This is a genomic window from Methylobacterium cerastii (assembly GCF_022179125.1).
GTDB classification, from domain to species: Bacteria; Pseudomonadota; Alphaproteobacteria; order Rhizobiales; family Beijerinckiaceae; genus Methylobacterium; species Methylobacterium cerastii.
The window spans coordinates 1-55,806 of the sequence record NZ_BPQG01000029.1; the positions used below are offsets into that span (position 1 = coordinate 1).

Genomic DNA, 55,806 nt, shown 5'->3' on the forward strand with positions numbered 1-55,806 from the left:
TCGCCCCTCGCCCCTCGCCCCGCGTGCGGGGAGAGGGCTGCGACGACCTCGTCGTCGTCGCGGCGAGGCGGCAGCCGAGGGTGAGGGGGCGACTCGGAAGAGACTCTTCCGTTCGCGCCCCCTCACCGTCGCTTCGCCTCCGCTTCCCGGCTGCACGACGGCGTGCAGCCGGGCCTCTCCCCGCAAGCGGGGAGAGGGGGAACTCACGCGTGATCCGAGGCGCTGACGAATCGAGCTCCCGCAGAGGGGGAGGGAAGACCACTTTTCGGCGGAGGCGAGATTCGACGAAGGCGAACCCAGCCTAGGCGGCATCCGCAATGGCGAAGAGCGCAGGGTGCACGTCGCCCTCCTCCGCCACAGGCTCGGCCCGCGCGCCGTCCGGGAGGGCCGGCCCGAGCAGCCGCAGAAAATCCTCGGAGGCGGCGATGTCGAGGTCTGCGGCCTTGGCGCGGGTCTCGAGGCGGGCGAGGGTGTTCATCGCTGGGCCGAGCACGGTGTATTCGGCGCGCAAGCCGTCGTCGAATACGCCGACCAGGAGGTCGCCGGCATGGAGCGCGACGACCACGCGCAGCGGGAAGTCGCCCGTCGCGGCGCGGTCGCGGTTCAGCGCGGCGAGACGGGTGCGGATCGCGCGGGCCGAGGCCAGCGCGCCGCGGGCCTGCGCCACCGGGCCGCCGACCACGAACTCCGCCAGCACGGCGTCGCCGACGTACTTGTCGACGATGCCGTCGTGCTCGGTCACGGCCGTATGCGCCAGGGCGCGGACGGCGAGCAGCGCCCGCACCATCGTCTCGGGCGGGTGATCGCGGCTCAGGCGCGAGAAGCCGCGGATGTCGAGGGCCAGCAGGCAGGCATGGCGCCGGCGGGCGGTGCCGAGGTCGCCGTCGCGGGCGAGCTCGGCCGCGACCCCGTCGGGAACGAAGCGGGCGAGCTGCGCGCGCTCGTGCTCCAGGCGCACGGCCTCGCCGGCGGCGTGGCGCAGGCGCGCGATCCCGTCGACCACCACGACGCCGGCGGCGAGGAAGGTCAGCAGCCCCGGCGCCTGCTCGGCAAGGTCGACATGCGGCCCGAGAAAGCCGTCCGGGTCGACGAGGCCGGCCAGGATCGCGGCGCCCCAGGCGAAGGCGACCGTGCCGGCAAACAGCGCGGTGTGCCAGACGCGCATTCTGAGCGCCGTCTGGAGCAGGAGCAGGAAGGCCGGCAGCTGGCTCACCGCGTCGGCGCCCCCGCCGGTGTCGGCGGCGCCCGCCAGCATGTGCTCGACGATGACGTAGATCGCCAGCCCCGCGTTCAACGCGGTGCCGGCCCAGGCGAAGCCTTCCGCGTGACGCCCGTCCCCGCGCTCCGCCCGACCGAACCAGACCGAGCCGGCCGCGTAGAGGCCGAGGATGAACCAGTGGCTGAGCGCGTGCAGCGAGCCATCGTAGACCTGGGCCGCCATCAGCAGGACGAGCACGATCACCACGCGCAGGACCAGCAGGCGGCCGCCGGTGGCCCGCTGCGTGAGCCGCAGGACGGTATTCTCGTCTCGTGCGGCCTGCGCCGCCCTGTCGTCCCTCATGACGCGTGCGGCGCCTACCCGGCCCGGCTGAGCCGGCGGGCGCCGGCGAAGCGGTTGAGGAAGCGCGGCTCCTTCTCCGGCGCGACCCGGATGGCGAGGTGCAGCGTGCCGCCCTCCTCCATGCGCCGGTCGAGCACCTCGGCGTTCTCGTAGAGCCAGTGCAGGGCCGCGCCCTCCTCCGGCCCGAGGATCACTGCGAACGTCGAGCGCGTCCGGGCGATCCGCGCCTCGATCCGCGCGGTGAGGGCCGAGAGCCCCTCCCCCGTCAGCGAGGAGACCAGCACGGGGGCGGCGCCGTCGCGGTCGTTGCGGTCGTGGGCCGAGAGGTTGGTCAGCCGCGTGCGCTCGCCCTCGTCCAGCAGGTCGGCCTTGTTCCAGACCTCGATGATCCGGTCGGCCGACATCTCGATCCCGAGCTCGCCCAACACCGTGCCGACGTCCTCGGCCTGCGCCTCGGAATCGACGTGGGCGACGTCGCGAACGTGGAGCAGGATGTCGGCCTCGATCACGTCCTCCAGCGTGGCGCGGAAGGCGGCGATCAGCGCGGTCGGCAGGTCGGAGATGAAGCCGACGGTGTCGGACAGGATCACCGTCTCGCCGTGCGGCAGCTTGGTGGCGCGGGCCGTGGGGTCGAGGGTGGCGAAGAGCATGTCCTGCGCCACCACCTGCGCCTTGGTCAGGGCGTTGAACAGCGTCGACTTGCCGGCGTTGGTGTAGCCGACGAGCGCCACGATCGGGTAGGGCACGCGCGCCCGGCTCTGCCGGTGAAGGCCGCGGGTGCGGGTGACGGAATCGAGGTCGCGCTCGATCCGCGTCATGCGCTCCTGGATCATCCGCCGGTCGGCCTCGATCTGGGTCTCGCCGGGGCCGCCCAGGAAGCCGAAGCCGCCGCGCTGGCGCTCCAAGTGGGTCCAGGACCGCACGAGCCGCGACTTCTGGTAGGCGAGGTGGGCGTGCTCGACCTGGAGCGTGCCCTCCCGCGTCGAGGCGCGGCGGCCGAAGATCTCGAGGATCAGGCCGGTGCGGTCGATGACCTTGGCGCCGAATTCCTTCTCGAGGTTGCGCTGCTGCACCGGCGACAGGGCGCAGTCCATCACCACGAGACCGATCTCGCTGGCCTTGATCAGGCCGGCGATCTCCTCGACGCGGCCCTTGCCGAGATAGGTCGAGGGCCGGATGCGGGCGAGGCTGAGCGGGATCGCCTCGACCACGTCGAGCTCGATCGCGGCGGCGAGACCCACCGCCTCCTCCAGGCGCGCCTGCGTCGAGCGCGAGACCGGCGCCGGCCCGTGCGGCGATGCGGCGGCGGTGCGGCTGAGATAGGGACCGACGACGAGGGTGTGGGTCGCGGCGGCGATCTCGCCTTCCGGCGCGGCCATCGCCTGCAGTCGGGCCTCGCCGGAGGTCAACGTCTCGGTCATGGAATCCTTGGGCCGCCACCCTGCGTCAGGCGGCGGCGTGATGCGTGTCGGGACCCTTCAGATGGGGCGCCGCGGGCAGCGAACCAAGATGGCGCAATGCGCGTGTCGACCGCGGGCCGGCTCACGCCTTCTCGGGGGCGGTCTCGTCCGGCTCGAACAGCTGCACGGGATGACCCGGCATGATCGTCGAGATCGCGTGCTTGTAGACGAGCTGGGAATGGCCGTCGCGGCGCAGAAGCACGCAGAAGTTGTCGAACCACGTCACCACGCCCTGCAGCTTGACGCCGTTGACGAGGAAGATCGTCAGCGGAATCTTGTTCTTGCGGACATGGTTGAGGAAGGTGTCCTGAAGGTTCTGTGCGCGTTCGGCCGCCATCTTCTTATCCTTTGTTATCTTGGCGCCCGCCTTCGAAGGCGGGTTCTCGATCTTGTCGCGCCGTCGATCCCGCCACCGCTTCGCTGGTCTTGGAGGAGCCTGCGGCGGACCGGATCTTCATATTACGCGTTCAATTCCCCCGTCGATGCAAGACCCGAACCGGGTCCGCATGCGACGAAAGGGGGCTGGTTCTCACCGCGGCCGCCATGCGTCCGCAAGGGGCTCAGGGGCCGATCCCCAGGGACTTGAGCTTCCGGTGCAGGGCCGAGCGCTCCATCCCGATGAATTCCGCGGTGCGGGAGATGTTTCCCGAGAAGCGGGCGATCTGCGCCACGAGGTACTCGCGCTCGAAGATCTCCCGCGCCTCGCGCAGCGCCAGGCTCATCAGCTTCTCGCCGCCGGCCCCGTTCGGGGTCGTCGGCACCAGGGCGCCGATCTCGGAGGGCAGCATCTCCGAGGTGATCTCCTGGTCCGGGTCGGCCTGGGTCAGGATCATCAGCCGCTCGACGTTGTTCTTGAGCTGGCGCACGTTGCCCGGCCAGTTGTGCGATTGCAGCACCGCCATCGCGTCCTGGCCGATGACCCGGCGTGGCAGCCCGGTCTGGGCCGAGATGTTGTCCATGAAGAACTGGATCAGCTCCGGCACGTCCTCGCGGCGCTCCGAGAGCGAGGGCACGCGGATCGGCACCACCGAGAGCCGGTGGAACAGGTCCTCGCGGAAGCGCCCGGCGGCGATCTCCTCGGCGAGGTCGCGCGACGACGACGAGATGATGCGCACGTCGACGTGCACGCGGGTGGTCCCCCCCACGCGCTGGAAGTTCTGATCGACGAGGACGCGCAGGATCCGCCCCTGCGTCTCGCGGGGCATGTCGGCGACCTCGTCGAGGTAGAGGGTGCCGCCATGCGCCTCCTCCAGCGCGCCGACCCGCCTGCCCTGCTCGCCCCCGGCCTCGACGCCGAACAGCTCCGATTCCATCGTCTCCGGCAGGATCGCGGCGGCGTTGAGCAACACGAACGGGCCGCTGGCCCGCGCCGAGGCCTTGTGCAGGCCGCGCGCCGCGAGCTCCTTGCCGGAGCCCAGCGCGCCGGTGATCATGACCCGGGCGTTGGTCGGGGCGACCCGGTCGAGGGTCTGGCGCAGCTGGTTGATCGCGACCGAGCCGCCGACGATGCGGTTGGCGGTGCCGGAGCGTGCCGTGAGGTCGCGGACCTCGCGCCGGAGGCGCGAGGCCTCCAGAGCGCGCTCGGCCACCAGGATCAGCCGGTCGGCCTTGAACGGCTTCTCGATGAAGTCGTAGGCGCCGGCCTTGATCGCCGAGACCGCGGTCTCGATGTTGCCGTGGCCCGAGATCATCACCACCGGCAGGTCCGGATGGGACGCCTTGATCAGGTCGAGCACCTGCAGGCCGTCGAGGCGCGAGCCCTGCAGCCAGATGTCGAGGAAGACGAGGTGGGGGCGGCGCGACTCGATCGCGGCCAGCGCCTCGTCGGAACTGCCCGCGGTGCGCGAGCGGTGGCCCTCGTCGTCGAGGATGCCGGCGACCAGGTCGCGGATGTCGGCCTCGTCGTCGACCACCAGGATATCGGCGCTCATGGCTGCATCTCCGCAATCATTCGGGGGGCCGTCGACGCGGCGCCCTTCTCGTCAGGGTTGGCGCGGGCCGGGCCCGCGTCGTCCGCGTGCGGCAGCGCCCGGGGCACGCGCATGCGCACCTGGCCGCCGCGGCCGGCGGGGTTGTCGTTCAGCTCGATCCCGCCGCCATGCTCTTCCAGCACCTTGCTCACGATCGCCAGACCGAGGCCGGTGCCGCCTTCGCGAGTCGTCATGTAGGGCTCGAGCAGGCGCTGGCGCCCCTCGGCGGGAAATCCCTTGCCGTTGTCGGTCACCGCGATCGTGGCGAAGCCCTCCTCGACGGTGAGGCTTAAGGAGACCTTGCCCTTGCCGAGCTCGGCCTCGGGCACCTCGGCCACCGCCTCGACGGCGTTCTTGAGGATGTTGGTGATCACCTGGCTCAGCAGGCGGATGTCGAAGGCCGCGGTGATCTTCTCGGCCTCCGCCGTCCCGGTGCCGCCGACGCCGTGGGCGGTGAAGGCGAAGTCGATGTCGGGATGCGCCACCCGCATCATGAACAGGTTCTGCTTGGCGATCTCGGTGAGGTCGTTCTCGGCGATCGCGGGCTTCGGCATCCGGGCGAAGGACGAGAACTCGTCGACCATGCGCTTGATCTCGTCGACCTGACGGATGATCGTCGCCGTGCACTGGTCGAACACCTCCTTGTCGGCGGTGATGACCTTTCCGTACTTGCGCCGGATGCGCTCGGCCGAGAGCTGGATCGGGGTCAGCGGGTTCTTGATCTCGTGGGCGATGCGGCGGGCCACGTCCGCCCAGGCCGAGGTGCGCTGGGCCGAGACGAGGTCGGTGATGTCGTCGGCCGTCACCACGAAGCCGCGCGCCCCGCCCTGCGCCTGCTCGCTGGTGACCCGCACCGCGATGGTGCGCTCGCGCCCGCCGCGGGTGAGCTGGATCTGGTGCGCCTGCGCGCGCTGGCGCCCTTCCGTGCCCGGAAGGAGCGGCGCGAGCTCCGGCACCGCGTCGGACAGGCGCTGGCCGACGAGCGCGCCGTCGGCGAAGTCGAGCATCCGCTCGGCGGCCGGGTTGGCGATGGTGACGAAGCCGCCGGCGTCGACGCCGACCACGCCGGGCGAGACACCCGACAGCACGGCTTCCGTGAAGCGCCGGCGGCGGTCGATCAGGTCGCTCGCCGCGGTCAGCCCGGCATGCTGGCGGCGCAGCTCCTGCGTCATCTTGTTGAAGCTCTCGCCGAGGTGGGCGAGGTCGCCGTCGGTCTTCCGCGCCGGGACCTGGGCGTAGAAGTTGCCCGAGGCGACCTGGTCGGCGGCGTTGATCAGGCGGCGGATCGGGGCGACGAAGCGGTTGGCGAAGTTCATCCCGAACCACACCGCCGAGAGCAGGGCGATCAGGGCGATCAGCACGAAGATCGAGGCGAAGGTCACCTGGATCGAGGTGCGCAGCGAGTCGTAGGTCAGGTATTCGGCCGCCGCCGCCCGCGACACGCCGGGGAAGTCGATGGCGAGCTGGTTGACCTCGCGCTGCACCAGCAGCACCGCGTCGTCGTAGGCCGGCATCCGGAACATCGCCGCGAAGACGCGGCCCTCGGTCGGCAGCAGGCAGATCGGGTCGCTGGACTTGGCCGCGTCCTCGAAGGCGGCGGCCGAGGGCAGGCGCGTCGTCTTCAGCACGTCGATCTTGGCGCGCGCCACCACCTCGTTCGGCCCGCGCATGATCTGGGCGACCGGCAGGCCGAGGTTGCTCGCGCGGGTGGTGAGGAAGTTCTCGAACCAGTCGCGGTTGACGTCGAAGTTCGGCCGCGCTCGCGTCAGGTCGTCGTTGAGGATGCGGATCTCGCGCGCCAGCGACTGGCACTGGTTCTCCTGGTAGGCGTCGGCCACCTCCACGGACTTCAGCACCACGTCGCGGACCCGGTCGGTGAAGCCGAGCGAGAGGCCGCGGTCGATCGTCACCGAGGCGACGACGGCCAGCAGGCAGGTCGGCAGGATCGCGATCAGCGAGAACAGGCCGACGATGCGGGTGTGGAGCCGGGCCACCGCCGCGTTGGCGCGCCGCGCATGCAGGAAGACCCGCGCCTCCCAGGCGATGATCACGGCGAGCCCGAGCACCAGGGCGACGTTGATCGCGAGCAGCGTGACGCCGATCGTCGGCGTCGGCGTCACGCGGATGACGCCGGCCAGGATCAGGAAGGTGGCGATCGCCGAGACCAGCGCGGTGACGACCACCACGGCGCCGATCCAGCCGGGCCCGCGCGGCCCCGGCCGCATCGCGTCGGGGGCGGCACCGGCCTCGTCGGGCCTTGCCGGCGAGGCCTCCGAAGGGGCGCTCAAAGCCCTGAATCGCGAAAACGGCATGGCTGATGCAGGGCCACAACAGTGTGGCGAAATTATTACGAATCGGGCACGGGATGGGCGCTGGCGACCGCGCCGGGCTGGTCCGACCCGCGACGCTTCGGCCTCGCGGCCGGTGCTTGGACCCCGCGCCGGACGATGCTATCCCGATCGACGGAGGCGAACGGGGTCTGGTGGCCCTCCTGGTCTTCAAAACCAGTGGTACGCCAAAAGCGTACGGTGGGTTCGATTCCCATCCGCTTCCGCCAAGCGTCCTCCCGCCCGCCCTCGTCGAACCGCCTTTCGCGATGGCGCGCCTCACGCCTTGGTGCGGGAGCCCGTGGAGTCTAGGACGCCCGGACCTTGGTTCCGGACGCGGTCCCGCTCATGTTCTCGACCCTGATGGTCGTGCTGCCGATCTTCGCGCTGGTCTTCGCGGGGTGGCTGATGCGGCGGTGCGACGTGCTCGGCGACGGCGCCACGGCCGAGCTCAACCGGTACGTCGTCTACCTGGCCCTGCCGGCCCTGCTCTTCGACGTGATCGGTCACACCCACGCGGCCGAGATCTGGCAGCCGGGCTTCATCGCGGTGTTCGGCCTGAGCAGCCTGATCGTCTTTTCCGCCACCGTGGCGTTCCGCCTGCGCCGTCCGATGCCGCTCGCGGACGCGGCGATCGACGGCCTCAACGCGGCCTACGCCAACACCGGGTTCATGGGCTTTCCCCTGGCGCTGGTGGCGCTCGGCCCGGCGGCGCTCGCGCCCACCACCATCGCCGCGATCATGACCGTCTGCGTGGTGTTCGCGGTCGCCATCGTCCTGATCGAGATCGGGCTGCAAGGACAAGGACAGGGCCGGCGCGCGGAGCTGGTGCTGAAGGTCGCCCGCTCGCTCGTGCGCAACCCGCTGCTGATCGCCCCCGCCCTCGGCGCGCTGGTACCGCTTTCGGGGGCCTCCGTGCCGGCGCCCGCCGAGACCTTCCTGAAGCTGCTCGGCGGGTCGGCCGCCCCGTGCGCCCTCGTGGCGCTCGGGCTCTTCCTCGCCCGCCCGCGCACCGGGGACGCGCCGCCCGCCGCCGCGACCGCCCTGCTCGTCGGGCTCAAGCTCGTGGTGCATCCGCTGCTGGCCTACGGCCTCGCCCGCGCCTTCGGCCTGCCGCCGCTCCTGCTCCACACCGCCGTGCTGATGGCGGCGCTGCCGACCGGGACCGGGCCGTTCATGCTCGCCGAGTTCTACCGGCGCGAGGCCGCCGTGACCTTGAACGTCGTGCTGGTCTCGACGGTCGTCTCGATCCTCACCGTCTCGGGCTACCTCGCCGCCATCCGCTGAGCTGTGGCCGCACCGCAACGCCCAGCCCGGGAGCGACGCCCGGCCATCGATCTCGTCTTGTTATGATGTTACATTCACGCAATGTAACATCATAACGTGATCTGACGGGGCGTGATGCGAAGCGGGCAAGGGATACTCCAAGGGACGCTTCAAGAGACGGTCCAAGCGACACTGTGGGCGGCGCTTCTGGGCGTCGGCCTGCTGCCGGCGGCGGCGCGTGCGCAGGATGCGGTCGCCCTATCCGAGCTCAGCGTCACCACGGCGAGCCCGATCCAGCCCGGTCCGAAGGCGCCGCCGGATGCGAGCCTGCCGGCCGGCATCCTGCCGGTGGCCGTCGACACCTTCTCGCCGGTGACGGTGGTGACGCGCGACCAGATCGCCCGCGAGCAGCCGCGCACCCTCGGCGACGCGCTGATGGACCGGCCCGGCATCTCGGCCTCGACCTACGCCCCGGGCGCGGCCAGCCGCCCGATCATCCGCGGCCTCGACAACAGCCGGGTGCGAATCCAGGAGAACGGCGTCGGCATCCAGGACGTCTCGGAACTCGGCGAGGACCACGGCGTGCCGATCAACCCGCTGGTCTCCGACCGGATCGAGGTGATCCGCGGGCCGGCGACCCTGCGCTACGGCAGCCAGGCGATCGGCGGCGTGGTCTCCTCCGAGAACAACCGCGTGCCGACCTTCATCCCGCCGCGGGGCTATGCCGGCCAGGTCACCACCGGGTATTCCAGCGTCGACAACGGCCGGCTCGTGGCCGGCACGGTCGACGCGGGCTCGGAGAACGTCGCGGTCCACGCCGACGGCTTCAGGACCGGGGCCGACAGCTACGACACGCCCGCCGGCCTCCAGGCGAACTCCGCCAACCGCTCGCAGGGCGGCGCGGTCGGCATCTCGGCGATCGGCGACCGCGGCTTCGTCGGGATCTCGTTCAGCCACTACGACGCGCTCTATCAGATCCCAGGCGGCGAGGCGGCCGACAGCCGCACGCGCCTGAACCCGAACCAGGACCGGGTGCTGGCCCGCGGCGAGTATCGGCCGCTCGAAGGACCGTTCGAGGTGATCCGGTTCTGGGCCGGCGGCTCGGTCTACAAGCACCAGGAGATCGGCCTCGGCGAGGACGGGATCGACGGGGTGCAGGCGACCTTCAAGAACCGCGAGGCCGAGGGCCGCGTCGAGCTGCAGCACGTGCCGGTCTTCACCGCCCTCGGCACGCTGACCGGCGCGCTCGGCCTCCAGGCCGGGCGGCGCGAGATCGGGACCTCGGGCGAGGCGGGCACCCTGCTGGCGCCGACCGATTCCCGGTCGAACGCCGCCTACCTGTTCGAGCAGCTCGACATCGGCCACGGCCTGCGCTTCCAGGCAGCCGGGCGGATCGAGGGCGACCGCTCCACCGGCACGGCGACGCGGTTTCCGGGAGACTACCTGCCGGTGGCGGGCGAGGACCCGCTGGCCTTCGGCCGCCGCCGCCGGTTCGCGCCCAAGAGCCTCAGCTTCGGCGCCCTGCAGGACCTGCCCTACGGCTTCGTCGCGAGCCTGAACGGGTCCTACGTCGAGCGCGCGCCCACCGCCTTCGAGCTGTACTCGCGGGGGGCGCACGACGCGACCGCGACCTTCGAGATCGGCGATCCCGACCTCAGGAAGGAGCGGGCGCGCACCGTCGAGGCCAGCATCCGCCGGGCGGAAGGGCCGCTGCGCCTCGACGCGACGGGCTACGTCACCCGCTACACCGGCTTCATCTACAAGCGCGAGACCGGCACGCGCTGCGGCGACGCCTTCGCCTCCTGCGGCTCGGACGACGACCTGCAGCAGATCGTCTATTCGCAGCGCAACGCCACCTTCTCCGGCGCCGAAATCGGCGCGCAGCTCGACCTGATCCCGGTGGGCGACGGCTGGGCCGGCCTCGACGCGCAGTACGACTTCGTCCGCGCCCAGTTCGACGACGGCACCTACGTGCCGCGGATCCCGCCCCACCGGGTCGGCGGAGGCGCGTTCGTGCGGGCGGACGGGTGGTACGCCCGCGTGTTCCTGCTGCACGCCTTCGCCCACACCGAGGTCGCGCCGCTGGAGACGACGACGCCGGGCTTCGACGACCTGCGCGCCGAGGTGAGCTACACCCGGCCCCTCGACCCGGCCGTCTACGGCGCCAGCGCGGTGACGCTGGGCGTCGCCGGCCGCAACCTCCTCGACGACCGCATCCGCAACTCCGCGTCGTTCAAGAAGGACGAGATCCTGCTCGCGGGCCGCAACGTCCGGGTGTTCCTGACCGCACGGTTCTGATCTTGGGGACGCAAGCGATCCCCGCCCGGCGACGCCTCAGCGCCGGGGCCTGTCGGGGGAGGCCGGCTTCGGCTTGGGCGCCGGCAGGTCCACGGCGCCGGCCGTCGTCCACTGGCACACCGCGGTGCCCTGCAGGGCGAGGCAATCGTACTGCGCGCCGCCGAGCGCGACGTGGTCGGCCAACGCCGCGACCCGGTCTCGCGGGTACGCCGTGCAGCCGAGGTGCTCGGCCTTGGCGTCGGCCAGGCGCGCGAGGGCGGCGGCCTCGTCGGGCGCCTCCCGCCGCAGGAGGCGGTAGTTCGCCAGGGACGGGCAGGCGATCACCGGCGCGGCGACCGGCCCTTGCACCGGGGCCGTGGCCTTGGCCGGCCTGGCCGGCGCCTGGGCTCGGGCAGGCCCGTACACGGCGAGCCAGGACAGGGACGTGGCGAGCAGGATCGCGAGACGCATCCCTCTTCCTAAGCGCAGCCCGGCAGCGCGCCAAGGCCGCGAGCGCCGCACGGCTCGGGGCCCGGGGCGTCGCGACGGGGGCGGATTCAGGCCTGCGCCCGCAGCTTGGCGAAGCGCTTCACCGCCCGTTCCCGGCGCACGCGCGAGAGCCGCGCGATCCAGAACACGCCGTCGAGCTGGTCGATCTCGTGCTGGAGGCAGGCGGCCCGGAACCCGTCCGCCGCCTCCTCACGCTCGATCCCGTCGAGGTCGTGGAACCGCACCCGGATCGTGGCCGCCCGCTCGACCGGCTCGGACACGCCGGGCATCGAGACGCTGCCCTCCCGGGCGGTGGCGCGCTCGGGCGAGCGCTCGACGATCTCCGGGTTGACGTAGACCGTGGCCGCGCCACCGGGCTCCGGGCGCAGCACGACGAGGCGCCGCCGCACCCCGAGATGGGCGGCGGTCAACCCGGCCGCCGCGGCCGCATCGAGGGCCTCCGTCACGTCGCGGGCGAGGTCGCGCAGGTCGGCGTCGAAGGCCCCGACCGGCTCCGACGGCAGGTCGAGGCGCGGGTCGGGATAGAGGATCAGCGGACGGGCGGCCATCGGGTCGGGATCTCGCGGCTCGGGGGGACGGGCAATTCGGAGGGGATACCGCAACGCCGCGGGGAATGCCGCGTTGGGCTCCCGTCCGCACCGCCGTCCCCGCAGGCGCGCGGGGGCAACCTCAGCGATGAGATCGAAAAAGCGCTTGTGCGGTGCAAGAGGCACGCGTAGGGATTTCGCGCAACACGTTTCGGGAGAATTCGGCAATGACCCTTCGTCTTTCCAACAGCTTCGCCGCCCTCGTCCTGGCTACCGCCACCCTGGCCGCCCCGGTCGCGTTCGCCAAGCCGATGAGCGGCGCGCAGGCCGTCAAGATGATCGACACCGACAACGACGGCACCGTCGACATGAAGGAGATCGAGGCCACCGCCTCGGCGACCTTCGACCGCCTCGAGAAGGATTCCGACGGCACCCTCGACAAGAAGGAGCTGAAGGGGCGCCTGAGCGTCGCCGGCCTGAAGCAGGCCGACCCGGACATGGACGGCACGGTCGACAAGAAGGAATACCTCGCCGCCGTCGCCGACCGCTTCAAGGCCGCCGACCCGGACGGCGACGGCACCCTCGACGCCAAGGAGCTGAAGTCCCCCGCCGGCAAGGCCCTGCTGACGCTGATCAAGTAAGTCTCCCGGCGCGACCCTGCGGGGTCGCGAAGCTGACGGCCCCGACGAGCCGCCCCGGAAACGGGTGCGGCTCGTTCGCGTTCGGACGGCGCTCACGCCGCGCGATGGGCCGTGCGAGTCGCGCGGCATGCGAATTCTGTTGACGAATATCAACCACAGGATGCAATCTGCCGTCGTCGTGGGGGCAGGTACAGCATGAGCATCGATCACCCGAAGGTCGCGGTCCAGCCTTCGCTCGTCGCCGAGATGCGCGAGATCATCGAGGAGACCCGCAAGACGGTCGAGGCCTCGCAGGCGGTCCTCGATCGCTGCGCGACGCCGGTCGCGGAGGCGCCGGCGCCCGAGGCGATCGACCCGGCGGCCGAACGGGTCGGCCTGCTCGAAGGCATCGCCGACGGCCTGATCGTCGCCCACGAATATGCCAAGCTCGACGACGACGCGGCGACGCTCGCCCTGGTCGAGAAGGCGATGCTGCATGTCGGCCGCCGCCTCGCCCAGGCGATCGGCCCGAAGAAGGCCGGCATCGCCTGCCACTAGGGCATCTTCAAGCGAGGCGAATGCCGGCTCGCGTGAGGACGATGCGACCTCGCAGCCGTTGAGAGCATCGTCCGGCGAGGCGCCAGCGTGGCCCGGCGTCAGTACTCCCATTCCGCGCCGACGCCGACGCTGGTGCGGCCGTCGCTGCCGGCCTCGCCCTGGATCTTCACCCGGCGCGTCACGTCGTAGTCGATGGTGGCGCCGGTGTCGGCGGGCTTCGCGCCGGCCTTGATGCCGACGCTGAGGCGGTCGCTGAGGTAGCGCGAGGCGCCGAGGGCCGGGCCCCCGCTGGTCCCGGTCGAGACGTCGAGGCTGTCGAGGCCGAGGCCCTTGCGCGCCGCCTCGAACACGTCGACGCCCCCTGCCCCGCCGGAGAGCTGCGACACGGCCTGCGCCAGCTGCAGCGCCTGGAACGGCGACAGGCTGCCCGACGCCTTCTTGAACAGCAGCCGCGACAGCACCTCGTCCTGCGGCAGGCTCGGGTCCGAGGAGATCGCGAAGACCGGGCTGTCGGCCGGGCCCGAGACCGCGATGCGGGCGGTGATGTCGGTGGCCTTGGTCTCGGCGATGAAGTCGAGGTCGGGCGCCGCGATCGCGCCGCCGAAGGTCACGCGGCCGCGGGTGAAGTCGAGGCGCTGCCCGATCACCGCGAGGCGCCCGCGCCGAAGCTCGAACGCGCCGTTGGCGGTCGGGTCGCGCGAGGTGCCGGTCACGCGCAAGCTCCCGCCGAGTTCGGCGTCGATGCCGCGCCCGCGCACGAAGATGCGGTTCGGGGCCGACACCGCCACGTCGAGGGTGGCGTCGAACGGCACGGCGGGCTTGCCGCGGCGCGGGCCGCGCTTGCCGACGGCGGCCACCTGCGCGCCGCGCGCGGCCTTGGCGTCGAGCCGGGCGCGGATGTCCGGCGGGGTGTTGATCCGGCGGATGCCCGGCAGCGGCTGCACCGTGGCGGGCAGCCGGTCGGGCACCGACACGTCGATCGAGACCACGTCGACGCGCCCGGCGATCCGCGGCGTGCGCGCCAGCGGGCCGGAAAGCGCGAGGTTCAGGCTCGCGACCGCCGTCATCAGCGGACTCGAGATCAGCTCGGCGCGTTCGCCCGCGATGCGGATCGTGCCGGGAAAGCCGGCCTGCGGCTCGAGCGCCACGCGACCGTCGGCCCGGAGCTGGCCGCCGTTGCGGGTCGCCAGGGTGAGGCGTTCGAGGACGATCGTGTCGCCGCGCCCCGTGGCGCGGCCCTCGATGTTGGTGAGCCGGATGCCGTTGAGCGGGTCGGCGAAGCTGCCGCCCACGAGCGTCGCGCTGCCCTCCGCCCGCGGCGCGGCCAGCGTCCCGGCCACGCCCGCGTCGATCGTCACGCGGCCTGCGACGCGCTGGCCGCCGACGCTGAGCAGGCTGTTGGCCAAGGCGGCGTCGAGCGTTCCACGCGCCTTCACCGCGAGCTCGCCGCCGGCCCCCGCGGGCAGCGAGCCGGACAGGGTCATCGCGACGCCGGGGCCGGCGGTGATGCGCCCGTCGAGCCCGATCCGGCCGTCGCCGAGGTCGCCCGAGGCCCGGGCCTCGATCGGTGGCAGGCCGGCCTTGCGGGTCTCCGGCGTGACGAGGCGGGCGACCGTCAGAGCGTAGTGCCCCTGTGGACGGTCGGCGGGCCCGCGGATCGCGGCCTCGCCGTCGAGGGTGCCGGCGAGCGTCAGGCCGGGCGAGGCGATGCGTGCGAGCGCCAGCGGCAGGGCGCGGATGCCGACCGTCAGGTCGTTGTCGCGCCCCGCCCGGCCTGCCACCGTGACCCGGCCCGTGCCGGCGGCGATGGTCAGGCCCTCGATCCGGGCGCCGTTCCCGTCGAGGGTAACGGTCGCGGGGCCGGCCAGCGCCAGCCGGTCGGCGCCGCGTGCGGCGGAGAAGCGGATCAGGTCGATGCGCGTCGCCTTGTCCGCGCCGTCGCCGGGGCCGACGCGGGCGGCACCGTCGAGGTCGAAGCCGCGGGCGCGCGCCTTGAGCGCGAGGTCGGTCGCAGCCGTGGAGCCCGTCGCAGTCAGGCGCACCGTGTCGAGGGTCTGGTCGGCGGCGACGAGCCGGTCGGCCTCGACGCGCCCATCGATCCGCGGAGCGCCGCGCAGCTCCGGTCCCAGCAGGTCCTGCCCCTTCAGGTCCGCGTCGAGCCGGGCGAGGCCGACCGCGCCGGCCTGCAGCCGTTCGCCGGTCGCGCGGATCGTCGCGTCCTGCCGCCCACCCGCGCGCGACAGGGCGATGTCGGCGTCGAGGCGGCCGGTGAGCCGGGTCAGCGCCAGCGGCGTGAGGTCGTCGAGGTCGCCGGCCTTGAGCTGGACCGCGCCCTCCGTCAGCCAGGTCGCGGCGTCGAGGGCGGCGTTCCCGGCGAGGCTCACCGAGCCGAGGCCCAGGCCGAGCCGGTCGAGGCGCCAGTCGGCCCCTGCGCGCGCGAGGTGCGCGCCGCCCTGGAGCGGCTTGCCGCCGACGGTGCCGCCGACGGCGACCGTGCCGTCGAGGGCGCCGGTCAGGTCCTTGAGGGTCGCCTCGATCCGCAGCGCCCGCACGGGGCGGCCCATGCCGCTGGCCTGGTCCGCGCTGATCAGGGCGAACAGGTCGGGCCGTTCGAGGCTGCCGGAGAGCGTGCCGGAGAGGCCCGCCCGGCCGGAAAGGTGCTCGTCGAGGGCGGACAGATCCTTCAGGTCGACGTCGAGCCGGGCGTCGGCGACCCGGGCGGTGGCGCGGCCGTCGAGGCGGCCGACGACGGCGGCGCCCTCGAGCTTGGCGGCGTCGAAGGCGTAGCCGTCGTAGACCTGCGACAGGCGCCCGGTGACGCGCGGCTCGGTTCCGAGCAGCCGGTCGAGCACGGGGCGGCCGAGCGACAGCGCCTCGGTGCGCAGGTCGAGGTCGGCGGTGACGGCCTTGCGCGCCGGATCGCCGTCGAGCTTGGCCGTGCCGGACATCCGCCCGGCGAGCGGCCGGCCGGCGAGGTCCGAGAAGGCGGTAAGGTCGGACAGGACGGCCTCGACCGTGCCGGTGAGGGTGTTGCGGCCGACGCGGCCGGCATAATCCGCCCGCATCGTCGGCGCCTCGACGTGCAGGCGCGAGACCGCGACCACGTTGTCGGGCTCCAGGGTGCCGCGGAAGTCGAAGGCGGCCTTGGTGCCGAGCGCCCGCCGCAGGGCGGGGTCGGGCAGCGTCAGCCCCTCGACCCGGGCGTCGGCGCTCAGGGCGAAGCGGTCGGCCGCTTCGGGCTCGGCCGAGAGCCGGGCCTCGACGAGGTCCAGGGCGCTGTCGCGGGTGCGCAGGCCGGCGGCCTTCAGGCTACCCGCCACGCGGGGCCGGGCGAGCGGCCCCTTTAGGCTTCCGTCGAAGACCAAGGTCTTGAGCTCGCTCTCGGCGGCCCGGGTCACCCCGCCCTCGGTCGGCACGGCGCGGGCCTGGAGGGTGAAGTCGGCGTTGCGCGCCGCGTCGAGGGTGCCGCGCGCGTCAAGGCGGGCAGTGCGGGACGCCAGTTCGAGCCGGTCGATCCGCAGGGCGCCGCCGTCGGAGAAGCCGAGCGCTCCGTCGAGCTTGGTCGTGCCCGAGAACACCGCGGCGGCGGGGCCGGGCAGCAGCCCCTCGATGCGCGCGGCGAGGTCGAGGGCGAGCCGCCGCTCGGACCCGACCCGCGTGATCCGGGCGCCGCCCTGCGCGCCGATGGTTTCGCCGGCGGAGAAATCGAGGCGGGCGTTCCACGCATCCAGCGTCCCGCGCCCGTCGAGGTCGAGGTCGACCGGCGGGGCGCCGGGCATGTTTAGGCCCTTGGAGAGCAGGCCGCCGGCCGGCTCGTTCAGGGCCGCCTTCACCTCCAGGCGCTCGCCCTGCGGCACGAACAGCAGCTTGAGGCCGAACCGGCCGCCGGCATCCTGGCGCTGCACCGCGGCGTCGAGGTCGAGCCCTTCGGACGGCGCGCCGAGTTTCGCCCGGCCCTTGGCCGAGAGCCGCGCCGGCTGGCCGGCGATGCCCTCGCCGAGCACGAGGTCGGCCAGGGAGAAGTTCTTGATCTCGACCTTGACCGGAAGGTCCGGCAGCAGGGTTCCGTCGGGCTCCGGCGTCGCGACGACGGCGGCGGGCACCGGGCGCCGCAGCACGTCGAGCCTGCCGACCTCGAGGGTGTCGACCTCGAGCCGGCCGGACAGGAGCGCGAGGCGCCGCCAGACGATGCGCGCCCGGTCGAGCTTGAGCCAGACTCCGTCGCGGTCGCTGATCGCCACGTCGCGGATGACGGCGTCGGACGACAGCGCGCCGTCGACCGCGCCGATGGCGACGCGCGACGACGGGGTCGAGAGCGCCCGCGAGAGCAGGCCGCCGAGCACGGTCTTCTCGGCCTCGTCCGCGGCGTGGGTGACGGCTGCGGGAGCGGAAAGCCCGACGACGAGGAGCGAGGCGGCGAGCGCGACGCGCGTTCCGCCCTGCCCCACGGGACGGCGGATCCCTGCACGGCGCAACGCCGCCGGACCGAGCGCGGGCCCCCTCTCCCGGCCGGGAGAGGGTCGGGGTGAGGGATGAGAAGTGTCCGGAGCGGTCACGCCCCTCGCCCCAGCCCCCTCCCCCTGGGAGAAGGCGCCGCGTCGCGTGTCCCAGATTCCCATCAGAACGACTGCCCGAGGCTGATGTAGAGCGCGACCGGGCGCTCGTGGTTGCCCTTGATCCGGTCGAGCGGGAGGGCGACGTCGACGCGGATCGGGCCGATGCCGGTGTAGTAGCGAAGCCCGAGGCCCACCGCGGTGCGGATGCGTTCGTCGAAGTCGGGGAGCGAGCCGGCGAACGCGGTGCCGGCATCGAAGAACGGCACCACGCCGATCGTGTCGGTGATCTTGATCCGGGCCTCGAACGAGGCTTCCAGCAGGCTCCGGCCGCCGACCGGCAGGTTGAACGGCCCGCGCGGCCCGAGCGTGCGATAGGGGAAGCCGCGCACCGAGCCGCCGCCGCCGGCGAAGAACCGGATGTTGGCCGGGATGTCCTCCAGGCTGGCGCCGGAGATCGAGCCGAAGCCGAGGCGGCCGGCGAGGATGTAGCGCGCCTCGTCGTCCAGCGCGTAGTAGGTCGAGCCCTGCGCCTTGGCGACGAAGATCGACGGATCGGAGCCGAGGAAGCCGGCATAGGGCGTCGCCGAGGCGGTGAGCCGGACACCCTTGGTCGGGTCGAGCAGGTTGTCGGTGGAATCGTAGGACACCGAGACCGGGATGCCGACCAGGCGGTAGTCGACCTTGCCCAGCGCGTCCTGGGCGCGGCCCGCCTGCCCCTCGACGCCGACCTGCGCGTAGAACGTGTCCGAGAAGCGGTGGCGGACGCCGAGCGTCCCGCCGGCGGCGTCGGCGACGTAGCTCTGCTGCGCCTCGCGGCCGGCGAAGAGGTTGGCGATCAGGTCGTTGCGGGTGCCCCAGAGCGCCGGCTTGACGAAGGTGGCCGACAAGCGCCCGCCGAGCCCGTTCGACTCGATGCCGGCGAGCTTGCGCTGCGTCGCGTAGAGGTCGTTGCCGAGGTAGAACAGGTCGGCGTCGAGGCGGATGGTCTCGCCGCCGCCGAACAGGTTGCGGTTGGCGTAGGTCGCCCGGATGCCGGGGCCGTCGACGGTGGAGTAGCGCGCCGAGACGCCGATCAGGTTGCGGTCGCGCTCGGTCACGTCGACGAAGATCGGCAGGTTGCCCTGCCCGTCCAGCGCCTCGCCCTCGCGCACCCGCACCGAGCCGAGGCCTTCGACCTTCACCAGCGCCCGCCGCATGTCGGAGAGCGCCTTGGGCGAGTACGGGTCGCCCGGCTCCGCGTAGATGAAGGAGCGCACCACCGCCGGGTCGATGTCCTTCGTGCCGCGCACGGCGACCGCGCCGAGGCCGGCGCGCGGGCCGGGGTCGACGGTGAAGGTCACGTCCATGACGTGGGCGGCGTCGTCCACGACGGGATCGCGCGACACCACCTCGGCGAAGGGGTGGCCGCGCTCGCGGAAGCGGTCGACGATCTTCGCCTCGCGGGCGAGCACCAGGCTGGAGCGCGCCGGGGTGTCGTCGTCGACCCGGGTGAAGCGCGGCGGCAGCACGTCTTCGGGGAAGGCCTGCCCCTGCGGATCGCGGACAGTGACGGTGCGGATCGTGTAGAGCGGCCCGGCATCGACCGCGATGCGGACCGGGACCAGGGCGCGGGCGCGCTCGGATTCCGCGGCGCGGGCGGCGGCGATCAGCGAGGCCTCGCCGCCGAGCACCACCTCCTCGATCCGCACGGTGACGCGGCCGGCGTAGTAGCCGTAGCCGGAGAGCGCGTCGGGCAGGCGCCGGATGTCGGCCTCGGCGCGGCGCACCAACCCCTCCCCGTCCGGCGGCGGCTCGCGGCGCAGGCGGTGCAGGGTCGAGGTGTCCTCCAGCGTCTTCTCCAGGTCCGAATCGTCGGTGCCCTGGATCTTGAGCGCGTAGGGCAGCGCCGCGGCGCTCGGGGCCAGGGGTTCCTCCTCGGAGCCGAACAGCCCGAACAGGTCGAAGGCCGCGGCCGGCGCGGCGGACAGCGACAGGCCGGCGGCGACGATGGAGCTGAGGACGGCGCCGGCCCGAGCGCCGTCGCGCGTGCCGTTCCGAACGCGCGGTCGGTCCCGGTTGCGTCGCGTCACGCCCGGCGGCCGGCCGTGCGCTGCAGGTTCGCGGCGTGCGAACGATCCGTCGCGATCATTTCGAAGTCCCCCCGTTGCCGCGATGCCGATCATGCCACGGCAGGCCTTAAGGAAGGCCGCCGCCGGTCCCCCGCCCGAGCCGGATCCGGGGTCGATCGGGCGCGGGGTCGATCGCCAGGACCCCATCGCGCACGCGGTCGAGCCTATCTGCCCGGGCCGGCTGCGGCAACCTTCGGCGGGCGCCGCGACGGTCGGCGCCACCGTTGGCCGCACTCTTGTCAGACGCCCGGGCGCGACCTACCTCTGCGACTGCGTCGATGCTTGCCGGCCGCCGCCGGGTTGCTCCGCCCGCTGTCCCTTTAGCCTCTTGCAAGGGCGTTGCTTCGACTGACATTCCATCTCGACATCCATACTCCCTCGCCCATCCCCACGCGTGGACAGCCGCTCGGGCCGGCGGGGTCAACACATCTGATACGACGGAGGTAGGCGCCATGAGCACGGGCACCGTGAAGTGGTTCAACGAGACCAAGGGTTACGGCTTTATCCAGCCGGATGACGGCGGCAAAGACGTGTTCGTCCACATCTCGGCAGTCGAGCGCGCCGGCATGCGCAACCTGATCGAGGGCCAGAAGCTCTCCTACGAGATCGAGAACGACAAGCGCACCGGCAAGCAGTCGGCCGGGAACCTCCAGGCTGCCTGATCCGACGGACGACGCCTCCGGACTTGAAGTCCGGGGGCGTCAACCTAGTCACTTGCTGTCACGGCGCTGCGGCATTTCCGCATCAGTGGCTGGATTTGGGTGGCGCGACGACGATTTCCGCGCTTCGTCACGATTTCCCGATGACGTCCAGGTTGCATGCCGGCAAGCGCTCGGTCATTGGCTTTTTCGATCCGCCGCAGGGCGGAAGACGCTTTGCTGCAGGGCCCGTTCCCCCGGCCCCGTCCCACGGATTGATCCGGCGCGGACGCTCCCGAAACCCCGAAGTGAGACACCGTACGAGAAAGGTCAGATGAGCGCATTCGACTATCGCAATTTCGACGACCGCCGTCAGCATTCCGCAGCCGCCAAGGCTGCCCTGCTCGCCAAGTTCAAGGCGCGCCCCCCGGCCGACGACCCCGAGATGATCGCCAAGGCCAAGGCCCGCGCCGAGCTCGTCCAGGCCCGCGAAACCCGCACCCGTGAGCGCGAGGCCGCCCGCATCGCCGCCGAGAAGCAGGCCGCGGAAGAGAAGCGCGCCCGCGAGGAGGCCGAGCTTTCCGCTCAGATCGCCCGCGAGGCCGCCGAGGCCGCCGCGCTGCAGGAGCGCAAAGCCTCCGAGCTCGCCGCGAAGAAGGAACTTCGCGATGCCCGCTACGCCGCCCGCAAGGCCAAGGTGAAGACCAAGCGCTGAATCCCGGACGCGCCAGCGCATCCGGCCGCCACACGACGCCGTCCGTTAGCCGCGGACGGCGTTGCCGTTTTCCGAGGAGGGCAAGCCGCCCTGTCCGTGGATGCCGAAGGAAAATCATGATCGCGCGGGACGTCCGACATCGTGCGCGCTGGGCCGCGATCTGCTTCACCGTCCTGCTCGTGACGCCGGCCCACGCGGAGCCTGACGACCGGATCGCCGCCTGCGACACGCTCGTCTCGCTGCGCCTTCTCGCGACGGCCAATCCCGATCGCGCGGCCGCCCTCGCCGCGGCCGCCGGCCGGCCCGGATGCAAGGCAGTCTCCCGCGCGGACGTCGGGGCCGTCGAGCATCGCGCGATGATCGGTGGCGCGCCGTTCGAATGCCTCGCCGTGAAAGGCGAGTCGGCCTGCCTCTGGGTCCAGCCTTAGCGACCAGACATTCGGATGGTCGAAGCCACGGCTCGCCGTGGCGGCGAGCGCATCGGGGGCTCGGGCCGAACCGCCGATCCGGCTTCGAGGACGCCGCCGGCATGCGCTGGTCGAAGCCGATGACTTCAACACGCAAGCATCGCCGGCGCCGTCGCCGACGCGATTCCGGGCGTCAGGCGCTCAGCGGCGCGCCGATGCGGGCGCGGAGCTGGAGCCGCAGGTTCTCGTTGGCCAGGTTCTCGTGGGCGTTGCCCTCGGCGTCGAGGGCCGACATCAAGCGGAGGAGTTGGCTGATCGGCGTGGCGCGGCTCTGGACCGCCTCCGCGATCCGCTCGTGGAGGGGCCTGTCGATGCAGGGGATCCAGGTCTGTACGCTGGTCTCGGCCGTCTGTTGCATGATCCGCCCCGTCCTCAGAAGGATCCCAGGAAGTTCCGGCGGGGTGGCTACGCCTTTCGCGCCGCCGGCGCCAGCCTTATCGCGCGCTGTCCGTAGCCGGCGCGAGACTGCGTCGCATCCCGGCCACACGCATGCCAGGAATGCGGGGACAAGAGTGGGCAAGCTGGCGAATCACCCGTCGCCGGGCTTGCGTTTCGCCAGGGGCGAGGCCTCGAAATCCGCGAGCAGATGCTCCGGGCTGCGGTAGATCGCGATGCAGCCGGCGGCCCGCAGGTCGGCCTCGGGGAAGCCGCCGCACAGGAGCCCGATCGTGGCGAGCCCGGCCTTGCCGGCGGCCTGCGCGTCGTAGGGCGTGTCGCCCAAAACCACGATCTCGCTGCGATCGACGTCGTCGAGCCGCTTCAGCGCCGCCTGGAAGATGTCCGGATGGGGCTTCGAGCGCTCGGCGTCGTCCGAGCTGGTGGCCGCGTCGACGAGGTCCTCGATGCCGAGCACCTTCTGGTAGTGCTCGACCTCGCTACGCTTGCCCGAGGAGGCCAGCGCGATGGTCGTGCCGTCGGCGCGAAGCCGCTCGAACAGGGCGCGCACCCCCGGAAACGGCTTCACCCGGTCGCGGTAGTCCCGCTTGAACAGGTCGGAGCGGTAGGCCTCGATCGTCTCGCCCTGGTCGCGAAGCTGCGCCTCCGACAGGAAGACCGGCATCAGCTCGTCGCCGCCCTTGCCGATCTGGCTGCGGACCTCGGCGAAGTCGGTCTCCACGCCGAAGTGGCGGAAGGCCTCGACCCAGGCTTCCGCGTGGAGGTCGACGCTGTCGAGCAGCGTCCCGTCGATGTCGAAGATCGCGGCTTTCATCGGATCAGCGCGGAATCGGGACGAGGCGCAAGCCGTCGTCGGGCAGCAGGTTGCGGGTGGGGCCCCCGGTCTGCTGGCCGCGGCCCTGCTGATAGTAGGGCAGCTCCGGCCGCCGGTCGTTGTCGCCGCCGGAATCGTAGGCCCAGGCCGGCTGCCAGGGCGCGCGCCCGCCGACGGTGATCGGCACGGTCTCACCGAGGGGACCCGCCGCCGGACGGTCGCGGTAGACCTGCGCCTGCGCGGTGGCCGGGACGGCGAGCAGGGCGAGGAGAAGGCCGGCTGTGCGGAGTGTCATCGGATCCTCGTGACGGAACGGGCGGCGCGCGCGCGGCGCGCTCGCGCCTTCACCGGCAAATGCGTCTCGTCGGACAACGGTACAGCTTCGCCCCCGTTCCACGCCGCGTGTCGGAGCCTCAGCCCGCCGGAGCGTCGGTGCGCGGGTGGACGCGCCAGACGTAGACGCACAGGATCGCCACCGGCACGCCGAGCAGCGCCGTGCCGACGAAGAACCAGGCGAAGCCGACATCCTCGATGATGAAGCCGGAGGCGCCGGCGAGCAGGCTGCCGGGGAGCGCACAGAGCGAGGTGAGCAGCGCGTACTGGCTCGCTGCGTGCTCGCTTGAGGCCAGCGACGACATGTAGGTGATCAGCACGATCGAGGCGAAGGCGTAGGCGAAGCTGTCGATGCTGACGGCGGCGGCGAAGGTCCAGAACGCCCCGCCCCCGTCGCCGCCGTGGATCGCGAGGTAGGCGAGCGCGAGGTGCGAGGCCGAGCCGAACACGGTGCCGGCGACGAGGCTCGCCAGGATGCCGATCCGCGGCACCACGAAGCTCGCCAGGAACGTGCCGGAGAGCGCGACGCCGAAGCCGAACAGCTTGGTCACCGTGGCGATGTCGGTGTTGGAGTAGTGCAGGCTCTTGAACAGCGGCATCGCCATCGCGCTCGACACGTAGCCGGGCATGCGGAAGCCCGCGACCATCACGAGGATCGGCACCGCCATCGGCCCGAGCCGCGTGATCAGCTCGCGGATCGGCGCGATCACGGTCTCGACGAAGCCGGCGCGGGCTTGGGAATTGACATGGGCGGCGTTCCGATCGGATTCCGGCTCCGGCGCCATCAGCGCCGCGATCATGCCAGGCGCCATCAGCACGGCCATGCACAGGTAGGCGGCGCGCCAGCCGTAGGCGTCGGAGAGGTAGAGCGCGCCGGCGCCGGCCGCGAGGTTGCCGACCCGCCAGCCGACCTCGGCGAAGGACGACATCAGCGCCTGCCGCTCGGCCGGCGCCACGGTGATGCGCCAGCCGTCGATCACCACGTCCTGCGTCGCGCCGGCGAATCCCAGCGCCAGCGAGAACACCACCGTCCAGGCGAGCCAATGCGCCGGGTCGCCGAAGGCGATGCCGGAAAGCGTCAGCGCCACGCCGGCTTGCGTGGCGACGATCCAGCCGCGCCGCCGGCCGAGCCAGCGCCCGAGGATGGGGGCGTCGTAGCGATCGAGGAACGGGGCCCAGAGGAACTTGAACTTGTAGGCCAGCGTCAGCTCGCTCAGCAGCCCGAGGATGCCGATCGGCACCTTGGCCTCCGCGAGCCAGGCCGACTGCGTGACGTAGACCAGCAGGAACGGAATCCCGGAGCTGAAGCCGAGCCCGAGCATCGCTGCGATGCGCCGGTCGGCGAGGTGGCTCAGAAAGGACGGCTTGGCGGATGCGGGCGCGGCGGCCCCGCTCCCGGCGACGGCGTCTGGCATGCGGACCAAAACCCTGCTCTCGGAAAGACGCGAACCCGTCCCGCGCGGCCGAAGCACCGGGTATCCCGCATCCGACGCCGTCCGAGAAGGGCGAGGACGGCGACAAGAGCCCTTCGAACGATCAAGAGCCGTTCGAACGACAAGGGCCCTTCGAACGGCGAGAGCCCGCCCCTCGGGCGAGGGACGGGCTCTTGCGGTCGACGTCGAAGGGCCGTGCGGCGCCTCAGTGCAGGCTGGCGCCCGTGGCGGCGCGGGCGGATTTCGGCTTGGCGGCGAGGCCGGCGGCGGCGAGCGCCTTCGGAGCCTTGGGGGCCGCCGTCTTGGAAGCGGGGGTCTTGGAAGCGGGGGTCTTGGAAGCGGGGGTCTTGGGGGCTGACGTCTTGGAGGCCGAAGCCTTGGTCGCGGTTGTCTTGGCAGATATTGTCTTGGCAACCGGCTTCGCGGCGACCTCGGCGGGCTTCGCGACGGCCTTGGCGCGGCTGGCGCGGGGCTTGAGGGTCTTGGCCGGGCTCGGCGCCAGGCCGGTCGCGGCGACGGCCTCGATCGTCAGGATCGGCGCCGGCGCGGCGACCTCGGCCTCGGCGCGCAGCCAATGGGCGTCCGCGCGGCCGTGCACGCGGCCCTCGTCTTCCCAGATGTAGTAGGCGCGCTCGCGCACCCGGTGCTCGATGACATCCATGTCCGTCTCCCGTTGCTGTCCCTGGGAAACGATGAAAGCCGGTGGTTAAGGCGCGGTTAACGGGTTGCTGCGGTGCGAAACCGCCCTCCCCCGCAGAAGGATCAGCCCTTCGACAGCCGGCGCGCGTTCGCGCGGACCTTGCGCCGATAACCGGCGATGACCTTCGCGGTCGAGGCGCCGGAGGCCACCATCAGCGCTGCCTCGCCCGCCGCCACCACCTTCTCGGTGACCATGCGCTGCGCCTCGGCCTGGCCCACGGCGCCGCCCGCCGCGATCTTGATCAGCCGCATGCCGATCACCTGCTGGGATTCGAACGCCAGCATCGTGGCGTCCATCCCGAGCTTGTACCAGGAACCGAACATGCGTTGACACTCCAGGCGCTCAGCGCTCGACAAGCGACCCCGGCCGCCGGAGGTTCCCCCGCCCGGCCGCCGCGTCGCATTCAAGATTTTCGGAGGGAAGGGCGACTTATACCGAACCTCGGTGAGCCCGACTCATCGAGGTTCGGCCCCCGCGACTGCGGGGCGGCGGGCGTCCGCCGGACCTCATGGGTTCTGACCCATGAGACTTGGCATTAGTCGAAGCTGCGGCCCTTGGCGGCCGAGCCGCCGAGGCTGATCTTCTTCGCAGGCCCCCCGAGGCTGACCTTCTTCGGCTTCGGCGCGCCGGCCTCGACCACCGGGACGGGCGCGGGCTTGAGGTGCGCCTGCCCATGGATCACCGAGCCGACCTCGCCCGCGACCCGGATCAGGTCCTCGCGCTCGCAGGCGCGGGCCACCTTCAGGCCGAGCTGGTGCATGTGGCTCTTGCCGTAGAGGTAGGCCGCGAGCTGCGCCCGCTTGAGGGGCGCGATCCCGGCGACGATCTCGGGGAAGTCGTACTCGTCGGCCCGGTAGACCTCGCCGAGCAGTTCCAGGGAGACCGGGCAGGCGGCATCGGGCTCGGCGCCGCTGGTCGGATGGGCTTGGGTCATGGATCACCTCGGGTCGATGTCGGGTCCCCGGCGAGGCCGGCGACCGCGTCGGGGGATGGGTCGGCCGGAGCGGGCGCGGTCCGCGCACCCTCCGGCGGGGCGGCGGGCCGCGGCCGCTCCGGCCGCAGGGGCGTCGGCGCGGGCGGGCGGCCGAGGCAGCCGGTGCAGACCGACGCGATGGCGATGTTCGCGCGGACCGTGCTGCGCTCCCACACCGCTTCGCGCGCCGCCCGGGCCGCCGCGACCGCCGCGTCGGCTCCGCCGGAGCCGATCGCGGGCGGGGGCGCGTCCGCGGGACGGATGCGCAGGAAGAGCGGTTCCTGCGCCGAGGCCGGCGCGCCCGCAAGGGGAAAACTCGCAAAGGCCAGGACCGGAGCGAGGCACAGGGCGGACCAGCAGCGCATGCCTTCGCTCGTCTCCCTTCGGCCGGGCCGCGTCCGATGCTCCATCGAAGCGCCAGGGTTAATGCGAGCTTAACGGTTGCGGCGGCGGACAGATCCCGTCGCGGCGGACGGGACCCGCACCTGCTCTGCGCTTCGGGGTCGCCGGAGATCGGGCGGGCCCGGCATTAACCTTTCGTTAACCGTCAGGCGCCCAGCCTGAACTACGATTCGGAGGGCGGTTCCATGACGATCCTCGGGTTAGTCGAATGGCTCGGCCACGGCGTCGCCGCGGCGCTCGCCGGGTGGGCGGCGATCGGCCTCGTGCTCGCAGGTCGCGATAGGGGGGCGCCGGCCCTGCAACCGGTCCGGGTCCGCGCCCGCCGCCGCTGAGCCACCATCAGATCCCTTCGGCGTAGCCCGGCGCGTCCGCTGTCCCCGCGTCGCGGTGGCGCCGCTCCTGCGCCCGTCCGAGCCACAGGCTGTTGACGAGCCAGGCCGCCGAGAGCGGCACCGCCACCACCGAGACCGCCGCCGCGCCGAACCCGAGGGCACCCAGGCCGGCATAGGACCACGCCCCGGCCTGGTCGCCGAGGCGGTAGACCACGGTGTCGATGAAGCTCTTGGCCTTGTAGCGGTCTTCTCGCGGCACAACCGTGAACAGCACCTCGCGGATCGGCCGGCTGATCGCGAAGTTGCCCGCCCGCCGCAGCACCTGGAAGCCGACGATCGCCGCGATCGACGGCGCCAGCGCCAGCAGGCCGAAGCCGAGGATGCTCAGCGCCGGCAGGATCGCCAGCGTCAGCCCGACGCCGATCCGCCGCACGATCCGCCCGGTGAGGAAGAACTGCACCCCGAGGGTCAGCACGTTCACGGCGAGGTCGACGCCGGCGAAGAACGCCGTCTGCGCCGCGCGGTCGGGGAAGCTCGCCTTGGCGATCGCCGCCTGCTGGAAATACAGGTAGGTCGAGGTGACCGAGAACAGCAGCAGGAACAGGGAGATGTTGAGCAGGTAGGGCGAGGCCAGCGTCCGGGTCACGCCGGCGAACACGCTGCCGCCGATCACCTGACCGGTCCCCTGTTCGGGGCCGCCCGACGGCGCCTGCCGCAGGCGCTCGGAGAGACGGGCGAGCCCGCGCATGCTGAACACCGCGCATTCGAGCAGCACCACCGCGCCGAGCATCAGGCCCCAGGTCGGCACCGCCTTGGCGAGCAGGGCGGTCGTCGCCGATCCGGCGATGGCGCCCAGCGTCGCGCCGGCCGCGATGAAGCCGAACAGGCGCTTGCCCTGGCTCGTCGAGAACACGTCGACGATGGTCGCCCAGAAGATCGACACCACGAACAGGTTGAAGATCGACAGCCAGACGAAGAACACCCGTCCGATCCACACCTCCCAGTCCGGCGGCGCGAGGTAGAGGGCCAGGGCGAAGAGCAGGATGTTGCTGGCGAAGAAGCGGTAGGTCAGCGGCACGAAGCGCGCGCGCGGCATGCGCTTGACCAGCCACGCGAAGGGCAGGTTCAGCGCCAGCATCCCGACGAGCGTCGCAGTGAACAGCCACGGCAGGTTCTCGATGCCGCCGGCCACGCCCATCTGGTCGCGGATCGGCCGCAGCACGTAGTAGGCGGCCAGGATCGAGAAGATGTAGGCCCAGGACCAAGCCAGCGCCGGCCCCTCCCCGGGCCGGGCGCCGACCAGGCGCGCGAAGGCGTTCGAAGGCGCAGCCTCGGTCGGCATCGCGGCGTGACTCATCGCGTGAACCCGTTGCCAGAGCCGGTTCCGACGCGCCCTTCCCCCTCTGCGGGGGAGGGCGGCCCCTGCGTCAGCAGGGGTCGGGAGAGGGGAGCGCCGTATCCTGACAGCGCGCTCCCCTCTCCCGACCCACTGCATGGGCCACCCTCTCCCGCAGAGGGGAGAGGGAGTTGCCCATTGGCCCTCGTCACTGCGTCAGCCCGAGGGTCTTGCGCAGGTCCGGCGCGGTCTGCTCGTGGCCGAAGCCGGGCGAGCCCATGGCGAACTTGCTCGCGTCCTTCAGGCCGCCGACCAAAACCGGGTCGAAGCCGGCGTCGCGCACCAGGCCCTCGGCGACCTTGACCGCGCCCGCGTCGTCGCCGGCGATCGGGATCGCCATGCGCCCGCCCGCCCGGTCCTTGCCGCCGTTCGCGCCTTCCTTGGCGAAGACCTTGTAGTTGGCCGCGTTGAACGCCCGGACGAGCTTGGCGCCGGGGAAGTACTTCTCCGAGGTCGCGCCGATGCCGTTGGCCTGGACCTCGTCGTAGAGCTCGCCGTCGCGCGCCTTGGTGGCGTTGCCGGCATCGAGCACGACCTTGCCCTTGAGGGCGGCGGCGTAGGGCTTCGAGAGTTCCGGATAGGCCTTGTACGGCACCGCCACGAACACCGCGTCGCCGAAGGCGATCGCCTCCTCGGGCGTGCCGGCCTTGGCCTTGTCGCCCAGGGCTTCGATCATGGGTTTCAGGGTCTCGGGATGGCGGGAGGAGAACATCACCTCGTGCCCGTCCTTGACCCAGAGGGTCCCGATCGTGCCGCCGATGTTGCCCGAGCCGATCACGCCGATCCGAATTTTTTTGGATGTCTCCTGCGCCAGTGCCGGAAATTGCGCCATCGCCGGAAACGCGAGGCATGCGAGGCCGGCCATGAGCGCGGCGCGACGGGAAAGTCCGAAAAGGTCAGAGCGCATCGATGAAGGCCTCCATCTGTTTCCGCTCGGCCGCGTCGGGCAGGCGCCCGCGGGCCGCGGCGAGGTTGTCCTCGACGTAGGCGACCTTCGCCATGCCGGGGATCGGGCAGGTCACGGCCGGGTGGCCGAGGACGTATTTCAGGAAGAATTGCGGCCAGGTCTCGCAGCCGAAGGCCTTGGCGAAGTCCGGCACCGCCTTGCCCTGGACCGCCTTGAACAGGCGGTCGCGTCCGAACGGCACGTTGACCATCACCGCCTGGCCCCGGTCGGCGGCGAGCGGCAGGATGCGCTCGGCCGCCTCGCGGTTGTCGATCGCGTAGTTGACCTGGATCGCGTCGAGGGTCTCGCTGCGCATCACGCGCTCCAGCCCGTCGAACTGCCCGTCCCGCCAGACGGTGACGCCGAGGTAGCGGATCCGCTTCTCCGCCTTGAGGTCGCGCAGCACCGCGAGGTTCTCGGTGGCGTCGATCAGGTTGTGCACGGCCACGAGGTCGATCCGCGCGACCTTCATCCGCGCCAGCGAACGCTCGAACTCGGCGCGCGTGGCCTCGCGGCCGGTGGTGTCGACCTTGCTCGCCAGGAATACCTTGTCGCGCAAGGCGCCGTCCGGGAGGATCAACCCGAGCACGTCCTCCGCCGTGCCGTAGCTCGGGGCGGTGTCGATCACCGATCCGCCGAGCGCCACGAAGCGCTCGACCGCCGCGCGCAGCGGCGCGACGGCCTCGGCCGTGGGGGCCACCTCGTAGCGGCGCGAGGTGCCGATGCCGACGACCGGCAGCATCTCGCCCGTCGACGGGATCGGACGGCGGATCAGCGTCTCCTCCGCCGACGCGCCCCGGGTCAGGGGCATCAGGGCGGCGGCGGCGATCAGCGCGCGGCGGGACAGGCCGCCGGGTACTGGGGACGCTGCAAGGGGCGCTACGAGGGGCGCTGTGAGGGGCGCTGTGAGAGGCATCGCGGGAGACTCCGTGGCGCGTGACGCATCCAGGCTCACCTAGGGCAACCGTGGGTACGCGTCGGTCTTTTCTCGATCGTGACGCGCGCGGGGGTCGGAGGACCGCTCGATCAATCCTCTTCCGGCGGATCCTCGAATTCCGCGCCCTCGGTGTCGGGGGCGATGCGGAACCGGTACTCGTCGATGGCGAGAAACGCCCGGTGCACCGCCTGCGGGTCGAGGCCGTCGCGTACCACCAAGGTTTGGAAGTCGATGAACAGGCGTGCGATCCGCGCCTCCCCCGTCAGAGCCTGGAGGGCCGAGGAGCCGGCCCCGCCGCGCATCATGAAGCGCTTGGCCGCGCCCTCCGCGTCCGGGGCCGGCAGCACCGCGACCTGGCCGGCGGTGTCCGGGCGCAGCTCCGCCCAGCGTGCCGGCGTCCAGGCGATGATGGCGTCCGATTGCTTCACAGCGCGAGCCTCCGCAAGCCGTCCCCGGCGAGCGGCCTACAGAATGCGCGCGCCGGGGAAAAGGCCTACGGCGCCCGCACCACCTGCCCGCGGATCTCGCCCTTCGGGTTCGCCGCGGTGTGGAGGTTGAAGTAGATCTTGCCCGCGGCGAGGTCGGCCGCCTTGGCGTCGTCGAGGGTGGCCGAGCCCTCGAACGGGCTGGCGGAGGCGGTCACCGGGACCAGCACGCCGGCATTGGCCCCGGCCTCGGCGGGACCGTGGAAGTGGGCGGCCGTCACCGGGCCGGTCAGACCGCTGTAGCTGCCCTTCCAGGTCAGCGTCTTGCCGGCGGGATCGTAGGTCGCCGAGACCTCGCCGGTGCCCTTGCTCTCGGTGGCGGGCACTTCCGAGCCCGCCGTCAGCGCAGCCTTGTAGGTCTGGCCCTCGGCCGCCGAAGCCGTGGCGACGGTGGCGGACAGCGCGAAGGCGGAGAGCGCCAGTGCGGCCAGGCCGCTGTGGATGTCGCGGATCATCGGATCCTCCCTGATGGCAAGCCGGGTCCGGGTTGCAGGGCGGTAGATAGGCGCGGCGGCGCGCGCGCCGATCACGTTGTCGCGCGCGACCGACCGATGAACGCGCGACCGCTCCGAGACGCCGCCCGTCGGAGTAGCCGTCAGGAGGCGGCGTCGTCCGGCGTGCCGGCCCGCGCGATCCGGGCGGCGGACTTCACCATCGCCAGCACGTCGCGGCGCATCTGCAGGTCAGAGATCGCCGAATAGGCTTTCAGCAGCTCCGCTGCGCCGGCGATGCCGAGGAAAGGCAGGCTCGCGGACTCGTCGACGGAACGCGACTCGCCGGATTCGCCCTCGAAGAAGGTCGAGACCGGCACGCCGAGATGGTCGGCGATCGTCTGAAGGCGGCCGGCGCCGACGCGGTTGCGGCCCTTCTCGTACTTCTGGACCTGCTGGAAGCTTACGCCCAGGGCTTGGCCGAGGGCGGTCTGGCTGATCCCGCGGGCGGCCCGAAGAACCGCGATGCGGCTGCCGACGGTGTGGTCGGCATCGGTGGGTTTCTTCTGTTCCGCGGTCGACATCGTGTTCGTCTCACTCGGGTTCGTGCCGCCGAGCGGGATGCCCGGGCGTGTAGAAGTGACCAAGCGCTCTCGAAAGACAATCTTGAGATGCGCTAAAGTCACGGTACGATTGTACCCCGTCCTTGCGGCGCAGCCACGCACTTTTCGAATGGGCGGTATGTCGCACGAGGGGGCAACGGTCGAGAATGAAACTGCGGTGCCATGGCGTGAAGCCCGCAGCCCGCGGAAAACGTACCTAAAGTATATCGATTGATTCGGGCAACACCGCTCTTCGCCCCGCTCCCAGGCTTCGACCCGGTCCATCGACGCCCGACGCGGCCTTTCCGCGACGGCAGCAATGCTCGACCGTGACGATATCGGCCGAAACGGCCGCATGCCGAGGGCGCTCGAACCTGCGAAGCCGGGTGTCGCGGAGCCGGATTATCATTCTTTCTCAAAGCTTTAATCGTTGTCGGCCCGCTGCCGCAGCCATCGTGGCCGGTCGTCCCGTCGGGACTTCGCCCCGCACCGGACATTGCGTCTCTACGGCGCGTTCTCAGTATTCGTCTCCCTGACCGAAATTCAGGAGTCCGAGGCGACCGATTCGGGATCGCGCTGTGCGCGGACCTGTGAACGGGTTTGCACGGTCGCGCCCGAAGAGCCGGCCCGATCCTGATGGGATCCTTATGGAATCGGGGCCGGCCGCCTCTCGCATTCCTACGGCGCGTCCGCCCAATCTGACGACCACGGCACGCACGACGCCGGGCGGATCGGTCGAAGCGGACCGGTCGGCCCGCGCCGGCGTCGCCGCCCCCCGTCGTTGCGGACGTTTCCCATGCTCGACCTCGCCTTCCTCGCAGGCGCCCTCGCCTTCTTCGCCATCGCTGCCGGCTATGCCGGCCTGTGCGCGCGCCTCTGAGGAGATCGCCATGCCTGCGACCCTGCCTCTCGACCTGTTCCTCGGCGCCCTCGTGACGGTCGGCCTGCTGGCCTACCTCACCTACGCCCTCGTCCGCCCCGAGCGGTTCTGAAGGACCGACCCATGACCGTGAACGGCTGGATCCAGATCGCGCTCTTCTGCGCGGTCGTGCTGGCGCTCGTGCGCCCCCTCGGCGGCTACATGGCCCGCGTCTTCTCGGGCGAGCGGACCCTGCTCTCGCCCGTGCTCGAACCGGTCGAGCGCGGGCTCTATCGCCTCGCCGGCATCGACCGGACCCACGAGCAGCACTGGCTCGCCTACGCCACGGCGATGCTCGTCTTCCACGCGGCCGGCTTCGTGCTGCTCTACGCCCTGCTGCGGCTCCAGGCGGTGCTGCCCCTGAACCCGGACGGGCAGGGCGCCGTGGCACCGGACCTCGCCTTCAACACCGCGGCGAGCTTTATCACCAACACCAACTGGCAGTCCTACGGCGGCGAGACGACGCTGTCATACCTGTCGCAGATGCTGGGGCTGACCCATCAGAACTTCCTGTCGGCCGCGACCGGCATCGCTCTGGCCGTCGCCCTCGTCCGGGGTTTTTCGCGAGCCTCGGTGCGGACCGTCGGCTCGTTCTGGGTCGACCTCACCCGCGGCACCCTCTACCTGCTGCTGCCGCTCTGCGTCGTGTTCACGCTGTTCCTGGTCTGGCAGGGCATCCCGCAGACCCTTGGCGGCGCCGTCGCGACGACGACCCTGGAGGGCGCGTCCCAGACCATCGCGGTCGGGCCGGTGGCCAGCCAGGTCGCGATCAAGATGCTCGGCACCAACGGCGGCGGCTTCTTCAACGCCAACGCCGCCCACCCGCTCGAGAACCCGACCGCGCTGTCGAACTTCGCGCAGATGGTCTCGATCTTCGCGATCGGCGCGGCGCTCACCAACCTGTTCGGCCGCAGCGTCGGCCGCGAGCGCCAGGGCTGGGCGATCCTTGCCGCGATGGCGGTGCTGTTCCTGGCCGGGATCGCGATCACCTACGGCGCCGAATCCGCCGGAAGCCCGGTGCTGAACGCGCTGGGCCTGCCCGGCGGCAACATGGAGGGCAAGGAGGTTCGGTTCGGGATCGTGGCCTCGGCGCTGTTTGCCGTCGTCACCACCGCCGCCTCCTGCGGCGCGGTCAACGCCATGCACGACTCGTTCACCGCCCTCGGCGGCATGATCCCGCTGATCAACATGGAGCTCGGCGAGATCGTCGTCGGCGGCGTCGGCGCCGGGCTCTACGGCATGCTGGTCTTCGTCATCGTCACGATCTTCGTCGCCGGGCTGATGGTCGGGCGCACGCCGGAATACCTCGGCAAGAAGATCGAGGCGCGCGAGGTGAAGATGGCGATGCTCGCCATCCTCTGCCTGCCGCTGATGCTGCTGGGCGGCACCGCGCTGGCCACCGTGGTCGCCGCGGGGCTCGCCGGCCCCGCCAACGCCGGCCCGCACGGCTTCTCCGAGATCCTCTACGCGTTCACGTCGGCGGCCGCCAACAACGGCTCGGCCTTCGGTGGGCTCGCAGCGAACACGACCTTCTACAACACCACCCTGGCGGCCGGCATGCTGGTCGGGCGGTTCTTCGTGATCGTCCCGGCGCTGGCCATCGCCGGCGCGCTCGCCGCCAAGAAGACCGTGCCGGCCTCGTCCGGCACCTTCCCCACCGACGGCGGCCTGTTCGTCGGGCTGCTGGTCGGCGTGATCCTCATCGTCGGCGGCCTGACCTTCTTCCCGGCCCTGGCGCTCGGGCCGATCGTCGAGCACCTCGCCGGCGGCCTCGGCCAGACCTTCGCCGCAGGAGGCTAGGCCATCCGTGACGCCCTCCCCCAAGCCGTCGCTCGACCCTCGCCGCGACGCAGGCGGGGCGCGCAGCGCCCGCGCCCGGCCGTCGCCGGGCGCCGCCCCCCGGTCCGCGTCTCCGACCTGATCCTGGCGATGCTGAGCCTCACCCTCCTCGGCGCCCTCGGCCTCATGGCCGGCGCCGCCCTCCTCGGCCGCGCGCTGGGCCACTAAAGCCCGCCGGCCCTCCCCCGATCCGGACGAACCCCATGTCCCGCCCCTCCCAGACCCTGTTCAGCGCGGCCCTCGTCGGCCCGGCCCTCGTCGGTGCCGTGAGGAAGCTCGATCCGCGCCTGATGGTGCGCAACCCGGTGATGTTCGTCGTCGAGGTCGTCGCCCTGCTCACCACGATCCTGTTCGTGCGCGACGCCGCGACCGGGGCGGCGGACCTCGCCTTCTCCGGGCAGATCATCCTGTGGCTGTGGTTCACGGTGCTGTTCGCCAACTTCGCCGAGGCCGTCGCCGAGGGGCGCGGCAAGGCGCAGGCGGAATCCCTGCGCCGCACCCGGACCGAGACCCTGGCCAAGCGCCTGACCGGCCGAGGCGACGCCTACGAGACCGTGCCCGGCAACGGCCTGAAGGTCGGCGACGTGGTGCTGGTCGAGGCCGGCGACATCATCCCGTCGGACGGCGAGGTCATCCTCGGCATCGCCTCGGTCAACGAGGCGGCGATCACCGGCGAATCCGCCCCCGTGATCCGCGAATCCGGCGGCGACCGCTCGGCGGTGACCGGCGGCACGCAGGTGCTCTCCGACGCGATCCGGGTGCGGATCACGGCGGCTGCCGGCTCGACCTTCGTCGATCGGATGATCGCCCTCGTCGAGGGCGCCTCGCGTCAGAAGACCCCGAACGAGATCGCGCTCAACATCCTGCTCGCCGGGCTGACCCTGATCTTCGTCTTCGCCGTCGCCTCGATCCCGAGCTTCGCGTCCTACGCCGGCGGCGCCATCCCGCTGATCGTGCTGGTCGCCCTGTTCGTCACGCTGATCCCGACGACCATCGGCGCGCTCCTGTCGGCCATCGGCATCGCCGGCATGGACCGGCTGGTGCGCTTCAACGTGCTCGCGATGTCGGGCCGCGCGGTGGAGGCGGCCGGCGACGTCGACACGCTGCTGCTGGACAAGACCGGCACGATCACGCTGGGCAACCGGCAGGCCACCGCGTTCCGCCCCGTCCGCGGCGTCACCGAGCAGGAGCTGGCCGACGCGGCGCAACTCGCCTCGCTCGCCGACGAGACCCCGGAGGGGCGTTCGATCGTGGTGCTGGCCAAGGAGGGCTACGGCATCGGCGCGCGCGACATGGGGCACCTCGACGCCACCTTCGTGCCCTTCACCGCCCAGACCCGGATGAGCGGCGTCGACCTCGCCGGCGCGCAGATCCGAAAGGGCGCCGTCGAGGCGATCGTCGCGGCGGCGGGCGGCGGCCCGGTCGCGACGCGGGGCTCGAGCGCGGCGCTCGCCTACGCGCGGACCGCCTCGACGGAGGGCGTCGAGGAGGTCCGCGCCATCGCCGACGAGGTCGCCCGGGCCGGCGGCACGCCGCTCGCCGTCTCCCGCGACGGGCGGCTGCTGGGCGTGGTGACGCTGAAGGACATCGTGAAGGGCGGCATCCGCGAGCGCTTCGCGGAACTGCGCCGCATGGGCATCCGCACGGTGATGATCACCGGCGACAACCCCGTCACCGCCGCCGCGATCGCGGCCGAGGCCGGCGTCGACGACTTCCTCGCCCAGGCGACGCCGGAGGACAAGCTGGCGCTGATCCGCAAGGAGCAGGCGGAGGGCAAGCTCGTCGCCATGTGCGGCGACGGCACCAACGACGCCCCGGCTTTGGCGCAGGCCGACGTCGGCGTCGCGATGAACACCGGCACGGTGGCGGCCCGCGAGGCCGGCAACATGGTCGACCTCGATTCCGACCCGACCAAGCTCATCGAGATCGTCGGCATCGGCAAGCAGCTGCTGATGACGCGGGGCGCGCTGACCACCTTCTCGATCGCCAACGACGTGGCGAAATACTTTGCCATCATCCCGGCGATGTTCCTCGGGCTCTACCCGCAGCTCCAGGCGCTGAACGTGATGGGGCTCGCCTCGCCCCAGAGCGCGATCCTGTCGGCGATCATCTTCAACGCGCTGATCATCGTCGCGCTGATCCCGCTGGCCTTGCGCGGCGTCGCCTACCGGGCGGTCGGGGCCGGGGCACTGCTGCGCCAGAATCTCCTGATCTACGGCTTGGGCGGAATCCTGGTGCCCTTCGCCGGCATCAAGGCGATCGACCTCGCCGTCACCGCGCTCCACCTCGCCTGATCTTTCCCTTCGCGTCCCGAGACCCCGCCATGCTGACCCAGCTCCGCCCCGCACTCGTCCTGCTGATCGCGTTGACCGCGCTCACCGGGCTCGCCTACCCCCTCGCCATGACCGGGCTCGCCGGCCTCGCCTTCCCGAGCCAGGCCGCCGGCTCGATCGTCCTGCGCGACGGCCGACCCGTCGGGTCGAGCCTGGTCGGCCAAAACTTCACCAGCGCGCGCTACTTCCAGGGCCGGCCCTCGGCCACCGTCGCCGCCGACCCGGCGGATGCGGCCAAGACCGTGCCGGCGCCCTACAACGCCGCGAACTCGTCGGGCTCCAACCTCGGCCCGACCAGCGCCGCGCTCGCCGAGCGGGTCGGCGCCGACCTCGCCCGGCTGAAGGCCGAGAACCCGGGCGTGCCGGTGCCGGTGGACCTCGTGACCACGAGCGCGTCGGGGCTGGACCCCGACATCTCGCCCGAAGCCGCCCTGTTCCAGGTGAAGCGCGTGGCGGCCGCGCGGTCGCTCCCCGAGCCCTCCCTCCGCGACCTCGTCGCGGGGCAGGTCCGCGGCCGCTGGCTCGGCCTCCTCGGCGAGCCGCGGGTGAACGTGCTGGCCCTCAACCTCGCCCTGGACGAGATGGCGAAATAGCCCCGGTCGCCCCGTATTCCGCGTAGGATGCGCGCTCGATGACCGAGCCGAGCCGAGCCCCCGACCGCCCCTCCCCCGACGCGCTGCTCAACGCCGCGCGCCGGGCGGACCAGTCGCGTGGGCGGCTCAAGATCTTTCTCGGCGCCGCGCCCGGCGTCGGCAAGACCTTCGAGATGCTGACGACCGCCCAGGCCAAGGCCCGCGCCGGCCTCGACGTGGTGGTCGGCGTGGTCGAGACCCACGGCCGTGCGGAGACGGAGAGCCTGCTTTCCGGGCTCGAGATCGTTCCGCGCCGCGCGGTCGCCTACAAGGGCATCCGCCTCGACGAGATGGACCTCGACGCGCTGCTCGCGCGCAAGCCCACCCTGGCCCTCGTCGACGAGCTCGCCCACACCAACGCGCCGGGCTCGCGCCACCCGAAGCGCTACCAGGACGTCGAGGAACTGCTCGACGCCGGCATCGACGTCGACACCACCCTCAACATCCAGCACGTCGAGAGCCTGAATGACGTCGTCGCGCAGATCACCCGCATCCGCGTGCGCGAGACCGTGCCCGACGGCATCCTCGACCGGGCCGACGACATCGAGGTGATCGACCTCAACCCCGACGACCTGATCCGGCGGCTGGAGGACGGCAAGGTCTACCGGCCCCGCAACGCCACCCGTGCCCTCAAGCACTACTTCTCCCGCGGAAACCTGACCGCTCTGCGCGAGCTGGCCTTGCGCCGCACCGCCGACCGGGTCGACGACGAGCTGCTGAGCCACATGCGCGCCCACGCCATCCCCGGCCCCTGGGGGGCGGGCGAGCGGGTGCTGGTCTGCGTCAGCGAGGATCCGCGGGCGGCCGGCCTGGTGCGCTACGCCAAGCGCCTGGCCGACCGGCTGCACGCGCCCTGGACCGCGCTTTCCGTCGAGGGGCCGCGGGCGCAGGCGCTGTCGGAGGCCGCGCGCGACCGCATCGCCGACACCCTGCGGCTGGCCGACCGCCTCGGCGGCGAGGCCGCGACCGTGCCGGGCTCGCGGCGGATCGCCGACGACATCCTGGCCTATGCGCGAAGCACCAACGCCAACCACGTCGTGGTCGGCAAGTCCGAGCGCTCGCGGCTCTTCGAGATCCTGAACGGCTCGGTGGTACGCGACCTCGTGCGCGGCTCGGGCACGATCAGCGTCCACGTCGTCGCGGGCGAGGCGCAGAGGGAGACGCAGGACGCGGACCCGCCGAAGCCCCTGCGCACGGCCGCCCCGGAGCCCGCCCGCTCGGCCTGGCCCTACGCGGTCGCGCTCGGCGCCGTCGCCGTCGCCCTCGGGATCGCGCTCGCCTTGCAGCCGACGCTGGGGGTCGAGAACGCCGACCTCGTCCTGCTCACCGCGGTGGTCGCCGTCGCGGTGAGCTTCGGGCTCTGGCCCTCGCTCGCCGCCGTGGTGGCCGCGTCGCTCGCCTACAACTTCTTCTTCCTGCCGCCGCTCTACACCTTCACCATCGCCGACCCGACCAACGTCGCCGCCTTCTGCCTGTTCACGCTGGTCGCGGTGCTGGTCTCGAACCTTGCCGCGCGCACCCGCGAGGAGGCGCTAGTGTCCCGGGCGCGGGCGGTCGCGAGCGAGCGGCTCTACGGCTTCAGCCGCAAGCTCGCCGGCTGCGGCACGCTCGACGACGTGCTGTGGGCCACCGCCTACCAGGTCGCCGCCAGCCTCGAGGTCCGCGTCGTGCTGCTCCTGCCCGAGGACGGCGCGATCGCGGTGCGGGCCGGCTACCCGCCCGAGGACACCCTCGACGCCGCCGACCTCGCCGCCGCGACCTGGGCCTTCGACAACGACCGCGCGGCCGGCCGCGGCGCCGACACCCTGCCCGGCGCCAAGCGCCTGTTCCTGCCGATGCGGACCGGCCGCGGCACGCTCGGCGTGATCGGCCTCGATGCCGACCGGCCCGGGCCGATCCTCTCGCCGGAGAGCCGGCGCCTCGTGGACGCGCTCTCCGACCAGGGCGCGCTCGCCATCGAGCGCGTCCGCCTCGTCGAGGACCTCGACCGGGCCGAGCGCGCGGCCGAGACCGACCGCCTGCGCCAGGCCCTGCTCACCTCGATCTCGCACGACCTGCGCACGCCGCTGGCCGCCGTGCTCGGGGCGGCCACGACGCTGCGCGACCTCGACGACGCCCTCGACGGCACGGAGAAGGCCGACCTGCTGGCGACCGTCATCGCCGAATCCGAGCGCCTCAACCGCTTCATCGCCAACCTCCTCGACATGACCCGCCTGGAGGCCGGCGCGGTGGTGCCCAACGTCGCCCTCCACGACGTCGCGGAGGTCGCCGACACGGCGCTGCGGCGCATGGACAAGATCCTGGCCGCCCACCGCGTGGCGGTGGAGATCGCCAAGGACCTGCCGCCCTTGCGGCTCGACCCGGTGCTGTTCGAGCAGGTGCTGGTCAACCTCCTCGACAACGCCGGCAAGTACGCGCCCGAGGGCTCGACGATCCGCCTGCTCGGGCGACGGGAGGGGATGCGGGTGCTGATCGAGGTCCTCGACGAGGGCGACGGCCTGCCCGAGGCCGACCGGGAGCGGGTGTTCGACACGTTCTACCGCGTCGCCAAGGCCGACAGCGTGCGGGCCGGGACCGGCCTCGGCCTGCCGATCTCGCGCGGCTTCATCGAGGCGATGGGCGGCACCGTGACAGGCGCCAACCGCCGCGACCGCGCGGGCGCGGCCTTCACCATCGCCCTGCCGGTCCCCGCCGAGCCGGCCCGGACCGCGTCGGAGCGGGCCGCATGACCCTGCACGTCCTCGTCGTCGACGACGAGCCGCCGATCCGGCGGCTGCTGCGCACCGGGCTCGGGACGCAGGGCTACGCCGTGCTCGAGGCGCCGGACGGCCGTACCGCCCTCGAGACCTTGCGCCGCAAGGCGTCGGGCCACGAGACCGTGGACCTCGTGATCCTCGACCTCGGGCTGCCCGACATGCGCGGGCACGACCTGCTCGCCGAGATCCGCAAGGCGCATCCGGCCCTGCCGGTGGTGGTGCTGTCGAGCCGCGACGACGAGACCGGGAAGGTCGAGGCGCTCGACCTCGGGGCCGACGACTACGTCACCAAGCCCTTCGGCATGGGCGAATTGCTCGCCCGCATCCGCACGGCGCTCCGCCACCAGCTCGCGACGGAAGGGCAGCGCCCGCTGTTCCGGGTCGGCCCTCTGAGCGTCGACCTCGTGCGCCGCATCGTCCGGGTGGAGGAACGCGAGGTGAAGCTGACGCCGCGCGAATACGACTTCCTGCGCGTGCTGGTGCAGCATGCCGGCAAGGTGCTGACCCACGCCCAGCTGATGGGCGCGGTCTCGGCCTCGTCCGACCCGCAATACCTGCGGGTCTACATGCGCCAGCTCCGGCAGAAGCTGGAGGCCGACCCCGAGCGCCCGCGCCTGCTGCTCACCGAGACCGGCGTCGGCTACCGCCTGCGCGCGCCCGACGACGGCCTGTCGCGCTGACGGGTTCCCGGATGCGGATTTTTTCCTGAACGAACCCGTCCGGCGCGGGTTGTGCAGGCCGTAGAGCCGGCGCGCATCGCGGCGTCGCCGGCATCGCAAGGCCACAGCTCCCCATGGATCAGACCCGAGATACGACCTTGGACACGACGCCCCTGAAGGCCGCCGACTTCGCGGCCCCGACCGTCCTGCTCGCCGGCACGGTGGATTACGACATGTACAAGGACTTCCGGCGCCAGATCGGCCAGGCGCCGTGCGACGGGCTCGTCGTGGTCGAGCTGACCACGCTCGGCGGCGACCCGGAGGTGGCGCGGATGATGGGCGAGGACATCCGCTTCAAGAGCGCGATGAACCCGCAATGCCGCTACGCCTTCCTCGGCAAGGCGGCGATCTACTCCGCCGGCACCACCTTCATGAGCTTCTTCACCCGGAAGAACCGCTATCTCACCCCCGGCACGCGGCTGATGATCCACGAGCGCAAGCTCGCCAAGGAGCTTCAGATCAACGGCCCGCTCACCACCTGCATCGCCACGGTGAAGGCGACGCTCCACGAGATCGAATGCTCGATCGCGATCCAGAACGAGGGCTTCGCCAACCTCGTCGAGGGCTCGCAGGTGACCCTCGACGCGGTGATCGAGCGCGCCCCGTACAACTGGTACATCGAGGCCGAGGAGGCCCGCCGCCTCGGGCTGATCGAGGCCGTGATCTGAGGGTTCAGAACGCCAGCTTCATCCCCGCCACCACGTTGCGCGGGGCGCCGGCGTAGATCGAGCCGGTGACGGCGGCGAGCGCGGCGGCGCCGTTCTGCACGCCGGTCGTCGCGCTGATCGAGTTGGCGAGGTTCTGGGCGGAGGCCGCGTAGACCGTGTCGAACACGTTGCGCACCTCGGCGTAGACCGTGAGGCGCTTGGCGTAGCCGCCCACCAGCTCCGTCGCGTAGTGGACGTTGGCGTTGACGACGGCGTAGCCCGGCGCCTTCAGCTGGTTGGCGTTGTCGAGGTAGAAGTCGTCCTGGAACACGGTCTCGACGAAGGCGCCGAGCCCGGCGAGCGGCCCGGCCGGGACGTCGTAGCCGATCCGGGCCAGCAGCTGGTTGGCCGGCACGCCGGGGATGCGGTTTCCGGCGCGGTCGAGGCGTCGGGTCAGCGTGCCGGCGCTGAGCTGCTCGACGTAGCGGGTGTAGATCTGGTCGTCGAAGGTGTAGGCGGCCACCCCGCGCCAGCCCGGCGCGAAGGCCCAATCGATCCCGACCTCGATGCCGCGATGCTCGGATGCCGGGGCGTTGAAGGTGTAGCTCTGCAGGCCGGCGCCGGGCGATTGCGAGACGAGCTCGTTGCGGAAGAACTCGTAGAAGCCGGTGACGCTGAGGCGCAGGTTTTCGGTCGGCGTCCACTCGGCGCCGAGGTCGAAGCCGAGGTTCTCCTGGGTCTGCAGCCCGGTGTTGTTGCCGGGCAGGCCCGCCGCGGTCACGAACAGGTTGCTCGCCGCCGGCGTGGTGTACCCGGTGGCGACGCGGCCGCGGAACGCCCACTCCGTGCCCGGGCGGTAGACCAGCGCCAGCTCCGGGGCGACGTTGAGGAAGGTGCGGTTCACGTCCGCGATCGTCGTGGTCGCGCCCGTCGCATTGTAGGCGTAGGCGAGATTGCGCCCGGTGATCGCCGTGCCCTCGGCGCTGATGCCGACGACCCCCGTCCACCGGTCGGACAGCGCGACCTCGGTGCGGGCGCGGCCGCCGAGGTTCGACTGCACCGCCTCCTGCTCGCCGATCAGCGCGCCCAGCCGCGGGCCGCCATAGGGCGCGCGGTTGTAGGTCGAGATGTGGTTGTCGATCGTGTTGTAGGCCAGCGCCACGTAGCCGACCGCCGGGAGGCCGAACAGGTCGTAGCGCCGGGTCACGTCGGTGAGGAAGTTCCAGGACGGGTACGAGCCCCGCGAGGACGTCGCGTAGAACGGCTGGTTGAAGTTGCGCTCGTCGAAGCCGAGTTGCGTGCGCCACGTCGTCTGCGCGTCGATGTCGTGCTCGTAGCGCGCCGCCACGATCGTGCGCCGGTCCTTGCGCCCGAACCCGGCCTCGTCGGCGGTCACGCCCACCGTCCGGCCGAAGGCGCCGTTCACCATGAGGTTCGTCAAGGTGCAGCCGGCGGCGGCGGTCGCGGCCGCCGCGCAGCCGCGCTGGTACGGGTTGGTCCGGAAGTCGTTGAGCGAGGACCGGGCGGCGAGGTCCGCCTGCAGGTCGTTGTTGATCACCTTCAGGGTGAAGCGGTTGTCCGGCGTCGGGGTGTAGCTCGCGAGCAGGTCGATGGTCTGCGTGTCGTAGGACGCATGGTCCTGGTAGCCGTTGGCGCGCACGTCGCTGGCGAACAGGCTGATCTCGAACGGGCCGCTGGCGCCGCCGACCGTAAAATAGTTGCTGAGGTAGCCGAAGCTGCCGGCATCGGTGCCGACCTCGTACCCGTCGATCTCGCGGCCGGTGCGGGTGCGGAAGGCGATCGCGCCGCCGGTCGCGTAGTTGCCGAACAGTGCCGATTGCGGCCCGCGGAACACGTCGATGCGGGAATAGGCCCGCGGGTCGGCGATGTCGAAGCGCGAGGCGCCGTCGGGTTGGGTCAGGACGAACCCGTCCTCCAGCACGACCGTGTTCTTGATCACGCCGGTGGAGCGGGCGTTGTTGCCGCGGATCGAGATGATCACGTCGCGCCCGCCGTTGCCCTGGCGCACGGTGACCCCGGGGCTGTTGGCGAGCACCGCGCCGATGCTCGTCGCCGGCCGGTTCTCGATGGTGTCCCGCCGCCCGATCTCGGTCACGACCTGCCCGACCGGATGCTCGATGACGCTGGGCGCCGAGCCCTGCGGCGCGGCGACGCCGAAGGGGACGGCCGCCGCCGGGCCGTCGCGCTCGCCCACGACGGAAAGTTCGGACAGCGTCACGCTCTCTTCGGTGGGCGCGGCGGCGAGGGGAACGGGACAGGCGGACAGGAGCAGGATTCCGGCGCGCAGCCGGAGTTTTGACGGAAGGGACATCGGCTGGGCTCGTCTGATCGGGAGGCAGGCGGGAGCGGCCCGCCGGAAGAGGTCCAAGGTTCGATCAGAGCGGGGTCGGCGGTGCCCTCGGCCGGCCGGCGAGCGGCGGGCGATGTGCGGTCCGGGCCGGCGGCGGGGTCGGCCAGGCGACGGGCGACCAACGCAGGATCCGCGCTGCCGGCTGCGGCGCGGGGACGGCCGGCGCGGCAAGCCCCGCGGCGCAGAGCGGGCAGGCGTCGCAGCCGGGCGTGGGCAGCGCCGGCTCCTCGGCGGCGGGGGCGTCGAGGGCGTGGCCGCAGATCGCCGACAGGCCCGGCGACGCAGGCTCGGCCGCGATCCGCAGGGCGGCGAGCGGCACGATCGACTGCGCCCAGATCGCCAGAAGGATCAGCGCGGTGCCCACGGTCTCGCGCCAGGTCGGGCGGGCGTGCAGGGCGCTCGAGGGCTTCATGGCCGGTGCCCTCCTCACGCGGCCCTGCGCGGGCGCAGGGTCTGGATGCCGAGGTCGAGGCCGAGCATCGCCAGGATGACGAGACCGGTGAGCGGGAAGAGCAGGCCGAGGCCGAGCACCAGCCCGGTGACCCCGGCGGCGATCCGGCGGTCGCGGGGCCAGGGCGGCACGCCGAGCCGGCCCGCGGGACGCCGCTTCCACCACATCGCCGCGGCGGTGATCGAGAGCAGGATCGTCGCGAGGCAGAAGGCCAGCATCGCGAGCTGGTTGGCGCGGCCCCAGAGATCGCCCTTGTGGAGGCCGATCCCGTACTGGATCGCCCGCCCCACCCCGCCGATGTCGGAGAACCGCACATCGACGAGGGGTCTTCCGGTGTACTGGTCGAGGGAGATCAGGCGCTGGCGGCTCACGGCGCGCGGATAGGCGGCCGCGGCGTAGACGTCCGTGCCGCCGGCCGGCAGCGCGACCTCGAAGCCCGCCGGCATGCCGAGCCCGTGCAGGATCGCCACCGCCCGGTCGATCCCGATCGCCACCAAGGGGTCCTGTGGCCGCGAGAGCGGAACCGGCGCGTCCTGCATCGTCCATCCGGCGGCGCTCACCCGCTCGCCCATCGGGACGGCGGAGACCGCCTTGTCGGCCCAGAGCGCCCGCGGCTGGCCGAGGCCTGCCGCGTTCGACCAGGTCCTGAGCTGGGCGCCCCAGACGATCGACCACGGCAGGCCGGTCGCGGCCAGGAAGACGAGGCCGGCGCCGGCCACCAGCCCGGTGACGGCGTGAAGGTCGCGCCACCAGACCCTTTGCGCCGGCCCTGCGCGGATCGTGACCACCCCGCCGCCTCGGCCCCGCGGCCACCAGAGATAGGCTCCGGTCGCCACGAGGATGATGGCGAAGCCCGCCACCACCTCGACGACGCCGTTGGCGACCGGCCCGAAATAGGCGAGGCTGTGCAGCCGCCGCACGACCATCATGAGTTCCCGGTCGGCCGCGACCCGGTCGAGCACGTCGCCGGTGTAGGGATTCAGAAAGACCAGGATGCGGCGTCCGTCCTCGACGAGCGTCACCACCGCGGATGCGGTCGCGTCGGCCGGCTCCGTGAAGGTCGCGGCCTCGGCGTCGGGAGCGGTCTCCAGGGCGTTGAAGATCAGCCGGTCCGGACTCAGGGGCGCCGTGGCCTCGGCCGCGACGACGGTCCGGGCCGCGAACAGGGTCGCGTTGATCTCGTCCTTGAACAGGTAGATCGCCCCCGTGGCCGAGAGCAGGATCAGGAACGGCAGGCAGAGCAGGCCGGCGTAGAAATGCCAGCGCCAGACCGCCCTGTAGACGGCGTCGCGCATGTTCGGTCGCGGTCCGCCGACCTGCTTCGCCCGGCCGCTCACAGGATGGCCTGGATCTGCCGGAGGGCGAGCCCGTGCCCGGCCGCGAGGTCGAGCGGGCCGACGAAGGCGCCGTCGCGGTCCATCAGGTAGACCATCAGCGTGTGCTCGAGGGTGTAGTCGCCCCCCGGCAGCGGGACCTTCTTGGAGAACACGCGGTAGGACCGCGCCACCCGGTCGATCTCCGCGCGGGTTCCGGTCAGCCCCGTGATCGAATCGCTGAACGAGCCCATGTAGTCGCGCAGCACCGCGACGTCGTCGCGCTCGGGATCGAGGGTGATGTAGTAGGCGCCGATGTCGCCGCCGGCCTTGTGCAGGTCGTCGATCAGGTTGGTCAGGTCGGCCAGCGTCGTCGGGCAGACGTTCGGGCAGCGGGTGAACCCGAAGAACACCAGGAAGGGCTTGCCGGCGAGCGTCGCCGAATCGAGGATCCCGCCCTTGGACGATTGCAGCCGGAACGGGCCGCCGACCACGGACATCGCCGGCTTGGCGGGGCCGCGCGGCAGGCTCGCCACCACGCCCCCGGCGATGCCGAGGATGCCGACGAGCACCACCGCCAGGATGCCGTAGCCCGCCCGGCGCTGGGCCGGCGTGACGGGAGGCGGATCAGTGGCCATGGTCGTGGCCGGCCGCCCCGTGGCCGCCCTCCCCGTGGCCGCCCTCGGGAGCCTTCGCGCCGATCGCCTCCACCGCGAACTCGACCGGGACGGTCCCCGCCTTCTCGAACTGCAGCGTGCCCTTGACGCGCTCGCCCTTCTTCAGGGGGGCCTGCAGGTCCACGAACATCATGTGGTAGCCGCCCGGCGCGAGCGTCACCGTGGCGCCCGGCGCGATGACCAGGCCGCCCGCGACCGGGGCCATCTTCATCACCGTGCCGTCCATCGTCATCGAATGGATCTCGACGTGGTCGGCCCCGGTCACCGAGGCGCCGAGCAGCGTGTCCGGCGTGGTGCCGGTGTTGGTGACGCTGAGGTAGCCGCCGCCGACCTTGGCGCCGTTCGGCGTCGCCCGCGTCCAGGGGTGGGCGATCGCGAGCGCGCCGGCCTTGTACTCGTGGGCGCCGGCGGGGACCGCGAGCAGCGCGAGGGCGACGAGGGAACCGGTCGCGAGAAAGCGGGACAGGGTGGACATGGGATATCTCCGGGAAGGGGATGGGTCGATGGCGGCCGTGCACGGCCGAACGGATTCGAAGGGGGCGGCGTCCGGGCGGACCGGTTCGGGCGGAGCGCGACGGCGACGCGTCGGGCTCGCACGCCGCATCGGTCGGGGCGGAGCCGAAGCCTTGCCGCGACACGGGCGCGACGACACGGCGCGCCGCCGCGTTCCGGCGCGGGAACGCCGGGGCGACGTGTGGTCAGGCGGTGGGTGGGGCGCGTGCGCCGGCGCTGATCCCCGGCGGAGCGCGGGGGGCGGCGGCGAGGACGGGACGCCACGGGGCGTCGACCGCCGGGGGAGCGGACCAGGCGACCGCGACGTCGGCCGGAACCGGCATGTCCGCCGTCGGCATCGCCTGCGCGGCGGTGCAGCAGGCCAGGTGGTCCGCGTGATGCGGGGCGTGCTCCGGGCCTCGCCCGTCGGCGCCGGCATCCTGCAGGCAGAGCGCGTGCGCCGGATCGAAGGTCCGGACGGTCGTCATCCCGCCCAGCACCGCCTGCAGGGCAAGCGCATAGAGCGCGGTCACGGCGATGACCGCGCGGCAGACCCGCCAATCTGGCCGCCACATGCGCATGCCTCCACGCCTAGGGCTCAGCCCGGCGCGCCGTCAATGCGGCAGACGCCGCGCACCGCCGATTTCGGCGGCCCTGTCGCCTAGAATCGCCCCGCCAGCGTCAGCCGCACGGCGGTGGGCTCGACCGGGTGGAAGTGCCGGTCGGCGACGCCGTCCGCCCCTTCGCCGGGCAGGCGCGAGACGTAATAGTAGGTGATCTGGTCGGACTTGGCGTTGGTGAGGTTCAACACGTCGAGCGACAGGCTGAAGCCGTTGTCGAAGTTGTAGCCGACGCGGCCGTTGAGGAGCGCCGTCGGCTTCGAGCGCACGGAATTGTCCTCGATCAGCGGGCGCGGGCCGAAGTAGCGCAGGCGCATCGACCCGAACCAGCCGAGGCCCTCGCCGAATGTGAATCCGGCCGACGCGATCGTGGTCGGCGCCTCGGGGATGCGGTTGCCCGCCGGGTCGACGTCCGAGAAGCGGGCGTTGGTGACGGTCAGGTCCCCCTCCAGCTTCAGCCAGGGCGTCACCGCGTAGCGGTTGGTCCACTCGACGCCGAAGCGGCGGCTCGGGCGGCTCGGCTCCGTGGTGCCGGTGTCGCCCTGGAACAGGTTCTCCGACGCGAAGTCGAGGCGGAACAGCGCGACCGCCGTCTCAAGCCCGGCGATCGAGCGGTTGCGGATGCCGACCTCGTACCCGGTCGAGGGCACCAGGAAGGGCGAGCGCGTCGTGTTGAACAGCGAACTCGTCGGGTCGATCGTCGCGGTGACGCCGCGCACGTCGTTCGAGTGGAAGCCGCCGCCGTAGTTCAGGTAGAGCTCGGTGTCGGCCCACGGCCCCAGCACCAGCCCGAGCTTCGGGTTGACGACGCCGTCCCGCGCCTTGCCGCTGTTGGCCGCCGTGTCGGAGACCACGTCGGCGTAGTAGCCGTCGGCGCGGAAGCCCACGCTGGTGCGCAGCCAGTCGGTCCAGCGCACGCGGTTGTCGTAGAAGAACGCCCCGCTCGCCTCCAGCACCCGGTCGTCGAGGACGCCGGAGCGGAACTGCCGGTTTGTGGTGTTGAACAGCCCGACCCGGATCGAGTCGGTTCGGGTCTGCAAGCCGATCTCGTTCTCCATCGGCAGCCCGTAGAGGTCGCCCTGGAAGACGTGGCTCACCTCGCCGCCGCCGAGGATGCGCTGGTCGAGCTGGTGGAACTGGTCGCCGTTCACCGGATCGTTGAGGAAATACGTGAAGTCGTTGAACAGGTTGAGCTGCTGGCGGATCACGTAGGCCGAGGCCCGCGTCACGCCGGTGTCGTCGGTCATGCTCCAGCGGCCGGAGAGCGAGAAACGGCTGCTATCACCGCCGTCGCTGGGGTTCAGGCTACCGAACCGGCCGATCAGGCCTTCCGACACAGCGCGCGACGCGATCTGGTTGGTCGCGGTCCAGCGGCTGGCATAGGCCATGCCGGTGACGGAGAACCCGTCGAGCGCCGTGCCCTGGCTGTAGCGCACGACGCCGTTGAGCTTGCGCAGGGCGTCCGGCACGTCCCACGGGCCGTCGTAGACCTGCGCCTCGCCGGCCACCAGCAGGTTGCCCTGGCCGAGTGGCGCCGAGGCGATCGTCAGCGCACGCGCGTAGCCGAACGAGCCGAACGAGGTCAGTGCGACGGACTTCGCGACGGTGTCGAGGTAGTCGATCCGCACCGAGCCGGCGGAGGCGAAGTCGCCGTCGCGGACGAAGTACGGCCCCTTGTGGAACTCCACCGCGCCGACGAGCTCGGGGATCAGGAAGTTGATGTCGGCGTAGCCCTGGCCGTGGGCGTGGGTGCGCATGTTGACCGGCATCCCGTCCACGTCGATCGCGATGTCGGTGCCGTGGTCGAGGTTGAAGCCGCGCAGGAAGAACTGGTTGGCCTTCCCCTCCCCCGAATGCTGCGTGACGATCAGGCCGGGCACGGATTCGAGGACCTCGCCCGGCCGGGTGATCGGGCGGCTGTTGATCTCGGCGCCGGAGATCACCCCGGCGCTCGCGGCATCCACCGACCGGAGGGTGCCGCCGACGCCGGTGGTGCCGCCGACGTAGCCGGCGCTCGCCGCCGGCCCCGGGCCGGTCGCGGCCGGAGCGACGGTCTCGGCCGTGACCGAGATCTCGTCGAGGTTGGCCTCGGCCACGCCCGGCTGAGACAGGGCGGACCGCATCAGGACGGCTTGTGGCGGGACGGCCGCGCCGACGACGAGCAGAAGGATGCGCAGGCGCGGAGCGAAACGGGATACGGACACGGGACCTCGGGCGACGCGACGTGGCACGTCACCGCGAACGAGGCCGATCCCCCGCGCCGTCCCTCCGACGGCATGAGGCTTCGACACCCGCCGGGGCACCCCGCCCGACGCGCTTCGCGTGTGACCACGACCGAGGGCAGGTCTCCTGGCTCGCGGGTCGTCGCCCGCCACCGTCTTCCCGGATGCGGCGCATCCAGTGACGTGCGTTGGTGGAAGGCTCGCCGCTTACAGTTGCGGGGGCAGCCACGGCTTCGACGAAGGCCCTTCCAGGCTCCGTCCCACCGCGTTCCCTTTTGATCCTCGATGAGGAACCCTCGCGCACAGGTTGCGTCGGGCGCGGACCGCGCGTCAATCCGGCTTTCGCAGCGCGTCGCCGGGTGTGGCCGATCCGCGACGCCGCCTTCACCTGCTGCGCGGTCGCGTGGCCCTCATGCGAGCCGGTCTCCGCCTCGCTTCGGAACGCCCTAGCGGCTCGCTGCGAACCGGGCCGGGCCGTCGCCGCGGCCGGCGACCACCACGAGGCGCCGGACCTCGCCGCGCAGGAACGCCTGCAGGAAGCGGTCGTAGTTGCGGAACGACACGCAGCCGTTCGAGGCGCCGCTCGGCCCGAGCATGTAGGTGTGGGCGAGCAGGCCGTCGCGGCCGTGGATGGCGGCAGACCCGCCCACCGGGTTGAGGCGGATCGCCCGGACGCCGTGGAACAAAGCCTCGCGCTCGGTGAGGTCGTAGGTGCCCGGCGGGGTCGAGCCGCGCATCCGCAGGTGCACGAAGTCCGGGTGGTCCATGCTGGCGCCGAGGCCGGAATGAGCTTCCAGCACCTCGCCGCCGGGCAGGCGGACGGTGCGGGCGCTGATGTCGTAGATCGCCGTGCCGGCGCCCGCGTCGGGGCTGGGGAACAGGCGGCCGCGCGACCGGTCGAGACCGGGTCTCTCCAGGGCGGCGTAGGCCAGGGCCGGGCCGGATTCCTTGCGCGCGGCGAACAGCTCCTCGAAGAACGACGGCGTCTCGGCGGTGGGCGCCGGCGCCGCCTCGGGCACCCGGCGCGGCGCCCGGCGCAGGGCGAGGCGCTGCGGCACGGGGGCGGCGATCAGATCCGCCGGGCGCGCCATCGGCAGCGGCACGATCTGCGCCTGGCGGAGGACTCGGATCTCACGCGGGCGCTGCGCCTGGCTTGCGACCTCGGCCTGCCGCACGATCTCCGCCCCGGTGGCGGGTGTCGCGGCGGGCTCCACCGCCGCGACGCCCGCCACCGGCTGGGCGAGGGACGGAGCGAGAGAGGCGGTCGGGGCGAACGCAGTGCCGAGGGGGATGCCGCGAAGGTTCGCGCGCACGTCCGGCCCCATCATCGGACGGGGATCGAACAGGGCCGCGAGGGCGGTCGAGGCGGCGCTCCGGGTCTGCGGGTTCGTGGCCTGCAGGTTCGTGGCCTGGAGATTCGCGCCCGGCGATCGCGGGTGCTTCCCGTCGCCGGTCGGCACGCCCCCGAGGGTGACGAGGCAGAGCAGGCCGGCCAGCGCGTTGCGCAGGGTCGGATGGCTGCGGGAGCGCCGGCGACGAACGGGACGCGCGTGGCCGCCGTGGGAACGCAGGTGATGCGGCAGGGGATGCGGCATGTGATGAGGCATGCGGACTCGAACTCGGACGCGAAGGCTGAGGCGGCGCCCGCGGCCACGCGCCGTCCGTCCCCCGCGACGGAGCGCGGGCGGTGGACCGGCCGAGGGGCTCGGCCGTGCGGGGATCGAGAGAACTGCGACTGATCCGTATTGAGCGCGCGGTTGGTTAATCCGCCCCTAAGCGGCCGGTCGCCGTGCGCGGACGGGGCACGAAATCGGGTCCGCGCCTCACACGGCGCGCGGGCACGCGATCGTGTTGCCGCTTCGTTCTTGCCGAGGCGGGGGCGAATCGGCGATACCGCCAAGCATGCGGATGTTCGCCCTCGCTGCCCTCCTGTCCCTGCCTATCCTGCCCGGCGCGGCCGCGGAGGCGCCGCGGCCGGCCGACCCGGCCGCACTGGAGCAGGCGTGGCGCGGATGCGTGCGCGAGGCCTACGCTCACCAGTCGCCGACGCAGGGGCGGGCCGGCTCGCAGCGCAACGCCCTCGACGAATGCAAGGCGCGCGAGGACGCCGTCGTGGCGGCCCTGATGGCCGCGCGCACCGACGACGCATCCGGCCGCGGCGCCCGCTCGTTGCCGGCGCGCGCCCGCGCCTGGGCGGCCTCGGTCGCGGCCTACGTCGTCGACCCGGTCTCGTCCTGGATCGCGATGCTGCGCGACTGAGCGGCGGCCTTCGCCGCCCGCCGGGCGGGCCGCCTCACCGTCCGTAGATGTCCTCGACGCGGATGATGTCGTCCTCGCCGGTGTAGGAGCCGACCTGGACCTCGATCAGCTCGAGGGGGATCTTGCCGGGGTTGGCCAGCCGGTGCATCGAGCCGATCGGCAGGTACACCGCCTCGTTCTCGTGGACGAGGACCAGGCGCTCGCCCAGCGTCACCTCCGCCGTGCCCTTCACCACCACCCAGTGCTCGGCGCGGTGGTGGTGCTTCTGCAGCGACAGGCGTCCGCCCGGCGTCACCATGATGCGCTTGACCTGGAAGCGCTCGCCGATGTCGACGCGCTGGTACCAGCCCCAGGGCCGGTACATCCGCCGGTGCGCGTCGGCCTCCGGGTGGGCGCGGGCGCGCAGCACGCCCACCAGCTCCTTCACCCGGCCCGACTGCGCCTTCGACGCGACCAGCACCGCGTCGGGCGTCGCCACCACCACCACGCCGTCGAGGCCCACCACCGTGGTCAGGCCCTCGCCCTCGCTGTGCACCAGGCTGTTGGTGGTGCCCAGCACCTCGACCCGGCCGCGCAGCGCGTTGCCGGATTCGTCCTGCGGCAGCACCTGCCAGACCGCGTCCCAGGTGCCGACGTCCGACCACGGGAACGAGACCGGCAGCACGCCGGCCCGCGTCGTACGCTCCATCACCGCGTAGTCGATCGAGATCTTGGGCGCCTGCCCGAACGCCGTCGCGTCGAGCCGCACGAAGTCGAGGTCGACGGCAGCCCCCTCCAGCGCCGCGCGGGCGGCGGAGAGCACCGCGGGCGCATGCGCCTCGAGCTCGGCCAGCATCAGGTCGGCGCGAAACAGGAAGTAGCCCGAGTTCCACAGGGCGCCGTCCGCGATCAGCGCGGCTGCGCCCTCCGCATCCGGCTTCTCGACGAAGCGCGCCACCGCGAAGGCGCCCTCGGCCTCCGGCAGCGCGGCCCCGCGGCGGATGTAGCCGTAATCGGTCGCCGGCCGCGTCGGCTCGACGCCGAGCGTCATCGTGTAGCCGGCCCGCGCGCCCACGGCCGCCGCGCGCACGGCGGCGGCGAAGGCGGGAACGTCGCCGATCACGTGGTCCGCGGCCATGATCAGCACCACCGTCTCCGGGGCGACGTTGGCCGCGTGCAACGCCGCCACCGCGACGGCGGCGGCCGAGTCCCGTCCCTCCGGCTCCAGGATGATGTCGCCGGCGATGCCCGCCTGCGCCAACTGCTCGGCCACGATGAAGCGCGACTCGGCCGAGGCGATCACCGCCGGCCGGGCGAAGGTCGCGAGGTCGCTCACCCGCCGGGCGGTCGCCTGGAACGTCGACTCCGACGCGTCCACCAGCCGCGCGAACTGCTTGGGCATGCTCTCGCGCGACATCGGCCACAGCCGCGTGCCCGAGCCGCCGCACAGGATCACGGGGAGAATGCGGGCGGTGCTCATCTGACGACTCCTGTTCCCGGTGCCGCCGGGCGGCGACCCGACCGACGTTCTTCGCGCCGGTCGCGTGACCCGGGCGGTGCCCTCACTCCAACCCGAAGGTCCGCCCCGGGAACCCGGCCGCATCGAAGTAGCGCTGGTCCCCGACCTGCTGGAAGCGCAGCACCGTGGTCAAGCCCGACGGCGACGGTTCCGAGCGCAACGTGCCGGCCTGGGCCTGCGGCACGGGGGCGTCGCTCGTTCCCTCCCGCATCGCCTCCCGCATCGGGCGGCCGATCAGGCGGCCCTTGGCGGGGATCTGGAGCTTGAGCAGGGCGGCGAGAGTCTGCCCGACGTCGGCGTTGCTCACCGGCAGCGCATCGACGAAGCCGGCCTTGAAGCTCGGGCCGATGGCGGCCATGAAGTTGTGGGTGTCGGCCCGGCTGAAGCTGCCGTGCATGCCCTGGCCCTGCTGCAGCGCCGTGTCGGCGACCTCGACGACGCAGGTCTCCGGGTTGGCGCAGCCGGTGCTGTACGAGCGGAAGTTGACGACGATCGCCGGCGTCGGGGTCGCAGCCTCGCCCTTCAGGTTCACAGCCGAGAGCGGCAGCGTGCCGGGAAAGCTGCCGAGCGCGTCGTCGACGAACAGGCCGCTGACGTAGTCCTGCTCCAGGAGCGCCGCGACCGTGCGGGCGGCGAGCGCCTTGTCGCCCTTCGGCAGGTAGACGAGGTCCGAGCCGCCGTTGACCGCGACCACGAGGTCCGGCGCCTTCGGGTCCGGGCCGAGCAGCGCGTTGCCGAGCTTCGGCCGCTGGCCGGCGAGCACCGGTGCGGCGCTCGCGTCGGGCTCGTGCAGCGGCAGGCCGAGGGCCGCGGCGAGGTCGAGCGCCAGGAAGCCCGGCGGCAGCTGCCCGGCGGGCACGCCCGGCAGGGCGGTCTTCGCGGACGGGCTCGTCGCGCTCTCCTTCGAGATGGTCGAGAAGCCGTGGTCGGCCGCGACCACGATGTCGGTCGTGTCGGAAAGGCCGAGCTCGTCGAGCGCCCGGCGCAGCGTCGCGAGGTTGTCGTCTGCGTTGCGGATGCCGGCGAGCGAGGTCGGCCCGTTGATGCCGGGCACGAGCTTGCCGAGGCTGTCGCCGTGGTTGTGCTGGGCGCCGTCCGGGTCGCGCGACCAGAACACCAGCACGAACGGTTTCTCGCGGGCCTTGAACAGCGGCAGCACGACCTTCGTGGCGACCTCGGCGAAGTAGGCCTGCTGGGCGACGTTGGCCACGAGCGTGCCTGGCGTCGTCGCGTCGCCCGCCTTGCCGTTCTCCCCGCGCGAGGGGGCGGCGAGCGGCAGGTTACGGCCGGCCATCAGCCCCTGCATCTCGGCGCTGAACGGGATGCCGCGCGCCGAGCCGGTCTCGTCATCGACGACGATCGTCGGGCCGCCGGTGCGGTCGGTGTGGTCGAAGATCAAGGTCGGCCCGACCTTGCCGATCGCCGCGGTGCTGATCCCGGCCTTGGCGGCGGCGCGCAGCACCGTCTCCTCGTTCATCCAGTCGCCGTTGAAGACGGTGTTCATCTCGCCGAGCACGGCGTCGTTCTCGATGAACGGCGTCACCGTTCCCGCCTGCGCGGCGATCGGCTTGGCGAGGTAGATCGTGTTCGAGAAGTCGCCGGTGTCGCCGAGCTGGTGCCCGGTCGCCATGCCCGAGGCGTTGGCGGTGGTGAAGGTCGGGAACAGCGAATGGCTGTTGGCGAGGTTCACGCCCTGGTCGCGCAGGGCCGCCAGGGCCGGCGTGTTCTCCGGCGTGACCATGCCGGCGCGCAAGCCGTCGGGAACGAACAGGATCACGTTGCGGGGCCGGTCGGCCGCCGCGGCGGCGGTGCCGAGGAGGCCGGCGACGATGACGCCGTTGAGGATCGCGCGCATCGCCGTCGTCTCCTGAAGGGCCGGCCGACTTCCGGCGCGGTGCCGCTTCTCCTCACGTCCGCATGACGCCCGTGTGACGGCGCAGGCCGGCGGGACAGGCGGGCGAGACAAGTTGGGCGGGCCGGAACGCCTGGCCCGCCCGCGATGGGGCGCTTACATCGGCGGGGTCAACCCGTCCTTGCCGACGGCGACCCGGCGGGCGCTCAAGGCGGTGCCGTCGCGGGCGGCCGTGACGAAGGCCTTGGCGCCGGGCTTGAGCACCATCTTGTCGGCGGGCTCGAAGGTCACGACTGGGGTTTCCGGCAGCACGACCACCGTCTGCGCGCCGTCCTTGTAGGTCACGGTGAGGGTGCGCGCGCCGGACGCCGTCGCGCTGCCCGACACGGTGCCGTTGGTCATCGCGCTCTTCACGCGCGGGGCGGGAGCGTCGGCCTTGACCGTCCCGTTCGTCATGGCGCTCTTC

The 55,806-nt window shown here is 72.1% G+C and carries 50 protein-coding genes, 1 tRNA gene and 1 riboswitch (1 of these 52 only partly in view); of the genes, 17 read left to right on the forward strand and 34 right to left on the reverse strand.

Translation table 11 applies throughout. From position 1 onward, the window contains the following. Positions 1–301: 301 nt before the first annotated feature. The 5 genes from MFF13_RS09860 to MFF13_RS09880 form a co-directional block, all read right to left on the reverse strand. Positions 302–1,561, reverse strand: a complete 1,260-nt coding sequence (locus MFF13_RS09860) for an adenylate/guanylate cyclase domain-containing protein (protein WP_238272095.1) — start codon at positions 1,559–1,561, stop codon at positions 302–304. Between the two features lie 14 nt (positions 1,562–1,575). After that, positions 1,576–2,982, reverse strand: a complete 1,407-nt coding sequence (gene hflX / locus MFF13_RS09865; RefSeq protein ID WP_147752533.1) for a GTPase HflX — start codon at positions 2,980–2,982, stop codon at positions 1,576–1,578. A gap of 121 nt (positions 2,983–3,103) precedes the next feature. Next, the gene (gene hfq, locus MFF13_RS09870) at positions 3,104–3,358 is read right to left on the reverse strand and encodes an RNA chaperone Hfq (RefSeq protein WP_066925253.1); all 255 of its coding nucleotides are present in this window, start codon (positions 3,356–3,358) and stop codon (positions 3,104–3,106) included. Between the two features lie 223 nt (positions 3,359–3,581). Next, on the reverse strand, positions 3,582–4,952 hold the full coding sequence (ntrX, locus tag MFF13_RS09875; protein ID WP_147752532.1) for a nitrogen assimilation response regulator NtrX: 1,371 nt from the start codon (positions 4,950–4,952) through the stop codon (positions 3,582–3,584). Then, entirely contained in the window at positions 4,949–7,303 is a 2,355-nt protein-coding gene (locus tag MFF13_RS09880) for a sensor histidine kinase (protein WP_238272096.1), read from the reverse strand. The genes ntrX and MFF13_RS09880 overlap by 4 nt, the downstream gene beginning before the upstream one ends. 152 nt (positions 7,304–7,455) lie before the next feature. Here MFF13_RS09880 and MFF13_RS09885 point away from each other — a divergent pair. The 3 genes from MFF13_RS09885 to MFF13_RS09895 all read left to right on the forward strand — a co-directional run bounded on the left by MFF13_RS09885 (position 7,456) and on the right by MFF13_RS09895 (position 10,882). After that, a tRNA-Sec gene (locus MFF13_RS09885) sits at positions 7,456–7,548 on the forward strand. Between the two features lie 118 nt (positions 7,549–7,666). Further along, a complete protein-coding gene (locus tag MFF13_RS09890) occupies positions 7,667–8,605 on the forward strand; it encodes an AEC family transporter (RefSeq protein ID WP_147752530.1) in 939 nt (312 codons plus the stop codon). A 114-nt stretch (positions 8,606–8,719) separates the two neighbouring features. Next, positions 8,720–10,882, forward strand: a complete 2,163-nt coding sequence (locus MFF13_RS09895; RefSeq protein WP_147752529.1) for a TonB-dependent receptor — start codon at positions 8,720–8,722, stop codon at positions 10,880–10,882. Positions 10,883–10,918: 36 nt separating this feature from the next. Here MFF13_RS09895 and MFF13_RS09900 read toward each other — a convergent pair whose 3' ends face one another. Then, entirely contained in the window at positions 10,919–11,332 is a 414-nt protein-coding gene (locus MFF13_RS09900; RefSeq protein WP_238272097.1) for a hypothetical protein, read from the reverse strand. Positions 11,333–11,418: 86 nt separating this feature from the next. Continuing rightward, entirely contained in the window at positions 11,419–11,919 is a 501-nt protein-coding gene (locus tag MFF13_RS09905) for a peptide deformylase (RefSeq protein ID WP_147752527.1), read from the reverse strand. Between the two features lie 206 nt (positions 11,920–12,125). On the opposite strand from MFF13_RS09905, the gene lanM reads away from it, so the two are divergent. Together lanM and MFF13_RS09915 are read left to right on the forward strand one after the other, a co-directional pair. Continuing rightward, positions 12,126–12,539, forward strand: a complete 414-nt coding sequence (gene lanM / locus MFF13_RS09910) for a lanmodulin LanM (protein ID WP_147752526.1) — start codon at positions 12,126–12,128, stop codon at positions 12,537–12,539. Between the two features lie 195 nt (positions 12,540–12,734). Further along, positions 12,735–13,076 carry a hypothetical protein gene (locus MFF13_RS09915; RefSeq protein ID WP_147752525.1) on the forward strand — a complete coding sequence of 114 codons (342 nt, stop codon included), beginning with the start codon at positions 12,735–12,737 and terminating at the stop codon, positions 13,074–13,076. Positions 13,077–13,174: 98 nt separating this feature from the next. Here the strand turns inward: MFF13_RS09915 and MFF13_RS09920 are convergent, their stop codons facing one another. Continuing rightward, complete coding sequence (locus tag MFF13_RS09920) at positions 13,175–17,695, reverse strand: translocation/assembly module TamB domain-containing protein (RefSeq protein ID WP_373322509.1); 4,521 nt, start codon at positions 17,693–17,695, stop codon at positions 13,175–13,177. After that, positions 17,695–19,620, reverse strand: coding sequence for an autotransporter assembly complex protein TamA (locus MFF13_RS09925; RefSeq protein ID WP_238272116.1), 1,926 nt, complete (start codon positions 19,618–19,620; stop codon positions 17,695–17,697). The genes MFF13_RS09920 and MFF13_RS09925 overlap by 1 nt, the downstream gene beginning before the upstream one ends. Before the next feature lie 572 nt (positions 19,621–20,192). Between MFF13_RS09925 and MFF13_RS09930 the strand changes: the two genes are divergently transcribed. The 3 genes from MFF13_RS09930 (at position 20,193) to MFF13_RS09940 (ending at position 21,521) form a co-directional block, all read left to right on the forward strand. After that, on the forward strand, positions 20,193–20,402 hold the full coding sequence (locus MFF13_RS09930) for a cold-shock protein (RefSeq protein ID WP_147752522.1): 210 nt from the start codon (positions 20,193–20,195) through the stop codon (positions 20,400–20,402). Positions 20,403–20,712: 310 nt separating this feature from the next. Then, on the forward strand, positions 20,713–21,093 hold the full coding sequence (locus MFF13_RS09935; protein WP_147752521.1) for a DUF6481 family protein: 381 nt from the start codon (positions 20,713–20,715) through the stop codon (positions 21,091–21,093). 116 nt (positions 21,094–21,209) lie between these two features. Continuing rightward, positions 21,210–21,521, forward strand: a complete 312-nt coding sequence (locus tag MFF13_RS09940) for a hypothetical protein (protein WP_147752520.1) — start codon at positions 21,210–21,212, stop codon at positions 21,519–21,521. A gap of 172 nt (positions 21,522–21,693) precedes the next feature. Here MFF13_RS09940 and MFF13_RS09945 read toward each other — a convergent pair whose 3' ends face one another. The 8 genes from MFF13_RS09945 to MFF13_RS09980 form a co-directional block, all read right to left on the reverse strand. After that, the gene (locus tag MFF13_RS09945) at positions 21,694–21,918 is read right to left on the reverse strand and encodes a hypothetical protein (RefSeq protein WP_147752519.1); all 225 of its coding nucleotides are present in this window, start codon (positions 21,916–21,918) and stop codon (positions 21,694–21,696) included. Positions 21,919–22,089: 171 nt separating this feature from the next. Next, positions 22,090–22,770, reverse strand: coding sequence for an HAD family hydrolase (locus MFF13_RS09950; protein ID WP_147752518.1), 681 nt, complete (start codon positions 22,768–22,770; stop codon positions 22,090–22,092). A gap of 4 nt (positions 22,771–22,774) precedes the next feature. Further along, complete coding sequence (locus MFF13_RS09955) at positions 22,775–23,065, reverse strand: hypothetical protein (protein WP_147752517.1); 291 nt, start codon at positions 23,063–23,065, stop codon at positions 22,775–22,777. A 118-nt stretch (positions 23,066–23,183) separates the two neighbouring features. Then, positions 23,184–24,518: an AmpG family muropeptide MFS transporter gene (locus MFF13_RS09960; protein WP_147752516.1), complete on the reverse strand. Its 1,335-nt coding sequence runs from the start codon at positions 24,516–24,518 to the stop codon at positions 23,184–23,186. Positions 24,519–24,741: 223 nt separating this feature from the next. Continuing rightward, positions 24,742–25,197: a DUF2934 domain-containing protein gene (locus tag MFF13_RS09965; protein ID WP_238272099.1), complete on the reverse strand. Its 456-nt coding sequence runs from the start codon at positions 25,195–25,197 to the stop codon at positions 24,742–24,744. Positions 25,198–25,298: 101 nt separating this feature from the next. After that, entirely contained in the window at positions 25,299–25,559 is a 261-nt protein-coding gene (locus MFF13_RS09970) for a hypothetical protein (RefSeq protein WP_147752514.1), read from the reverse strand. A 212-nt stretch (positions 25,560–25,771) separates the two neighbouring features. After that, the gene (locus MFF13_RS09975; RefSeq protein ID WP_238272100.1) at positions 25,772–26,170 is read right to left on the reverse strand and encodes a hypothetical protein; all 399 of its coding nucleotides are present in this window, start codon (positions 26,168–26,170) and stop codon (positions 25,772–25,774) included. Further along, the gene (locus MFF13_RS09980; protein WP_147829667.1) at positions 26,167–26,574 is read right to left on the reverse strand and encodes a hypothetical protein; all 408 of its coding nucleotides are present in this window, start codon (positions 26,572–26,574) and stop codon (positions 26,167–26,169) included. The genes MFF13_RS09975 and MFF13_RS09980 overlap by 4 nt, the downstream gene beginning before the upstream one ends. Positions 26,575–26,796: 222 nt before the next feature. On the opposite strand from MFF13_RS09980, the gene MFF13_RS09985 reads away from it, so the two are divergent. Next, positions 26,797–26,943, forward strand: coding sequence for a hypothetical protein (locus MFF13_RS09985; protein WP_187273672.1), 147 nt, complete (start codon positions 26,797–26,799; stop codon positions 26,941–26,943). Positions 26,944–26,950: 7 nt separating this feature from the next. Here the strand turns inward: MFF13_RS09985 and MFF13_RS09990 are convergent, their stop codons facing one another. The 6 genes from MFF13_RS09990 to MFF13_RS10015 form a co-directional block, all read right to left on the reverse strand. Next, a complete protein-coding gene (locus MFF13_RS09990; RefSeq protein WP_147754244.1) occupies positions 26,951–28,300 on the reverse strand; it encodes an NTP/NDP exchange transporter in 1,350 nt (449 codons plus the stop codon). Between the two features lie 187 nt (positions 28,301–28,487). Beyond that, complete coding sequence (locus tag MFF13_RS09995; RefSeq protein ID WP_238272101.1) at positions 28,488–29,246, reverse strand: NADPH-dependent F420 reductase; 759 nt, start codon at positions 29,244–29,246, stop codon at positions 28,488–28,490. After that, positions 29,236–30,096 carry an aldo/keto reductase gene (locus tag MFF13_RS10000; RefSeq protein WP_238272117.1) on the reverse strand — a complete coding sequence of 287 codons (861 nt, stop codon included), beginning with the start codon at positions 30,094–30,096 and terminating at the stop codon, positions 29,236–29,238. The genes MFF13_RS09995 and MFF13_RS10000 overlap by 11 nt, the downstream gene beginning before the upstream one ends. Before the next feature lie 215 nt (positions 30,097–30,311). Then, positions 30,312–30,650 carry a hypothetical protein gene (locus MFF13_RS10005; protein WP_147754240.1) on the reverse strand — a complete coding sequence of 113 codons (339 nt, stop codon included), beginning with the start codon at positions 30,648–30,650 and terminating at the stop codon, positions 30,312–30,314. A gap of 65 nt (positions 30,651–30,715) precedes the next feature. Continuing rightward, positions 30,716–31,162: a CHRD domain-containing protein gene (locus MFF13_RS10010; RefSeq protein WP_147754239.1), complete on the reverse strand. Its 447-nt coding sequence runs from the start codon at positions 31,160–31,162 to the stop codon at positions 30,716–30,718. Between the two features lie 140 nt (positions 31,163–31,302). Then, complete coding sequence (locus tag MFF13_RS10015) at positions 31,303–31,722, reverse strand: helix-turn-helix domain-containing protein (protein ID WP_238272102.1); 420 nt, start codon at positions 31,720–31,722, stop codon at positions 31,303–31,305. 908 nt (positions 31,723–32,630) lie between these two features. Between MFF13_RS10015 and MFF13_RS10020 the strand changes: the two genes are divergently transcribed. The 7 genes from MFF13_RS10020 (at position 32,631) to MFF13_RS10050 (ending at position 41,606) form a co-directional block, all read left to right on the forward strand. Then, entirely contained in the window at positions 32,631–32,732 is a 102-nt protein-coding gene (locus MFF13_RS10020) for a K(+)-transporting ATPase subunit F (protein WP_147754237.1), read from the forward strand. 11 nt (positions 32,733–32,743) lie between these two features. Then, positions 32,744–34,459, forward strand: a complete 1,716-nt coding sequence (kdpA, locus tag MFF13_RS10025) for a potassium-transporting ATPase subunit KdpA (RefSeq protein ID WP_238272103.1) — start codon at positions 32,744–32,746, stop codon at positions 34,457–34,459. 242 nt (positions 34,460–34,701) lie between these two features. Then, entirely contained in the window at positions 34,702–36,792 is a 2,091-nt protein-coding gene (gene kdpB, locus MFF13_RS10030) for a potassium-transporting ATPase subunit KdpB (protein ID WP_147829665.1), read from the forward strand. Between the two features lie 29 nt (positions 36,793–36,821). Beyond that, a complete protein-coding gene (locus MFF13_RS10035; protein ID WP_147754249.1) occupies positions 36,822–37,424 on the forward strand; it encodes a K(+)-transporting ATPase subunit C in 603 nt (200 codons plus the stop codon). Between the two features lie 38 nt (positions 37,425–37,462). Continuing rightward, positions 37,463–40,192 carry a DUF4118 domain-containing protein gene (locus MFF13_RS10040; RefSeq protein WP_238272104.1) on the forward strand — a complete coding sequence of 910 codons (2,730 nt, stop codon included), beginning with the start codon at positions 37,463–37,465 and terminating at the stop codon, positions 40,190–40,192. After that, positions 40,189–40,899 carry a response regulator gene (locus MFF13_RS10045; protein WP_147754247.1) on the forward strand — a complete coding sequence of 237 codons (711 nt, stop codon included), beginning with the start codon at positions 40,189–40,191 and terminating at the stop codon, positions 40,897–40,899. Before MFF13_RS10040 ends, MFF13_RS10045 begins: the two co-directional genes overlap by 4 nt. Before the next feature lie 137 nt (positions 40,900–41,036). Further along, positions 41,037–41,606 carry a peptidase S14 gene (locus MFF13_RS10050; RefSeq protein ID WP_147754246.1) on the forward strand — a complete coding sequence of 190 codons (570 nt, stop codon included), beginning with the start codon at positions 41,037–41,039 and terminating at the stop codon, positions 41,604–41,606. A 4-nt stretch (positions 41,607–41,610) separates the two neighbouring features. Here MFF13_RS10050 and MFF13_RS10055 read toward each other — a convergent pair whose 3' ends face one another. The 8 genes from MFF13_RS10055 to MFF13_RS10090 all read right to left on the reverse strand — a co-directional run bounded on the left by MFF13_RS10055 (position 41,611) and on the right by MFF13_RS10090 (position 51,338). Further along, positions 41,611–43,917 (reverse strand): TonB-dependent receptor family protein, encoded by a 2,307-nt coding sequence (locus MFF13_RS10055; RefSeq protein ID WP_147754245.1) that lies wholly within the window; start codon positions 43,915–43,917, stop codon positions 41,611–41,613. Between the two features lie 64 nt (positions 43,918–43,981). After that, positions 43,982–44,368 carry a hypothetical protein gene (locus MFF13_RS10060; protein ID WP_147764960.1) on the reverse strand — a complete coding sequence of 129 codons (387 nt, stop codon included), beginning with the start codon at positions 44,366–44,368 and terminating at the stop codon, positions 43,982–43,984. Positions 44,369–44,382: 14 nt separating this feature from the next. After that, positions 44,383–45,702, reverse strand: coding sequence for a PepSY-associated TM helix domain-containing protein (locus MFF13_RS10065; RefSeq protein WP_147754716.1), 1,320 nt, complete (start codon positions 45,700–45,702; stop codon positions 44,383–44,385). Positions 45,703–45,740: 38 nt separating this feature from the next. Beyond that, entirely contained in the window at positions 45,741–46,358 is a 618-nt protein-coding gene (locus MFF13_RS10070) for an SCO family protein (protein WP_147754717.1), read from the reverse strand. Further along, on the reverse strand, positions 46,348–46,872 hold the full coding sequence (locus tag MFF13_RS10075) for a copper chaperone PCu(A)C (protein WP_147754718.1): 525 nt from the start codon (positions 46,870–46,872) through the stop codon (positions 46,348–46,350). Before MFF13_RS10075 ends, MFF13_RS10070 begins: the two co-directional genes overlap by 11 nt. Before the next feature lie 223 nt (positions 46,873–47,095). Beyond that, complete coding sequence (locus MFF13_RS10080; protein WP_306422421.1) at positions 47,096–47,464, reverse strand: hypothetical protein; 369 nt, start codon at positions 47,462–47,464, stop codon at positions 47,096–47,098. 86 nt (positions 47,465–47,550) lie between these two features. Continuing rightward, positions 47,551–49,632: a TonB-dependent receptor gene (locus MFF13_RS10085; protein ID WP_147754555.1), complete on the reverse strand. Its 2,082-nt coding sequence runs from the start codon at positions 49,630–49,632 to the stop codon at positions 47,551–47,553. 199 nt (positions 49,633–49,831) lie between these two features. After that, a riboswitch (cobalamin riboswitch) is annotated at positions 49,832–50,044 on the reverse strand. Positions 50,045–50,177: 133 nt separating this feature from the next. Then, entirely contained in the window at positions 50,178–51,338 is a 1,161-nt protein-coding gene (locus MFF13_RS10090) for a DUF2778 domain-containing protein (protein WP_238272105.1), read from the reverse strand. A 295-nt stretch (positions 51,339–51,633) separates the two neighbouring features. On the opposite strand from MFF13_RS10090, the gene MFF13_RS10095 reads away from it, so the two are divergent. Then, positions 51,634–51,990, forward strand: a complete 357-nt coding sequence (locus tag MFF13_RS10095) for a hypothetical protein (RefSeq protein ID WP_238272106.1) — start codon at positions 51,634–51,636, stop codon at positions 51,988–51,990. A 34-nt stretch (positions 51,991–52,024) separates the two neighbouring features. Here MFF13_RS10095 and MFF13_RS10100 read toward each other — a convergent pair whose 3' ends face one another. From MFF13_RS10100 to MFF13_RS10110, 3 genes are all read right to left on the reverse strand, one after another. After that, entirely contained in the window at positions 52,025–53,449 is a 1,425-nt protein-coding gene (locus tag MFF13_RS10100) for a mannose-1-phosphate guanylyltransferase/mannose-6-phosphate isomerase (protein WP_147829659.1), read from the reverse strand. Between the two features lie 82 nt (positions 53,450–53,531). Next, positions 53,532–55,343, reverse strand: coding sequence for an alkaline phosphatase family protein (locus MFF13_RS10105; RefSeq protein WP_147754601.1), 1,812 nt, complete (start codon positions 55,341–55,343; stop codon positions 53,532–53,534). A gap of 153 nt (positions 55,344–55,496) precedes the next feature. Next, positions 55,497–55,806, reverse strand: the 3' portion of a protein-coding gene (locus tag MFF13_RS10110) for a metal ABC transporter permease (RefSeq protein ID WP_147754602.1). It continues 362 nt past the right edge of the window; 310 of the gene's 672 nt are visible here — the last part of the coding sequence; its start codon lies off the right edge, out of view; the stop codon is at positions 55,497–55,499.

Bases quoted from the DNA above. Each gene is read 5' to 3' on its own strand.
- MFF13_RS09860 (WP_238272095.1), bottom strand. From the start codon at position 1,561: ATGAGGGACGACAGGGCGGCGCAGGCCGCACGAGACGAGAATACCGTC.
- hflX (WP_147752533.1), bottom strand. From the start codon at position 2,982: ATGACCGAGACGTTGACCTCCGGCGAGGCCCGACTGCAGGCGATGGCC.
- hfq (WP_066925253.1), bottom strand. From the start codon at position 3,358: ATGGCGGCCGAACGCGCACAGAACCTTCAGGACACCTTCCTCAACCAT.
- ntrX (WP_147752532.1), bottom strand. From the start codon at position 4,952: ATGAGCGCCGATATCCTGGTGGTCGACGACGAGGCCGACATCCGCGAC.
- MFF13_RS09880 (WP_238272096.1), bottom strand. From the start codon at position 7,303: ATGCCGTTTTCGCGATTCAGGGCTTTGAGCGCCCCTTCGGAGGCCTCG.
- MFF13_RS09890 (WP_147752530.1), top strand. From the start codon at position 7,667: ATGTTCTCGACCCTGATGGTCGTGCTGCCGATCTTCGCGCTGGTCTTC.
- MFF13_RS09895 (WP_147752529.1), top strand. From the start codon at position 8,720: ATGCGAAGCGGGCAAGGGATACTCCAAGGGACGCTTCAAGAGACGGTC.
- MFF13_RS09900 (WP_238272097.1), bottom strand. From the start codon at position 11,332: ATGCGTCTCGCGATCCTGCTCGCCACGTCCCTGTCCTGGCTCGCCGTG.
- MFF13_RS09905 (WP_147752527.1), bottom strand. From the start codon at position 11,919: ATGGCCGCCCGTCCGCTGATCCTCTATCCCGACCCGCGCCTCGACCTG.
- lanM (WP_147752526.1), top strand. From the start codon at position 12,126: ATGACCCTTCGTCTTTCCAACAGCTTCGCCGCCCTCGTCCTGGCTACC.
- MFF13_RS09915 (WP_147752525.1), top strand. From the start codon at position 12,735: ATGAGCATCGATCACCCGAAGGTCGCGGTCCAGCCTTCGCTCGTCGCC.
- MFF13_RS09920 (WP_373322509.1), bottom strand. From the start codon at position 17,695: ATGGGAATCTGGGACACGCGACGCGGCGCCTTCTCCCAGGGGGAGGGG.
- MFF13_RS09930 (WP_147752522.1), top strand. From the start codon at position 20,193: ATGAGCACGGGCACCGTGAAGTGGTTCAACGAGACCAAGGGTTACGGC.
- MFF13_RS09935 (WP_147752521.1), top strand. From the start codon at position 20,713: ATGAGCGCATTCGACTATCGCAATTTCGACGACCGCCGTCAGCATTCC.
- MFF13_RS09940 (WP_147752520.1), top strand. From the start codon at position 21,210: ATGATCGCGCGGGACGTCCGACATCGTGCGCGCTGGGCCGCGATCTGC.
- MFF13_RS09945 (WP_147752519.1), bottom strand. From the start codon at position 21,918: ATGCAACAGACGGCCGAGACCAGCGTACAGACCTGGATCCCCTGCATC.
- MFF13_RS09950 (WP_147752518.1), bottom strand. From the start codon at position 22,770: ATGAAAGCCGCGATCTTCGACATCGACGGGACGCTGCTCGACAGCGTC.
- MFF13_RS09955 (WP_147752517.1), bottom strand. From the start codon at position 23,065: ATGACACTCCGCACAGCCGGCCTTCTCCTCGCCCTGCTCGCCGTCCCG.
- MFF13_RS09960 (WP_147752516.1), bottom strand. From the start codon at position 24,518: ATGCCAGACGCCGTCGCCGGGAGCGGGGCCGCCGCGCCCGCATCCGCC.
- MFF13_RS09965 (WP_238272099.1), bottom strand. From the start codon at position 25,197: ATGGATGTCATCGAGCACCGGGTGCGCGAGCGCGCCTACTACATCTGG.
- MFF13_RS09970 (WP_147752514.1), bottom strand. From the start codon at position 25,559: ATGTTCGGTTCCTGGTACAAGCTCGGGATGGACGCCACGATGCTGGCG.
- MFF13_RS09975 (WP_238272100.1), bottom strand. From the start codon at position 26,170: ATGACCCAAGCCCATCCGACCAGCGGCGCCGAGCCCGATGCCGCCTGC.
- MFF13_RS09980 (WP_147829667.1), bottom strand. From the start codon at position 26,574: ATGCGCTGCTGGTCCGCCCTGTGCCTCGCTCCGGTCCTGGCCTTTGCG.
- MFF13_RS09985 (WP_187273672.1), top strand. From the start codon at position 26,797: ATGACGATCCTCGGGTTAGTCGAATGGCTCGGCCACGGCGTCGCCGCG.
- MFF13_RS09990 (WP_147754244.1), bottom strand. From the start codon at position 28,300: ATGAGTCACGCCGCGATGCCGACCGAGGCTGCGCCTTCGAACGCCTTC.
- MFF13_RS09995 (WP_238272101.1), bottom strand. From the start codon at position 29,246: ATGCGCTCTGACCTTTTCGGACTTTCCCGTCGCGCCGCGCTCATGGCC.
- MFF13_RS10000 (WP_238272117.1), bottom strand. From the start codon at position 30,096: ATGCCCCTGACCCGGGGCGCGTCGGCGGAGGAGACGCTGATCCGCCGT.
- MFF13_RS10010 (WP_147754239.1), bottom strand. From the start codon at position 31,162: ATGATCCGCGACATCCACAGCGGCCTGGCCGCACTGGCGCTCTCCGCC.
- MFF13_RS10015 (WP_238272102.1), bottom strand. From the start codon at position 31,722: ATGTCGACCGCGGAACAGAAGAAACCCACCGATGCCGACCACACCGTC.
- MFF13_RS10020 (WP_147754237.1), top strand. From the start codon at position 32,631: ATGCCTGCGACCCTGCCTCTCGACCTGTTCCTCGGCGCCCTCGTGACG.
- kdpA (WP_238272103.1), top strand. From the start codon at position 32,744: ATGACCGTGAACGGCTGGATCCAGATCGCGCTCTTCTGCGCGGTCGTG.
- kdpB (WP_147829665.1), top strand. From the start codon at position 34,702: ATGTCCCGCCCCTCCCAGACCCTGTTCAGCGCGGCCCTCGTCGGCCCG.
- MFF13_RS10035 (WP_147754249.1), top strand. From the start codon at position 36,822: ATGCTGACCCAGCTCCGCCCCGCACTCGTCCTGCTGATCGCGTTGACC.
- MFF13_RS10040 (WP_238272104.1), top strand. From the start codon at position 37,463: ATGACCGAGCCGAGCCGAGCCCCCGACCGCCCCTCCCCCGACGCGCTG.
- MFF13_RS10045 (WP_147754247.1), top strand. From the start codon at position 40,189: ATGACCCTGCACGTCCTCGTCGTCGACGACGAGCCGCCGATCCGGCGG.
- MFF13_RS10055 (WP_147754245.1), bottom strand. From the start codon at position 43,917: ATGTCCCTTCCGTCAAAACTCCGGCTGCGCGCCGGAATCCTGCTCCTG.
- MFF13_RS10060 (WP_147764960.1), bottom strand. From the start codon at position 44,368: ATGAAGCCCTCGAGCGCCCTGCACGCCCGCCCGACCTGGCGCGAGACC.
- MFF13_RS10065 (WP_147754716.1), bottom strand. From the start codon at position 45,702: ATGCGCGACGCCGTCTACAGGGCGGTCTGGCGCTGGCATTTCTACGCC.
- MFF13_RS10070 (WP_147754717.1), bottom strand. From the start codon at position 46,358: ATGGCCACTGATCCGCCTCCCGTCACGCCGGCCCAGCGCCGGGCGGGC.
- MFF13_RS10075 (WP_147754718.1), bottom strand. From the start codon at position 46,872: ATGTCCACCCTGTCCCGCTTTCTCGCGACCGGTTCCCTCGTCGCCCTC.
- MFF13_RS10080 (WP_306422421.1), bottom strand. From the start codon at position 47,464: ATGTGGCGGCCAGATTGGCGGGTCTGCCGCGCGGTCATCGCCGTGACC.
- MFF13_RS10085 (WP_147754555.1), bottom strand. From the start codon at position 49,632: ATGCGGTCCGCCCTGTCTCAGCCGGGCGTGGCCGAGGCCAACCTCGAC.
- MFF13_RS10090 (WP_238272105.1), bottom strand. From the start codon at position 51,338: ATGCCTCATCACATGCCGCATCCCCTGCCGCATCACCTGCGTTCCCAC.
- MFF13_RS10095 (WP_238272106.1), top strand. From the start codon at position 51,634: ATGCGGATGTTCGCCCTCGCTGCCCTCCTGTCCCTGCCTATCCTGCCC.
- MFF13_RS10100 (WP_147829659.1), bottom strand. From the start codon at position 53,449: ATGAGCACCGCCCGCATTCTCCCCGTGATCCTGTGCGGCGGCTCGGGC.
- MFF13_RS10105 (WP_147754601.1), bottom strand. From the start codon at position 55,343: ATGCGCGCGATCCTCAACGGCGTCATCGTCGCCGGCCTCCTCGGCACC.